At 36.2% G+C, this 57,671-nt stretch carries 45 protein-coding genes (1 of these 45 running past the window's edge); 14 read left to right on the forward strand and 31 right to left on the reverse strand.

Features of this window, described 5'->3' with window-relative positions; translation table 11 throughout:
• Nucleotides 1-595: 595 nt before the first annotated feature.
• On the reverse strand, nucleotides 596-946 hold the full coding sequence (locus tag K350_RS0100730; protein WP_028978283.1) for a winged helix-turn-helix transcriptional regulator: 351 nt from the start codon (nucleotides 944-946) through the stop codon (nucleotides 596-598).
• 178 nt (nucleotides 947-1,124) lie between these two features.
• On the opposite strand from K350_RS0100730, the gene K350_RS0100735 reads away from it, so the two are divergent.
• Nucleotides 1,125-2,012, forward strand: coding sequence for an NmrA family NAD(P)-binding protein (locus tag K350_RS0100735; protein ID WP_028978284.1), 888 nt, complete (start codon nucleotides 1,125-1,127; stop codon nucleotides 2,010-2,012).
• Nucleotides 2,013-2,527: 515 nt separating this feature from the next.
• Nucleotides 2,528-3,964 carry a T9SS type A sorting domain-containing protein gene (locus K350_RS0100745; RefSeq protein ID WP_028978286.1) on the forward strand — a complete coding sequence of 479 codons (1,437 nt, stop codon included), beginning with the start codon at nucleotides 2,528-2,530 and terminating at the stop codon, nucleotides 3,962-3,964.
• A gap of 158 nt (nucleotides 3,965-4,122) precedes the next feature.
• Here K350_RS0100745 and K350_RS0100750 read toward each other — a convergent pair whose 3' ends face one another.
• The 11 genes from K350_RS0100750 to K350_RS26825 all read right to left on the reverse strand — a co-directional run bounded on the left by K350_RS0100750 (nucleotide 4,123) and on the right by K350_RS26825 (nucleotide 15,088).
• Nucleotides 4,123-4,998 (reverse strand): SDR family NAD(P)-dependent oxidoreductase, encoded by an 876-nt coding sequence (locus K350_RS0100750; RefSeq protein WP_028978287.1) that lies wholly within the window; start codon nucleotides 4,996-4,998, stop codon nucleotides 4,123-4,125.
• A 217-nt stretch (nucleotides 4,999-5,215) separates the two neighbouring features.
• A complete protein-coding gene (locus K350_RS0100755; protein ID WP_162144106.1) occupies nucleotides 5,216-7,429 on the reverse strand; it encodes a patatin-like phospholipase family protein in 2,214 nt (737 codons plus the stop codon).
• 583 nt (nucleotides 7,430-8,012) lie between these two features.
• Nucleotides 8,013-8,651, reverse strand: a complete 639-nt coding sequence (locus K350_RS0100760) for a hypothetical protein (protein ID WP_028978289.1) — start codon at nucleotides 8,649-8,651, stop codon at nucleotides 8,013-8,015.
• Between the two features lie 190 nt (nucleotides 8,652-8,841).
• Complete coding sequence (locus K350_RS0100765; RefSeq protein WP_028978290.1) at nucleotides 8,842-9,822, reverse strand: hypothetical protein; 981 nt, start codon at nucleotides 9,820-9,822, stop codon at nucleotides 8,842-8,844.
• A gap of 58 nt (nucleotides 9,823-9,880) precedes the next feature.
• Nucleotides 9,881-10,579, reverse strand: a complete 699-nt coding sequence (locus K350_RS0100770) for a sterol desaturase family protein (RefSeq protein WP_028978291.1) — start codon at nucleotides 10,577-10,579, stop codon at nucleotides 9,881-9,883.
• Between the two features lie 221 nt (nucleotides 10,580-10,800).
• Nucleotides 10,801-11,190 (reverse strand): c-type cytochrome, encoded by a 390-nt coding sequence (locus K350_RS26820; RefSeq protein WP_051312735.1) that lies wholly within the window; start codon nucleotides 11,188-11,190, stop codon nucleotides 10,801-10,803.
• Nucleotides 11,177-11,815 (reverse strand): SCO family protein, encoded by a 639-nt coding sequence (locus tag K350_RS0100780; RefSeq protein ID WP_028978292.1) that lies wholly within the window; start codon nucleotides 11,813-11,815, stop codon nucleotides 11,177-11,179. Before K350_RS0100780 ends, K350_RS26820 begins: the two co-directional genes overlap by 14 nt.
• Nucleotides 11,816-11,819: 4 nt before the next feature.
• On the reverse strand, nucleotides 11,820-12,275 hold the full coding sequence (locus tag K350_RS0100785) for a hypothetical protein (protein WP_028978293.1): 456 nt from the start codon (nucleotides 12,273-12,275) through the stop codon (nucleotides 11,820-11,822).
• 150 nt (nucleotides 12,276-12,425) lie between these two features.
• Nucleotides 12,426-13,376, reverse strand: a complete 951-nt coding sequence (locus tag K350_RS0100790) for a cytochrome-c peroxidase (RefSeq protein WP_245598397.1) — start codon at nucleotides 13,374-13,376, stop codon at nucleotides 12,426-12,428.
• Nucleotides 13,377-13,462: 86 nt separating this feature from the next.
• Nucleotides 13,463-14,239 (reverse strand): MbnP family protein, encoded by a 777-nt coding sequence (locus tag K350_RS0100795; RefSeq protein WP_156026801.1) that lies wholly within the window; start codon nucleotides 14,237-14,239, stop codon nucleotides 13,463-13,465.
• Between the two features lie 480 nt (nucleotides 14,240-14,719).
• Nucleotides 14,720-15,088 (reverse strand): hypothetical protein, encoded by a 369-nt coding sequence (locus K350_RS26825; protein WP_037573513.1) that lies wholly within the window; start codon nucleotides 15,086-15,088, stop codon nucleotides 14,720-14,722.
• 519 nt (nucleotides 15,089-15,607) lie between these two features.
• Here K350_RS26825 and K350_RS0100810 point away from each other — a divergent pair.
• From K350_RS0100810 to K350_RS0100830, 4 genes are all read left to right on the forward strand, one after another.
• On the forward strand, nucleotides 15,608-16,120 hold the full coding sequence (locus K350_RS0100810) for a hypothetical protein (protein WP_156026803.1): 513 nt from the start codon (nucleotides 15,608-15,610) through the stop codon (nucleotides 16,118-16,120).
• A 42-nt stretch (nucleotides 16,121-16,162) separates the two neighbouring features.
• Nucleotides 16,163-16,741 (forward strand): hypothetical protein, encoded by a 579-nt coding sequence (locus tag K350_RS0100815; RefSeq protein WP_028978297.1) that lies wholly within the window; start codon nucleotides 16,163-16,165, stop codon nucleotides 16,739-16,741.
• A gap of 10 nt (nucleotides 16,742-16,751) precedes the next feature.
• Nucleotides 16,752-17,216 carry a hypothetical protein gene (locus K350_RS0100820; protein ID WP_028978298.1) on the forward strand — a complete coding sequence of 155 codons (465 nt, stop codon included), beginning with the start codon at nucleotides 16,752-16,754 and terminating at the stop codon, nucleotides 17,214-17,216.
• Nucleotides 17,217-17,794: 578 nt separating this feature from the next.
• Nucleotides 17,795-18,250 carry a hypothetical protein gene (locus tag K350_RS0100830; protein WP_028978300.1) on the forward strand — a complete coding sequence of 152 codons (456 nt, stop codon included), beginning with the start codon at nucleotides 17,795-17,797 and terminating at the stop codon, nucleotides 18,248-18,250.
• A gap of 102 nt (nucleotides 18,251-18,352) precedes the next feature.
• Here the strand turns inward: K350_RS0100830 and K350_RS26830 are convergent, their stop codons facing one another.
• Nucleotides 18,353-18,871 carry an NUDIX domain-containing protein gene (locus K350_RS26830; protein ID WP_051312737.1) on the reverse strand — a complete coding sequence of 173 codons (519 nt, stop codon included), beginning with the start codon at nucleotides 18,869-18,871 and terminating at the stop codon, nucleotides 18,353-18,355.
• 145 nt (nucleotides 18,872-19,016) lie between these two features.
• Between K350_RS26830 and K350_RS26835 the strand changes: the two genes are divergently transcribed.
• The gene (locus K350_RS26835) at nucleotides 19,017-19,433 is read left to right on the forward strand and encodes a helix-turn-helix domain-containing protein (RefSeq protein WP_037573516.1); all 417 of its coding nucleotides are present in this window, start codon (nucleotides 19,017-19,019) and stop codon (nucleotides 19,431-19,433) included.
• 65 nt (nucleotides 19,434-19,498) lie between these two features.
• Nucleotides 19,499-20,338, forward strand: a complete 840-nt coding sequence (locus K350_RS0100845) for an SDR family NAD(P)-dependent oxidoreductase (RefSeq protein WP_028978301.1) — start codon at nucleotides 19,499-19,501, stop codon at nucleotides 20,336-20,338.
• Nucleotides 20,339-20,695: 357 nt separating this feature from the next.
• Here K350_RS0100845 and K350_RS0100850 read toward each other — a convergent pair whose 3' ends face one another.
• From K350_RS0100850 to K350_RS0100870, 5 genes are all read right to left on the reverse strand, one after another.
• Nucleotides 20,696-21,418 (reverse strand): hypothetical protein, encoded by a 723-nt coding sequence (locus K350_RS0100850; RefSeq protein ID WP_028978302.1) that lies wholly within the window; start codon nucleotides 21,416-21,418, stop codon nucleotides 20,696-20,698.
• Between the two features lie 114 nt (nucleotides 21,419-21,532).
• Nucleotides 21,533-23,212, reverse strand: a complete 1,680-nt coding sequence (locus K350_RS0100855; protein WP_028978303.1) for a glycosyl hydrolase — start codon at nucleotides 23,210-23,212, stop codon at nucleotides 21,533-21,535.
• A gap of 241 nt (nucleotides 23,213-23,453) precedes the next feature.
• The gene (locus K350_RS0100860; RefSeq protein WP_028978304.1) at nucleotides 23,454-24,887 is read right to left on the reverse strand and encodes a leucine-rich repeat domain-containing protein; all 1,434 of its coding nucleotides are present in this window, start codon (nucleotides 24,885-24,887) and stop codon (nucleotides 23,454-23,456) included.
• A 3-nt stretch (nucleotides 24,888-24,890) separates the two neighbouring features.
• Nucleotides 24,891-26,069 (reverse strand): T9SS type B sorting domain-containing protein, encoded by a 1,179-nt coding sequence (locus tag K350_RS0100865; protein ID WP_162144107.1) that lies wholly within the window; start codon nucleotides 26,067-26,069, stop codon nucleotides 24,891-24,893.
• Entirely contained in the window at nucleotides 26,003-26,584 is a 582-nt protein-coding gene (locus K350_RS0100870) for an RNA polymerase sigma factor (RefSeq protein ID WP_028978306.1), read from the reverse strand. Before K350_RS0100870 ends, K350_RS0100865 begins: the two co-directional genes overlap by 67 nt.
• Before the next feature lie 103 nt (nucleotides 26,585-26,687).
• On the opposite strand from K350_RS0100870, the gene K350_RS0100875 reads away from it, so the two are divergent.
• Nucleotides 26,688-27,584, forward strand: a complete 897-nt coding sequence (locus K350_RS0100875) for a PorP/SprF family type IX secretion system membrane protein (protein ID WP_028978307.1) — start codon at nucleotides 26,688-26,690, stop codon at nucleotides 27,582-27,584.
• A 285-nt stretch (nucleotides 27,585-27,869) separates the two neighbouring features.
• Here the strand turns inward: K350_RS0100875 and K350_RS0100880 are convergent, their stop codons facing one another.
• From K350_RS0100880 to K350_RS0100905, 6 genes are all read right to left on the reverse strand, one after another.
• Nucleotides 27,870-29,762, reverse strand: a complete 1,893-nt coding sequence (locus K350_RS0100880; protein ID WP_028978308.1) for a glycoside hydrolase family 44 protein — start codon at nucleotides 29,760-29,762, stop codon at nucleotides 27,870-27,872.
• A 123-nt stretch (nucleotides 29,763-29,885) separates the two neighbouring features.
• The gene (locus K350_RS32965; protein WP_156026805.1) at nucleotides 29,886-32,765 is read right to left on the reverse strand and encodes an Ig-like domain-containing protein; all 2,880 of its coding nucleotides are present in this window, start codon (nucleotides 32,763-32,765) and stop codon (nucleotides 29,886-29,888) included.
• Nucleotides 32,766-33,145: 380 nt separating this feature from the next.
• Nucleotides 33,146-33,538, reverse strand: a complete 393-nt coding sequence (locus K350_RS0100890; RefSeq protein ID WP_028978310.1) for a response regulator — start codon at nucleotides 33,536-33,538, stop codon at nucleotides 33,146-33,148.
• A gap of 815 nt (nucleotides 33,539-34,353) precedes the next feature.
• Nucleotides 34,354-37,353, reverse strand: a complete 3,000-nt coding sequence (locus K350_RS0100895) for a PAS domain-containing protein (RefSeq protein ID WP_028978311.1) — start codon at nucleotides 37,351-37,353, stop codon at nucleotides 34,354-34,356.
• A 353-nt stretch (nucleotides 37,354-37,706) separates the two neighbouring features.
• Nucleotides 37,707-39,686, reverse strand: a complete 1,980-nt coding sequence (locus K350_RS0100900; RefSeq protein ID WP_028978312.1) for a T9SS type A sorting domain-containing protein — start codon at nucleotides 39,684-39,686, stop codon at nucleotides 37,707-37,709.
• 213 nt (nucleotides 39,687-39,899) lie between these two features.
• Complete coding sequence (locus tag K350_RS0100905; protein ID WP_028978313.1) at nucleotides 39,900-40,136, reverse strand: hypothetical protein; 237 nt, start codon at nucleotides 40,134-40,136, stop codon at nucleotides 39,900-39,902.
• A 130-nt stretch (nucleotides 40,137-40,266) separates the two neighbouring features.
• Here K350_RS0100905 and K350_RS0100910 point away from each other — a divergent pair, with 130 nt between their 5' ends.
• A complete protein-coding gene (locus tag K350_RS0100910; RefSeq protein ID WP_028978314.1) occupies nucleotides 40,267-40,593 on the forward strand; it encodes a VOC family protein in 327 nt (108 codons plus the stop codon).
• A 160-nt stretch (nucleotides 40,594-40,753) separates the two neighbouring features.
• Here the strand turns inward: K350_RS0100910 and K350_RS30615 are convergent, their stop codons facing one another.
• Nucleotides 40,754-45,532 (reverse strand): NHL repeat-containing protein, encoded by a 4,779-nt coding sequence (locus K350_RS30615; RefSeq protein ID WP_051312739.1) that lies wholly within the window; start codon nucleotides 45,530-45,532, stop codon nucleotides 40,754-40,756.
• A 563-nt stretch (nucleotides 45,533-46,095) separates the two neighbouring features.
• Between K350_RS30615 and K350_RS0100920 the strand changes: the two genes are divergently transcribed.
• Complete coding sequence (locus K350_RS0100920; RefSeq protein ID WP_028978315.1) at nucleotides 46,096-48,096, forward strand: 6-bladed beta-propeller; 2,001 nt, start codon at nucleotides 46,096-46,098, stop codon at nucleotides 48,094-48,096.
• 170 nt (nucleotides 48,097-48,266) lie between these two features.
• On the opposite strand, the gene K350_RS31780 is transcribed toward K350_RS0100920, so the two are convergent.
• The 5 genes from K350_RS31780 to K350_RS0100945 all read right to left on the reverse strand — a co-directional run bounded on the left by K350_RS31780 (nucleotide 48,267) and on the right by K350_RS0100945 (nucleotide 52,137).
• Nucleotides 48,267-49,343, reverse strand: coding sequence for an eCIS core domain-containing protein (locus K350_RS31780; protein ID WP_211236697.1), 1,077 nt, complete (start codon nucleotides 49,341-49,343; stop codon nucleotides 48,267-48,269).
• 244 nt (nucleotides 49,344-49,587) lie between these two features.
• A complete protein-coding gene (locus K350_RS0100930; protein WP_037573519.1) occupies nucleotides 49,588-50,010 on the reverse strand; it encodes an ester cyclase in 423 nt (140 codons plus the stop codon).
• A gap of 74 nt (nucleotides 50,011-50,084) precedes the next feature.
• A complete protein-coding gene (locus tag K350_RS0100935) occupies nucleotides 50,085-50,648 on the reverse strand; it encodes a Crp/Fnr family transcriptional regulator (RefSeq protein WP_028978317.1) in 564 nt (187 codons plus the stop codon).
• A 108-nt stretch (nucleotides 50,649-50,756) separates the two neighbouring features.
• Nucleotides 50,757-51,713 (reverse strand): CorA family divalent cation transporter, encoded by a 957-nt coding sequence (locus K350_RS0100940; RefSeq protein ID WP_028978318.1) that lies wholly within the window; start codon nucleotides 51,711-51,713, stop codon nucleotides 50,757-50,759.
• A 76-nt stretch (nucleotides 51,714-51,789) separates the two neighbouring features.
• Nucleotides 51,790-52,137 (reverse strand): hypothetical protein, encoded by a 348-nt coding sequence (locus K350_RS0100945; protein ID WP_028978319.1) that lies wholly within the window; start codon nucleotides 52,135-52,137, stop codon nucleotides 51,790-51,792.
• A gap of 264 nt (nucleotides 52,138-52,401) precedes the next feature.
• On the opposite strand from K350_RS0100945, the gene K350_RS0100950 reads away from it, so the two are divergent.
• A complete protein-coding gene (locus K350_RS0100950) occupies nucleotides 52,402-52,971 on the forward strand; it encodes a dihydrofolate reductase family protein (RefSeq protein WP_028978320.1) in 570 nt (189 codons plus the stop codon).
• Nucleotides 52,972-53,290: 319 nt separating this feature from the next.
• Complete coding sequence (locus K350_RS0100955; RefSeq protein ID WP_028978321.1) at nucleotides 53,291-53,740, forward strand: SRPBCC family protein; 450 nt, start codon at nucleotides 53,291-53,293, stop codon at nucleotides 53,738-53,740.
• Nucleotides 53,741-53,891: 151 nt separating this feature from the next.
• Here K350_RS0100955 and rlmF read toward each other — a convergent pair whose 3' ends face one another.
• Nucleotides 53,892-54,848, reverse strand: a complete 957-nt coding sequence (rlmF, locus tag K350_RS0100960) for a 23S rRNA (adenine(1618)-N(6))-methyltransferase RlmF (RefSeq protein WP_028978322.1) — start codon at nucleotides 54,846-54,848, stop codon at nucleotides 53,892-53,894.
• Between the two features lie 552 nt (nucleotides 54,849-55,400).
• On the opposite strand from rlmF, the gene K350_RS0100970 reads away from it, so the two are divergent.
• Nucleotides 55,401-57,671, forward strand: partial view of a papain-like cysteine protease family protein gene (locus K350_RS0100970; RefSeq protein ID WP_028978323.1) — the start only. 4,380 nt of this gene lie beyond the right edge of the window; only the first 2,271 of its 6,651 coding nucleotides appear in the window; it begins with the start codon at nucleotides 55,401-55,403; its stop codon lies beyond the right edge, outside the window.

Consider the following 57,671-nt stretch of genomic DNA (forward strand, 5'->3'; position numbering starts at 1 on the left):
AATTCGATTAAAATTTCTTAATATAAAAATCGCCTCCATAAGTGCATAGTGACACTCACAAGCCATAAGAAGAGAGCCTAAACACCTTAAAAGGTTCATTCATAGGCATATTAGTATTGAAAGACTGCAAAATAAGTTTTACTTAATATATGGGTTCGTAGGAAAATTTTACAATAGCAGGAAAGCTATTTATCAAAGATGAATTAAACACGAATCTTCAGGACATGCCCATCAATTTCGTAAATGTTTGTTTGATCATGCTGAACTTGTGAAACCTGACCTATTGGAAAAATGAAAATTACCCTATCTGCAGAGCGTTGATTAAAATGGCAGAATGACCATTCGATGATTGTATTTAGGAAAAGGTCAATTTCTTGAGATATAAAAATAGGCAAGCCCATATCAGACTGTCGACGCGCTCATATTTCTATGTTGGAAAAAATGTTATGTGACTTTTTCAAGTACAGATAAACGATTTTTTTATATATCCGTGAGCATTCGATGGTCAACAGCACGGGCTTGCCACTTCAAATGTATGAAATTTATAGAATCTGAAAAGGGATTTCAGTAAAAAAAATCAAATAATATTTATTCTTCAAACTGATTCCCTTATTGGAACTTCTTTTAACAAATATTCGTTTCCCCAGTCTTTTAATGCATTCATGATCGGAATCAGAGCTTTTCCCTTAGATGTCAAAAAATATTCAACACGGGGAGGAATTTCAGGGTAAATCACCCTTTCAATCAAACCATCCTGTTCCAATTCCCTCAATTGAGTTGTAAGCATTTGTTTGCTGATATCCTTTAACATCATACTTAGTTTCCCAAATCGATTGATATCGTTAATGATCATATAGACAATCAGCATTTTCCACTTTCCTCCTATTACGCTTAAAGCCGCCGTAACCGGACAATTTTCAACATTTTTGAGTTTGAAACTTTCCATAATATACTGATTTACAATATTAGTATGATTTCAATGACTATATCAGTTTTATATAACTACTTACAAAATAAAGACTAAAAAGTTAGAATTGCAATGTAATTACAGACAAAGATCCGGAGTCAAGTCAAGAAGTTCTTTACAACTAGTTTACAATCTCAAATTCTAAAAAACGACTACTATGAAAAATTATGTAATAACAGGTTCAATTGGACATATCAGCAAACCAATAGCAGAAAATCTTATTAAAGCTGGCAAGAATGTAACTATTATCACCAGCGATGTCAATAAGGTAAGCCAGATTGAAGCGCTTGGGGCTAAAGTGCTGACAGGCTCTCTGGAAGATAGTCAATTTGTGAAAGATGCCTTTAAAAATGCAGAGGTAGTTTATACCATGATTCCTCCATTGATGAAAACCAATGACCTGAGAGGATCTCAACTTAAAATTGCTTCCAATTATGCTGAATCTATTCGCGCAAATAAAATACCATATGTAGTTACGTTGAGCAGTATCGGTGCACATTTGGGAAAGGGCTGCGGTCCGGTAGATGCTTTGGCAGCCTATGAAAAGATGCTGGATCAGATACCAGGCTTAAATGTAAAGCATCTCAGACCATCATACTTTTTCTATAATCTTTTTAATCAAATAGGTTTAATAAAAAATCTGGGGATTGCGGGAGGTAATTTTGGAAATAGTGATGCAAAGCTTCCACTTGTACATACTAATGATATTGCCGCGGCTGCAACTGATGAATTGCTGCACCTTAATTTTAAAAGTAGTTCCTTTAGGTATGTTGTGAGTGATTTCAGAACAACACAAGAGATAGTGCAGGTTCTGGGAAAAGCAATAGGAAAAGATTTTCCATGGGTTGAATTTACAGACGAACAGCAGAAAGAAGGACTTCTGAATGCCGGACTCTCCGACAGCCATGCGGAAGCATTCACTGAAATGGGTATTGCAATAAGAACAGGGAAAATGTTCGAAGACCTTTATAAACATCAACCAGCTCTCAGTCCTGCCAAGCTTGAAAACTTTGCCAGTGAATTTACCTTTATCTATAACTCTTAATGAACAGTTCAACCATCAGGTATTTTATTATGAATACCTGATGGTTTTAAATCAAGATCTCTCCCAAAGCTACACCATGGCCAATCCCCAGACAGGTCACAATTTTCCTTCAGCTAAAACCTTTACATTTAATGGAATCAATATTCTAAATTCATCTTTCCTATTTTAGGAAACTCAACTGAACAACAATTTACCATTTTAAGATTTATCCTGGAGTAGCTACTTGATTTAAATAAAAGGTTTACCCAAGCTCTGTTGATATAGACAGAGTGGGTATGGTGATGGGCCATGGAGCATGTTAAAGTTAGAAAGATTATAACTTAAAGATTTTTTACTTTGAACTTTAAACTTTGTACTTTTTTACTTACTACTTAAAACTTATTACTTAAAACATTTTACTTCTTCTTTTCATAAATTAAAAAGCAGAATTTGTAAAGCAAAAGACCCACCTTATAAATTACTCCCCAAGTGATTGATCTGAACTAAATAAATTGGAAGAAAAATTTATCTATTCTATGATCAAAATTAAAAAGTCCATCTACAGCATTATGATGCTGTTTGCTGTAGGAACAGCAGTGGCGCAAGTACCAGCAACAGAATTAGCATATCCAAGACCCGAGAGAATCGATGATTTTGGATCAGCTGTAGCTGTTTATGACCATTACACGGTTGCATCCTCAGAATTTGAGAATGACAATTATTATAACGGTGGAGCAGGAACGTACCACGGTACAATCCGCTTATTCAGTAACAATCAATATGTGAGAACATATACATATGGGAATGGCGCCAGCATTGGTCTGGGGAAAAAGAATAATGTAGCTATAGGTTCTCAATGTATAGCTGCAGGTGCCCCTTCTTATGTAACAGGTGGTGCAAGCGCTGGTTTGGTAATCATTGCAAACAAACTGAATAACGGCGAATACCATACTACCTTAAACTACCATCTTTTGCCTGAGGCAAATGATGTGGTGTCTGGTTTGCAATTTGGTGATGCTGTTGCCACTGACGGAGACTGGATTGCTGTCGGAGCACCGGGCAGAAATAATTCAGAAGGCGGTGTATGTATGTTTCAGAGAACGGGTTACCTTCAGTGGGTACGCAGAGGCTGGATTCCTGTAACCGGACTTCAGTATGCAGACTACTTTGGTAAGGTTGTAAAACTTTCAGGTGATCAGTTAATTGTAACAGGAGGATCCAAAGTTTACATTTATAAACTTACTAATGGTACCTGGACAAGCGTTGCTCAGCTTTCAAATGTTTCTGGTTATGGTTATAGCCAGGTAGACATTACAGCAAGCCATGCTGCAGCTTCAACTTTTGGTTCAAATGGCGAATACATTGTTCAGCTATTTAAAAAATCAGGAACAAATACATGGGCCCTTCATCAGACTTTGACTGGACCTGCTAGATTTGGTCTGAACGTTGCAATCAGCGGACAGGGGCTGATCATTTCAAATAATGAAAGAGTATATTATTATCAACTGCAAGGAAGTCCGTTTAATCTGATTGGTTCAATTTACATTCCTCAAAATAATCTAGCAACGGGCAGAAAAGACAAAGTAACTGTAGGAAATTCGATAGACATCCACAATGAGAGAATCATTGTAGCTGCAGTGAATACAAACTACACTTTTAATGATAATGCAGGAGCTGTATTTACAGACTCTTTCTGGAATGGATGGGCTAATTCAAATAATTTAAGATCTGCAGAAACTGAAATGGAAACTGCATCTGTCTTTTCTGTTTATCCGAATCCTTCAGCAACAAACGTTTCTGTTACTGCTGCAGGAGAAATTGTGAAAGCTACTGCTACAAGCACTACAGGTGAAGTTATCAATCTTGGATTTGCTGAAAAAATGCTTTTGGTAGATGGACTAAACACAGGTCTATATCAAATAAAGGTAGAAACCACTAATGGTTCATTCACTACAAAGTTTGTAAAACAATAATATTATTCATTATATAAAAAGACATCATGAAAACTCATGACGTCTTTTTATTTTTTTCTTACTCTAATCCGTGGCCTACCACCCGACAGGCCACATTTTTCCTTCGGCCACATAAAATTAATTTGACTTTATTTAAATTTGAGTACTCGTAATTCCTTTTATTTTTTTCCTACAGGCTCCCGTATAAATGTCGCACCCTTTTGCTGATGCTCAAGTCTGACACTTCCTTTAGGTTCTTTCTTCATGCTCGTATCTGCCTTGGCTCCTACACTACCTTTGGTTATGGTCACACCACCATCCACTGAATAAAGCGCACCTGTAACATAAGAAGCTTCATCAGAAGCCAGGAATAAATATACATTGGCAATTTCTTCCGGTGTTCCTTTTCTTCCTATTGCAGTTGCATTCACAAAGGACTCAACCATTTCTTCAGTCACCCCGCTTTCATCCGTATTCAACCAGGAAGTATTTATCGGTCCGGGACAAACACAATTAGCTCTTACGCCATATCTCGCTTGTTCAATTGCAACTCCGCGCATGAATGCATGGATAAAAGCTTTGGTTCCTCCGTAAGGAGTATTATCCGCTATTCCTATCTTACCCGCTTCAGAACCGGCAGACACAATGTTTCCTTTACTTTTCTGAAGCTCAGGTAAAGCATATTTGGTCATCATGAATACCGATTCAATATTGTTTTTAACAAGGTATCTGAATGCTTCATTCGAATATTCTGTCAACTCATTGATCTCAGGAAACACTCCGGCATTGTTAATCAGAATATCAAGCTTCCCAAAAGTATCTACAGCAGTCTGTATACATGCTTTTGCATTTCCTTCTTCTGAAATATCGCCCTTGAAAACCACTGCTTCTCCACCTTCGTCTTTTATATATTTAACCGTATCACTCACAGGATCTTCGGGAAAGCCGCATACTACAACTTTTGCACCTTCCTGAGCAAATCGTTTGGCGATAGCCTCTCCAATTCCTGTTCCCGCCCCGGTAACTATAGCCACTTTATCCTCAAGTCTTCTCATATCATTCATTGCTCTTCTTGCATAAGGAACATTCTATTTACTTTGCCGGTTCAACTTATTACCATACCAAATGGTAGCTATGATTTATAGGTCATTTAAGATTACAATAGAATGTTAAAAGCTTAATTTTTTTTAACATTTTGCATAGTGGCCTCAGAGAATAGGCCATAGAGGAGTATTATGATTATTAGATTTAATGGTCTTTAAATTTGTTCCCTTAACGATTAAAAAACGAGTACCCAATGTTGATGTACAGCAGAAAGTCCTGTTGCTGATTGCTTTTGAAAACGGACATCTCAATGGGGCCAGCGGGGGAATTGAAGCCAACCGTAATTCCATAACCCCATAAAAAATGTTCGGGATCAGTATCCGAAAGAGTGAATTGGTTGATGCGCTGGCCCGCCGTGGCCACATTTACTCTAGGGATGATATACAGTACTTTGAAGAGTTGCTGTTGCACTCCCAATTGGACGTTGACTACATTGTTCATTAAAAAAGGAGATAATCGGTGGCCAAACTCCTTGATACCAACAAAGGGAATGTTCCGTTGGAAATTTTCCCGCATCCCGCCCAATCCATAAAAATGGCTCAAAGTCAAATCGGTGTTATAGGTGAAGCCGGCAAAACCTGAGGAAGTCAAGGTAGTGGTGCGGCTTAAAGGCAAGTAGTTTTGAATGCTTGCATATACTTGTTGAAAGCTGGACTTAATATCTTGCTTGCTCAGAGGCAGATCTGGTAGCACAAGACCAATGTCCACCCCTGCTTCATTGGCCATGCGATAGCGGTAGTTGAATACCTGGGAGGCCGATGCATAGATTTTCCACCCTCTTGAAGGATAGTTGACTGCGTTCAGTGTGTTCAGTCGAAGCATGAAATAGGCGGCAAAATTGCGGCTCTGCACATAGGTGGCGATATTGGCGCTGTTGACCAGATTGCGCATATTGGAGTATTCATTTTGTATGCCGATATGAGCACTTGCCTCATTGGCTATTTTCCGTTGAAGTTCCAGGCCTACAGAATAGGTATTCATCTTACTCAATCGGGAAATACTCAACACATTCCCAATTGCAAGAGTAGTAGGCACATCGTATTGATCAAATGTTCCAAAGAGATTTAGTTGTGAGAGGCGTTTAAGTCCAAAATATTTTCCATACTGGCTTCTTGCACGAAGGTTGTCCCCAATACTTAAATTGGTATAGAAGCGGGAGTTTTGCAAGAACAAGTTTTTGGCAGTAAACTTAAAGATGAAAGATGTTTTAAAAAAGGTGTTGTAGTTAAAGTCCAGCTTGGCAGTATAGCGGCTCGATTCTATCACGTGAATGATCAAACTGTTTTCACTCGGATCTTCGCCAAAATCCATCTCATAATTAATCTTCCTAAAATTCAAGGTACCCATTAACTGGTTAATGGCCTTGTCCAGTTCTTCACAGGAGATCGGTTTGCCGCATTCTAACCCCAGACTACCGATCACGTAGGAAGAGGAATACGTTTTCAAACCCCGAACTTCGATTTCAGCAAAAGAAAAGGAAGGTCGTTTAGGAAGTTGAACCGTGCGTTCAAATTCTCCGGGATATAAAGCGTTCAAAGAATCCTTTAAGGCCAAGAGCGCAGTACGCACCGAATCCCCCTTTGCTCTCCCAACCTTTATAATTGCCTCCGCTTTGGGAAAGTCTCCTACTGAAAAGCGATTCAGGTCGGGTTCTATCAGGAGGTCTACCATTTTTTTCTGTCTTTCCACATCCACGCTTCCCGCAAGCGACATGGCCTGAAACAATACGTTAGCGATGGAGTGCAGTTTGTTTGCCGGTAAGGCAGCCGAACTTACATTTACTCCAATAATAATGTCAGCCCCCATTTCCTTGGCTTCGATAACAGGGAAGTTGCGAAGTATCCCTCCGTCTATCAAGTATTTTCCTTCGTACATCACTGGTGTGAAAAAAGTAGGAATGGCCATGCTCGCCCGCAGCGCATTGGCAATATTCCCGCTGTCCAGGACCTCTACTGCCCCCGTTTCAATATTTGTGGCGATGCATTTAAAAGGAATAGGATAGTCAGTGAATTTCGGTCTGTCCGCTACCGGCTGGATCAAGCGGGCAAATTCCAAACCCAACATATGTCCTTCTAACAAACCATTGGGCATTCTTACCCTTTTCTCTTCAAAACTAAGTTCAAAATTATATTGCCCATACTCCGCCTTGTCTTCAGGCGATAAATAGTTCAAGGGAATCTGGTTGGAAAGTAAGAGGTCCCATTTTTCTGAAACTGCTATTTTGTGGATGCTGTCTGCCGAATAGCCCATGGCGTACAAAGCACCAACAATGCTGCCCATGCTGGTGCCTGTGATGTAGTCCACTTTTAAGCCCACCTCATCCAATACTTCTAAAATGCCGATGTGACCAAGTCCTTTGGCACCACCTCCGCTTAATACCAATCCTATTTGGGGTCGTGTCTGAGTTTGCGCATGACTTCCAAAGGAAAGGCATAACAAAAGCGACAAAGAGTAATAGAAAAAACGCATAGCAAGGAATCAGAGAAACAGTTAATAATTATGACAAAAAAACGATTGAAAGTCTTTACCAATCAAGCTCTGGCTGAATAACTTATTATTCAATACAGACCATATTTCTGATCTCAATTTCAGAGAATAATTTATGGAACTGATAAACAAGAGAATAATTAAGAAAAAAACGTTTGAAGCGTATTTTTTAATTTGCATAATAAGAATACTATTAATCAAAGATACCAATAATTTAGGGCTTTTTTAAACGAAAACCTCCTCTCCCTAGCTGGCTTACACAAGGATTTAACAAACTGATTATCTGTTCACTAATTCAATCTCTTAATTCCTTTATTATCGAATGTTTGTACGAAAAAAAGAGGAACAATAGAGAAGAAATAAAACAAAATATTATTTCGAAAAAAGTAAAATTTCTTTGTAAAATATTTTCAACAAGAACATGACACACTCAAATCTGATTGGTATAAGGAATAAAAAATGTAAGTTTCATTATCACCTATGTCCAGTCTGATAGTTTAATCTTTAAATGAATCTTGCCACCCATATTAAAACCTTCAATTACATTCCCGTCATTTTCATTGTTGTACAAAAAATAAGGCCCAATCTCATCCAGCATTTTTATACTCAAAGAAGAATATTCAAAATAGATGATCCATGAAAAAGGGACACTCGCTTTCCCCGGAAAGTCAACAATTTGAAGCAAAACTCCTTCTTTTATTTCCTTCATGAAAGTTGAGATGACTTTATTATGAAGGCCAGCTATCTCCGGACTGGTCTTAGCCAAATACAATGTGGTATCTTCATCATATACATCTGAATGCCAATAATCCTCAAGCCTGAAGTATTCCTCATAATCAAGCTCTACTAATTCAATGCTAAAATTATCTTTTTCAATCAGGAAATATGGCTTCTGCTCCTTCTCTATTATTTCAGGCTCCTTATTTCCAATTGAAAAAAGCCTACCTAAGCCTAACCAAACAAGAATGATAATTAAACCTACAAGTATTACCGAAATAAGAATAATTAAGACTACAAGTAATAGAGGAGCAAGTATCAATAGAATAGGCACCTTAATTATTGCAGGCATTGTTGATTCTGGTTTATAAGAATAAACCTTCTCAAACTCAATTTTCATTATAGAACTATTAATATAAATTTTAGAATCCGATATTTAATAAAAGGACCTTTTCTCTGACTCTTGTCTTGAAGGAGAAGGAAATAATATATAATTTCAAGACTAATATTGTTTTACATATCTATCAAGACCTTACCCTAAATCCCTTTACTGAATGAAAGGGATTTTAATGAGTATGATAGTTTCAATATTAATACTGAACAAAACTATACCTATACATCTCACTTGACTCCTGCCCTTCTGGCATATAAGCCATAAAAAATCCATCTTCAGCAAAGTAAAATTGAAAAGGTGAAAGAGGAATCACATACATTTTAGATTCACCTGTAATAATGTTATAACTGAACAATTCAGAGTCGTTCGAATCGGTTTTATAAAAAAACAATTTGTCTTTATAAGGGAATTTTAAAACGCAATAATCATTTCCATTTTTGATAACATTTCCATTTCCTAAAATCATATCATTATTTACGAAGTTGATCTTATATAGAAGAGTATCCCCTTTGGAAAAAGAAATTTCTTCAAGATCATATATATAGTATAATGAATCGTTATAAAATAAGAGTTCATCAAAATTGAATACCTTATTATAGTCCTCAATGAATAACCTCTTTTTATTACTATTTAAAACTAATGTATTGGTTTTTAAATTTGGCAACTCCAGATTAGAGATCGCGAAAAATGCGGTGGAGGGAACACCTGCATCATCTGTAATCATAATTTTAACCTTGCCGGTATTATTCCTCCCCAGCTTGGTTTCAGATGGTGTATATCCACCTCTAATATTCTCTCTGAGAAAATCTTTTGCATACTTCATCAAATCAATTTGACTATAAACCTTTCCAGAAAAAGGATTATAAACATCAATCAAACTTTCTTCTTCATGTAAGTTTGCAGCAATTTTATCTCTGCTGAATGCCAAGAAAAACAAACCGCTTTGTTCCAGCTCAAATACCTTCTTATTAATACTATTGATACTAATACTGTCTATAGCAGTTACATTCAGATATTTTTCAAAATTGACAGTATCAGAAACTACTACTTTATTACTATTAGCAATAGCCGCTCTGCCAAAACTGTCCTCTGCTGTCTTTACTTCTTCTTTCTCTTTTTCCTTTACACTGCAACTTGCAATATAAAAGAATATGATAGCGATGATTACTCTTTTCATTAATATTCAATTAATAGTATTATTTTATTTACCCTCCCTCTCACCGCACCATACACAACTATTTCAAAGTCCCGAATAACCTGTCCCAAACCTTGGTATAAAACCCGAAGTTGTGTTGCTCATGCTGATGATGATCCACATGGAAGCCTGTATTGGCGAGCCATTGAAAACATACATTGTATTTAACCGCTTTCGGTACGATTTCTTTACGCAGATGCCCGATAATGCCCATGGCAACATTAAATACCAGGTAAAGCATTACTGCATAGATAGAAAAATCCACAGCAAATAATAACATCAGCCAGAGCGATCCGAATCCCATCACTTCTATCGGGTGCAGGACAAACAAAGAAATAGCCGTTGGCGTATCATATGCATGATGAAGATCATGATACCTGTATACGAAACTCATCTTGTGTATTGCCCGGTGAAATACATACATCAACAGATCCATTGCAAAGATCAATACCACAAAATCGATCAATATATTTAAAAGATCGGATTCCAAATGGAAAACAATAAAGCCGTATTTGAAAAGCAGATACCCTGCAAGCGTTACAAGTGTGTTAAAGAATATAGTAGCAAAGGTCCAGTAAATTTCTTTTAAGCTGATCAGGCGTTTCATTTCCGTCAGCAAACCATCAAAGGTAAAACCCAATAGCACAGCCATAAGTGCAATAGCTGCATTTTCCACTAAGAACAAAAGGAATAAGGAAATAAGATTTAAACTGTATAAATAAGCAAAGAACGCTTGCATGTACTAAATATTTTATAAACAAAATGAAAAGGTAATTTCGTCGCAGAAAAGAACTATCTTCTGTCTGCTGATCATCTAAATTACTCATTTTCTATCCTATGTTCAAATTATTCAATTGGCTTTTTAAGGAGCTTATGTTACAGAAACATACATGTGTGAATATATTTGCAATCACGTATTATATTGTGCTCCAGGGAAGAGGAATGAAACGCTGCAAGTTCTCAATCACACCTATCCAACTCTATCCTTATTTCCTGTACAGATCGATATGAATGATCTCCCCATTGCCTGTTAATATAATTAACCAGGTTGGTGATCTCTATATCTGATAATTCATTGTTTCCAGGCATACTTCCAATGAACTTTTGTCCATTAACAATAATGGTATCATTCATACCATTTCTTACTATACAAGGAAGTTCAGACTTTTTATCAATCAAAAAGTCTGAACCTGAAAGAGGTGGGATTAACTTTTTTAATCCCTCTCCTTCTTTACCATGACAATTAGAACATTTCTTTTGATACGTTTTTTCACCTGTAGTCCCGTCTGCACAGGATGCCAGCAATATAAAAAGAATAACCAGGTATATTAATTGCTTACTTGCCTTCATTGAGAAGAAGTTTTATATCCTCTATAAGTTTTGCTGTAGCCTTATCATCCGTTCCATCATAGTAACCTCTTATCCTTCTTTTTTTGTCAATAAGAATGAGTGCTCCACTATGGATAAATCCACCCGGAGCCTCTTTGTCTTCTTGCGCACTTACCAGATAACTCTTTGCTATTGCATAAACAGAATCTTTCGAACCATATACAAGATGCCATTTAAAAGAATTTATATCTAACCTGTTTGCATAATCTTTTAATACAGGAATAGAATCATGTAAAGGATCTATAGTATGAGATAGAAAAGAAACCGTATTGCTATCTTTGTATTGATCATATACCTTCAACAGATTACTTTTCATCACAGGACAAATTGTGGGACATGTCGTGAAGAAGAAATCTGCAATGTAAATTTTATCATTGAATGTAGCAAGACTTACCCAGTTACTGTCCTGATCCCGGAATCTAAAATCAGGGATGGTGTGGTAAATGGTGTCTTCTACTATATTTCCCTTCTCATTCCTTTCAGCCAATTCCTTAGGGCCCAGAATAGGAAGTTGTCTCGGTGCCTTATTACAAGCCACCATCACATAGAGACCAATTATGAGTAATAGAATTTTACTTTTAACCATTTTGTTAGTGCTTGTATTTATTAAGTATTATCTGACCCGAATCAAGACTGTTTTCGATCACCTCCTTTACATTTGTTATGACAACTATCTGATCATTGTAATATTTCTCTTTGACGCTCTTATCAATGGATTCAGAAGGTTCTTTATAATTCCTCATCCAGCCCATCATGGCTTCATCAGCTTCCTCAAGACGTTTAATCTGAAGCGATATTTCTTTTTTATTATCCTCATTTATTGTAGAATTGTTTAATTGCTTCAGCTCTTCTTTAAGAGTGACAATTTTATCCATCTTTTCCATTTCACTGTCATGCAAGGCCATCAACTTCTCTCTTTTTGAAGCTCCACTTTCTGAGCAGGAAGATAAAGTATAAAGACAAACACCAGTTAGAAAGAGCGTTTTGCAGATGTATTTTTTGAGTCCCGAATAGGTGCACTTCATGAATTCGCTTTCATTCTTCATATAAACTTTATTAATGTTTAGGATTAGTGTTTTAATTCCTGTCGTTAGAATAATGCCTTGATTAGTTTATAATAAATCTCTTTGCTTTAGTTTTGTCACTTTTCTATAAGCCAGCGAGAACTATAGCATTAATCAAGTTAATGTTTTATTCTATCGATCTGTCAAAGCCTTTAAAAAGCTTATCAAATCAGCCTTTTCCTGATCTGTAATATTTAAAGGTTGTATGATCGGACTTTTGTTAGGATGCTTATGACCTCCTTTACTGTAATGATCAATAACCTCCTCCAACGTAGCCATGCTCCCGTCATGCATATAAGGAGCAGTTTTTTCAACGTTACGAAGAGAGGGAACTTTAAACTTACCTATGTCCGATGGGTTTTGAGTAATCCTTGCCCTGCCTGAATCTGCATATACCGAATATAGCCCGTTATTACGAAAACTGTTATCTGTAAATGTAAAACCTGTGTGACAATGAAAGCATTCTCCTTCTTCTCCGAAAAAGAGATTCATTCCGTTGATCTGAGACTGAGTAAGAGCACTGGGATTTTCATCTGAATATTCGTCATATGCAGAGCTGCCGCCATACAAAGTTCTTTCAAAGCAGGCAATTGCCCTGGTAAGCGCATAAACACTCGGCTCCTGATTATAGGCTTTTTGAAATAACAAGGGATATCGGGCATGCTTCTTTAATCTCTCTACAACCTTATTGACATCAAAGTCCATTTCATTGTGATTATCAATCGGTGCGAGCACTTGTTGCTCGAGTGTGGGATTGCCTCCATCCCAGAACATAGAAGGTTGATAAGCTACATTTAAAAGAGAAGGTGCATTCCTTTCTCCTATCCTGCCGTCAATCCCGATGCTTTTGGGAAGGTTATCTGCAAATAACTTATCCGGCAGATGACAAGTTCCGCAGGAAATGGTGCTGTCTCTAGATAAAATGGGATCGAAAAACAACAATTTACCCAGCTCAATTCTATTCTGCGTCGGAAGATTGTCCAGAGGAATATCAGGATAAAGAAATCCTTTGGGTAACTGCAAGGTAATAACCGTATTAGCTTTCTCCATTACTTCAGCTTCCTTACCTTTCTTACAGGACACAAGCGATAAGAGCAAGCATGGGATATAGTAAATAAAATAATTTCTTACGGCTACAAAATTATAACCGTAAGAAAAAGACAGAGACCTCATTGGATAACACTAAACATTGTTTGAATATTATTTGCCAGTTTAGTTGCCAAAGGCACTGATCCCATAGTATGAGAGGCATTTTCAGTTTTAATATCTATACCTGTAAAAAAATTATTAAGGTAAGTTTGTACATGAAGTGTTTTCTTATCGTTTGCATTTACTGCAAAAGATACATTATCTAAATTTACTTCACGATAAAGCATATCCATGCCTATATGATAAAATAATGGATGACTGAACTGACCAAAGGTTTGTACATCCGTATTGGTGTTGGTAGTATCACAGCTTCCTTCCATCATTAAAAAGATATATCCGGAGCTCCAGCTCCAGTGCATCCCAGGACTTTGAATAGCCAATGGATTATTTGTTGGATACACAGTAGGGTCTGCATGATTTGTAACAGAATCTATACCGACAGCAAACTTCAAGCCTTTATAGTCACCCACAGGGACTTGACCCAGATCATAATCTTCTGTTGCCGGATTTACAAGCAGATATTTTCCTGTAATAGGATACTCGCTTCCATCCTGCTTAACAAGACGAATGTTTGAAACATAATATCGGAAACTGGACAGCGTATATCTTGCACCTGCTTCTGTAGTAAAGACAGAAGTAAAATCTATCGGCTTATTACCTATTACAGTAGACATCTTAAGCGACAGGTTTTGAGTCTGAGTGGCAGGCTGAGGTGTGTCTTCTGTATTCTTGCAGCTTGTAAGCATTATGAATAGTAATGATAGTATGGACAGAAATAAATGATGTTTTAATAGCATATTTGTGATGTTTACAATGTTTATTTATAATGTTTATAAAGTAATTTAAAAGCATAAAAGACTTCACCCTAAATCCCTCACCTGAAGGAGAGGGACTTTAATGTGTATGTTATTAGTCACATTAGTTTTAATTCAAACATTTTTATCGTCGACAGTTCTCTTCTTCTTTAGGAGAAGGGTTAGGGATGAGATTTAAATTGAGCAATTGGAATAGCAGAGCTCTTTAGTTTTGCTCTTCTATTTTGTGTTAAAGTGTCAGTGAAAACGGCTCTATGAGATACACCAATCCTGTTCTTCTGTTCTTACAGAAGTTTCCATTACATTCATGCATAACAAGGCACAACGACTGTGCGTTTTTAACATCATTGATATTGCAATGACAGAAAGCAATGCAGTTGCATTATTTTTTCCCTGATGAATTCACATCATAGAATAATTTGCAGTAATGATGAATGCTGAAATAAAGGAATGGATTTCTCCTTAGCTGTTCTGCCGGGGAGGATGAAAGAATGAAAAATAAAGCTGTATATGGTTGCCCTTTTGGTACGGAGCAAAATCAAATGAGGAAATCTGAATTAAATTGAAATGAACAGAAGAAACGTGTTCAATAAATTGAGTTTCAGAAGAGGTTTTATCAGAACTTAAGCCGTTTGTTTTTTTGCTTTCATTATCAAGTTGCTTCTTGAGATGACATTTTCCCAGACAACTATTACCTGCTTCATTTCTTTTGACACAAAGGGTTTTAGCAATGACAGCCCTGTTCGCTTCAAAAGAAGCAACGATCATGAACTTACTGAAGTTGTGCAGTAATATTCCGAAAATGGCCGCTATAAGTAATAAGTTTTTCAAACCCCTGAAAGATGTGCAAATATATATCAGAAATAAACAAGTGCAATTTTATATTTCAGAAATTTAAAACTGATTTTATTCTTTAATTGTATTACTGATTCACAATAAACTAATTACTCTCCTTTCTTTATACATTGGCGTTGATATCTTTTTATTGCATTGATTCACTGAGCTATATTAACTAGGTCAGGCCTTTTTTAAAACTTTTGACTTTCACTTCTTTTACTTTCCGTTTTACGCTTTTCGGCCCAATAGTCCTCGTTTGCTTTTCCACAGACTTGGCTAGTTAGAATAAACTTAACGAGGATTCACGAGGATAGCGATTGCATCGCTATTCCTTCCCCCCGATAGTCCATTTTACTCCCTCTATAACCTTCCATATTCATCTTTTCCATTTTCACGATTGATTTCTAAAAGCGTACTTGGTAAAAATTTACTTATTTTTATATGCAGTCCCATTTACTCAACATTTTTCTGAATAACCTTTAACCAATTCCAATAGAAAAAAAGAAGAAAAGAATGTCATTCAAATTAGTAATCATATTGTCAATTATGGCTCTATTGGCTGGTTGCAGCTCTACAAGATTCAAACCTTGTTGCCGGATCAAGTCAGGATACGGAGGCATGGAGCGCATAAAAAAAATGGATCTTAGGAATGAGGAAATTGTTAATGTAGCGAAGTTTCAGACAATAAATTATATCATCCTTCTTAACAAAAAGGATGTTACCAATGAATTAGAAAGGAAGCTTAGCGACACCATAAACGTTAAGAAATTAATCAATGCAGGTGATACTTTAAACTTAAGAGAACTTTCTGGCGTTACTAATTTTGATTTAAGAAAAGCTATTATAAAGCAGATGAATATCGGGAAAGCAATTGTTACAGAAAAGAAAACCGGTCTCAGAGTGGTGCAGATTTGCAGACGAAAATACAATTACCAGAATGGCCCCAAAGAAGGGCGTGGCGGAATTGAATTTACAGACCTTAAGAATAACAATGTTATTATAAGTCTTTCTTATTGGATTTCTTAGAAATGGAATAAACTGAACATCGCATTATGTAACCTTTAATTTATGAGAATATTTTTTTTGATAGTTTTGATTTTTATTTCCGGAGTATGGGGTGCACAGGCACAAACAGATAGTTTAAGATTTCCCATAAATGGGAAACTTCCCTCCCGCTTTAACGAAGCAGTTTCAGTACAGACAAAGGTGTTTGATCAACTTTTTTTCATGGACAGCACGACTACCAGGCATTATCCTGCTTCCTTTATGCTTGATAAGATTGATAATGACAGCAACCATTATTATCTTTTTTTAGCGGAATATTGGATAGCATTTCATTACAGTGAAATAATTCCTGAGTTAATTAAACGAGTGACTCAAAAGAAAGAGGTAGGTCTGACCAACTATGCGGACTTAATCATATGGGATAGAGTTCTTGCAGGGCAAATGAAGTCTTTTGGTCATGGAGGTGTTTCAAGAGATGATCTATTTACAGTTGCCGGAAGAGCAAACCGATTGCTGACTATAATAACAGGAGAAGACTTTGGCCATGTATCCATGTACTCTACACCAGGAGAATTAAAAGCGCTTCAGGACAAGTGGATCAAGTGGCTGATCCGGATTCAGAGAAAGAATCATTTGGAATAAATAATTGAAAATGAAGTTTCAGAGACATATACAATTGATCGCAATCCTTGCTTCTCTTACTAGCTGCAATCCCATATTACCTCAATTTGCCCGGAATGAGTTGGCAGAAATGAAAAGCTGTACAGGTTATAAGTTCAGGTTTAAGCTGGAGTCAGTTATAATTCCCTATGTTTTTGATATAGATTTCGGAATTCCCGAACATGGAGAAAGTTTATGGATTGCTTCCTTCCTGAAGGATAAAAACTTAAATAGAAAAAAGCTTATTCAGTTGATTGATTCATTAAATGCAAACTGCAATTCAAAACATTCAAAATTTAGAATGCCTACAGATATTGAGAAAGTCAGGTATAAATTAGGAAGTAAAGTGATCACTCAAGAGCAATTCATTTTACTCAAAGAGGAAGAAGAGGTAAATACAGAGCATGTATTAATTGTGAAAAGTTATTTGGGGGAAACAAGCGGAGCGGAATTCTAATAAGCAACTAATAAAACACAGATGGTTTAGTACCTACATCGTGGCTTATCGGAGGGTATAAAGGAGTCATCATAGATAAATAGTTATAAAAAAACTAAAACCTTAACCCAGGACACTTGAATGTTTATTATATCTTTAAAGAAATAAAGGGCTCAACAAATGTACCATAATACTTTTTTAAGATCCTACATTTAAATGATTACCATTTCTTTTTGTCCCCGCTCTAAGGGAATTCAAGCATAGTTCAAGCATACATGACAGGTATATGACATCTATGTGAGCCAAATGACATATATATATCCCTTATATATGTCCCTTACTTTGCACAAGGTTGTTTTTTGCCCTCCGCTTCTTTTTACTCTTTTTGCATATAGAAAGACAAAATATCTGTTTTTAGCAGTATTAATATTAATCTCAACATCAACAGACCATTTCCCGTAAAAAGTATAACCTGTCAGAGGAAAGGCCACGGAATAGTTAATAAAATACACTATCATGTGATTCTTAACCTATTAGACCAATATCACAAGAATATTTTCGTTAGTTTAAATAAGTATAAAATCATAACACTGGTAACAATGCATAAAAAAATCCTTTCATTTTCTGCTGTTTTGGCAGCTCTTACAATCTTATTGTGTTCATGTGCTGATAATAAAAATCCCCTTCCGGCAATTTTCACGAATTCAGCAAGTTTAAACTTTAAAGGTGTAGAACAAACCAAAATGGTTGCCACTTCAAAAAAAGATAATTCTAATAAATATATCCAAACTGGCACTTCAGGTACTAGCGGAACCTTGTTCAATATTACGTTTTCTAATAAACCTACCAAGGATACTACTGTCAATCTATCTGAATCAGGGTTGAAAGTGACATTAACTGTTTTCGAAGGCACTACTGTTTGGAATGCTTCTTCAGGTATCATTAACACAACAGTAAAAGAAGGAGTTACAACCAGTACTTTTAATTCTATTGATTTTGCTAACCTTGGAGGAGAACATGCGCAAGGCACTGGATCTGTTAGTACTAAAGACTAAAATTGATTTTACTCTACACCTTGACCTGTCGTAGCACAGGCCAAGGTGCAGAGTCATTAATGATAATCCTTTCTATCTCCCCTTCCCATAAATCCCAGTTCATTACCATCTTCCAAATGCAGGATAAGTGTGGTTCTTGTATTCATTTATTCTTTTTATAGACCCAGGTGAAACATCATGAGGAAGATCGTTTAGTTTAAAGAATTTAAATACACTTATTTCTGAACTGGACTTTTTATGAGATAACTCAAATTCCTTGCAAAGAAAGATTGTAATGCTGTCATTCTTCCCTTCATACATGCTGTTGTATACACCAAATAATTCCAGTTTATAAACTTCAGCATTTAACTCTTCTTTTAATTCTCTTATGATGGCCTCTTCATAGGTCTCCCCTGTTTTTAATCCACCACCTGGGAAATACCAGCTTGTTTGATAAGTATGTTTAACCAAAAGAACTTCATCGTCCTTTATCAACATAGCCCTTGCTCCAAATGACTTTGGTTTTACTATCTTCCATAAAAACGAAGCCACCTTATATGTAAAATATTTATATCCTGTTTTCCGCATAAATCCTGTTAATCCTGATTCAGAACAAATTTGAAGTATTTGAATTCTCTCCATGGCCGGTGGAACACTTTAAACTTGAAGCATAAACTTCAGCATTTTTTCACTATTTTAGCTTAGTTTTAGCGCAGAACATTGATACTTTGGTTCTCTCACAACCGGCAGCTCTAACACTTAATGGTAACAGACAGTAAATATAACCATGGAACATAAAAATGACCAACATATTTCTTTTAGAAAAAAACAAATTGCTGACAAGTTTTTAGCAGAACTTGATAAACATCTGGCTGACTTAAAAAATGGGAATGTCGAAACTTCTTATGGCATAAAACAGATTGCAGAATTAATGTTTATAAATCCTAACCATTTAAGCGACACCATAAGAAAAGTTTTAGGCAAATCTCCCTGTAGCATTTTTGAGGAAAAACTCGTTGATATATGTAAAAATTTAATTATCAATTCAGACAAGCCAATAGGCGAAATAGCCAGCAAATTCGATTATGAGCCTTCCAATTTTATAAAACTTTTTAAACGCTATACTGGCACTACCCCCTTGCAATTCCGCAATCATTACTTTTTAAACTCTTTGAATCCGGAAACAGAAAAAAACACTATTTAAACAGAAAAGCATACTATTTTCTTCGTATATACCTGATCTATCTTTGCAATAATAACTGAATTAACATGGTGCAAAATAGAAAAACAGCAATGATTACGGGGGCAAATTCTGGTGTGGGATTTGAACTAACTAAAAAGTTACTTTTAGAAAATTGGGACATTGTTGCCTTAATACGCTCAGATTTTCCGGAAAATGAAATGTCTATCCATGAGGCTATCATCAACAAAAAGTTAAGAGTTTATAAAGCAGATATCAGCAATTTTAAAAGTTTAAAATCAGCTTTAATCCAAATAAAGAATACGGAATACAGCATCGATGTCTTGTTTAACAATGCCGGAGTTGGGATTGGGGAACTTAAATATTCACCACAAGGCAGAGAATTGCATTATGAGGTAAACACGGTAGCACCTTATATCATCGCAATGGAAATGAAAACCTTGCTAAAGAAAGGCATTGATAAAACAATCGTCAACACGTCGTCAAATATCCTGTTGACAGTAAAGAAGTTTTCCCCTCAAACTCTTGAAAAACCTGAGAATTTTAAAAAGTTGTTCGGTTCTTACGCTTTTTCAAAACTGGCTCTAACCTTGTGGACAAAGGAGGTTTCGAAAACAATGAAAACAGAAGGAATTGAAATCAGAAGTGTTTGCCCTGGTGGTAATAAAACACAAATGACAGGTAGTGATGGAATGCCATTCTTATTAAAGTGGGTGGCGAAATTGGCATTTCCTCATCCAAGATACGGTGCAAAAAAGGTATATGATGCTTTTGCCAACTTCAAAGGTATAGCAGGTGATTTTATACAAAAAGGAAAAATCAGACCAACTAAATTTTCCGAAATGAGCAGTACAATATTGGATAAGGTTGACTACATATATAAACAAGAATATCAGTCCGAAGCATAATATAAACCACTTCGACTAACATCTCCTCTCCAGCCATTGGTGTCAACTTAACAAACTAAATCGTAGTTTAAGAAATATATCACCCCTTCAGGGTTTTGGTACTTGATTATCATGGGAACTACAATCATATTATCCCTTCGGGATTCAATCAAGAATATTTAAAGCCTGAAGGGCTGACATGATTATAGTGAATAGTCAGGTGAAATTTTTTAAACCCTGAAGGGGTGACATAAAATGAATATAATGAAGTGAATGAAGTTTTATAAGTTATGTTGACAGCTATGGTGAAGACACAGGCCGGGGGAGTAAAGCGCCACAGTCCATGGCGGTGGACTGTGGCTAAGCAATATATTTTACTTATTTATAAACTTCTTCACTAACTAAGTGCTCAAGAGATATAGTTTTATCTGTTGGATATATATAAATCTCATCATTATAAAAACTTCTTATTCTAATGTTATAATTTTTATCAATATAAAAATACTGACTGAATGCATAATTATCTTTAGCTTCATCTTTATATAGTTCTATAAACTTTATATAATTGGATTTCTTATCATATAAAACAAGTGTACCAAAACGAGCAAAAGGCACTTCAACTGAACGGTAAAATCTATATGAAAAATAAACTTTGTATTGTTTAAAATCAGGCAGCCTGAACTTAACATTATTCACAATCGACAAACCTATACTATCTCCATGTACTAAGGCTGTATCAATAACAGTGCTACAACTAGGTAATAAGAAATACTGTTCATAATAATATTGTACTTTATTATTTAAGAAATTATCGTAACAATTTCCATAATCAAAATTTCCCGGATAAAGACATCCATCATTGATAATAGTTCCCATCTCCCATTTATCAGGAAAATTGAACGTAAATAAGTCAGGATAACCTAATGGTAATTCTTTTGATAAAAAAGGATCATTAACTCCGTAAACCAAATCAGAGGCATCTTTATAATCGCAGTTACCAACTTTCAAACTTCTGATAACAATATCGTTCAATTCTTTATCATGATTTATACATGAAGTCAGAATAACAAGAAGGAAAATAAAACCGATTTTAAATTGCATGTTAATCTTAATTTATACTTGAACCCTAATCCAACCTAAAATATATCTCTCATGATGAGTCCTGCACTCTTTAAGCCTGACTATTTAAGTCAGGCTTTTCATTGAACATTCTGCTTATTTAATTACAGTGATTTTCTTTTTAATGATCGCATCGTCCTGTGTTATGATAAACAAATAATTCCCCGGCAATAATCCGCTTACATCTACACTTGCAAGTTTTCCATTTATTACTGGCAAAAGTTGAATTTCTTCACCAAGGATGTTTATCACCGCAATACTGGCGTTAGTTAAATCTATTGGGGGCTCAATATTCAGAACCCCATTTGTTGGATTAGGATAGATTGATCCATAGGTCTCCTTAGATGAGGAAACATCTGTAATCACACAACTGCCTGGATTCTCAATAGTCAGTACGTTAGGATTGTCATATACTTCCTGAAGGTGTTCACTTGAATTTCCTGACCAATATGAATTATCCCAAGTCATAAAATATGACCAAGGAGCATCCATGGTTAAGCTCTTATCAATGTCAGGAATCGGACCATTTTCTGTCAGGGCGATAAGCTTTTCCCCTTTTACTATTGAATAAAGTTGATCAAACATTGTCTTCTGTATGGTATAATTGAAAGAACCAGGATAAGAGTCATATCCTATTAAATCAACTTTGTTATTCCCAGGATACCAATCAACTTCTGGAGAAGACCACGCCCAGATCAAGTTATGGATCTCATGGTAATTTACTAATCTATCAAACAAAATGTAATACAAATCGATGCAAGCCTGACTTCCATGAGCACCCCACCAAAACCATGTTCCTCCTGCCTCATGTAGCGGGCGCCATATTACAGGAACGTTTGAGGTTTGAAGCTTTTTCAATTGTACTGCAATAGCATCAATATCTTCAATAATATCAATATATTGTGGCGTTCCTGGTTTTACTGCTTCACGCACATCAAATGTTGTTTCACCAGTCCAGAAAGTATTCCTGCTGACAGTGCCACCAGTCGGAGAATGCCAATGCCATTGAAAACTCACTATTCCTTTTCTACCGGTGCTTTCATACCAGGCTATAGCAGCTTCGGTAATTTGGTTATCCACTGCACCAAAAGTATGTCCTCCATTTTCCCACTTATAAGGATAGCCCTGAGTATATGGCTGGAAGTCAAATGCCCGCAACATAGGAGTTTTTCCAGTTGCGAATTTTACACTATCAAATTTTTGATCAGTATGACCTGAAATTATTTTGTGGCCGAATTGACATTTCAGGAATTTGTATAAATCTCTTGTTGCAGGAGTAGCGAGTGGGTCAATTAAATCATCTACAATATTGAATTGATTAGGCTGAGATGAATAGACACTAACTTTATCTACATCCATATAACCCCAGTTTTTAACTACAGCAATGTTATTGTTTCCTGCATTTAAATAAATGTTTCCAATACTCAATGGAACAAAGTTAGTGCTGTACGGAAAAGTAAAATTTCCATGTAAAGAATTGTTCAAGTAAATGTCCTGGATCTTTGTCCCTTGATTGCCGCGGTAAGTAATTTCTAATCTGTAATAAGCGGATGTATTTACATTCACCGTAATTGTTACTTTATCGCCGTCTTCATCAAAACCCGTAACATAGCTTCCACTGGAATTGCTTGTTTGATTGGCAATATAAACTCCGGATAAGACCCCGCTTTCAGCTTCTATACTTGTTACCAAAGACTGTGCAGAAGATGGAACCTGAATTATAAAACTTATAAATACAGTAAGCGAGAAGAGTAATTTCGTAAAAGGTGTTTTCATATTCTATTGTCATTTTTCTCTACTATCCCTGGGATAGGGAAAATGTGACCAATAGCCCATTCTTATAAAAATTATTTTTGAATAAAGGGTAACAAGTTATAATAATATTGCAATAAGATGACATCTATTAAGAATCCTCAAATCTGCTCAACTTCAAGAAGAAGGTGCTAATACCAAAGACGAAAGATAACTTATTGCAGCAAGCCTCAGAGAAAAAATAAAACATCTGCTTTGTAAAAATTTATTTTACAACATTTATTTCATAAGTAATATCTTCATTGATACGGATAACGTAAAAACCTATTGGCAATTCCTCACCTGACTTTTTAAGGCCATTCCAATAGCATGGGGAAGTCATTTTATCGACAAGATTTCCTGATGAATCGTAAACTTTAAGAGTACCATTTTCCTCAAAATAAATTTCGTCATTTTTACCATCACCGTTAGGCGTAAGGGTAAGCTCTTTCCCGGAAATAAAATCCGGCAACACAGTTATGGTAAAAGAGGTCGTAGTAAAATTTAAGGAGCTAAGCAGGGCATTGGAAGAAGTAACCTGGCAATAATAGGTACCATTATCTGATTTATCAAGCGAAGAGATAACCAATGAAGGTTCCGAAGTTTGTGTTCTTAATGCGTTATTTTGATACCATGAAAAAGTTAGATCATTCATATTTTGATCGAAGGGAAATTCTATCTCAATTGCTTTATTTTGAATGCCCTTAAAAGAAGAAGTTACTTCTATTAAATTTTGAGGTCCCACCTCCCAAATTTTAAAAGTCGGATTAGAAGATGATGGGATAAAATCTTCAAAAGTTAAATAGTTCTTTTTAAGATCGAAGTAAGTCAATTGAGTCAAAGATGATAAATCCGGTAAGCTCGTAAGCAAATTATTATCAAGAGTTAGATAAGTTAAATTAGTTAAAGAACTTAAAGAATTGGGTACAGAAGTAATCTTATTTGTTCCTAAATTTAATTGAACTAAAGAAGTAAAAGCAGATAGTTCTGGTACAGAAGAGAGCTGATTAACATAACAGCTTAGATAGATTAAGCCTGTTGCAAGCGAGATATCGGGAAAGGACGTAATTAAATTACGGCCAAAATTTAAATCCTTAAGAGATGCAGGCATTTTACCGATAGAAGTAATTTTATTTTCATAACATTGAAAAGTCTGAAGATTACCGAATCCTGAAAGATCCGGAATTGAAGTAAGCTGATTTCTATAAACATAGATCTCTGCGAGATTTATTAAACCAGTAATGTCCGGAAAAGCAGATAACTTATTGTCCATCACATTCAGGATTTTTAGATTGACCAACTTGTTCAAAGGAGGTAAAACCGTTATTTGATTTTCATATGCGTATATCTCTGTAAGATTGATGAGGTTACTAAGATCAGGAAGGGTTGTCAGATTATTTTTAATACAGCTAAGAGCAGTAATCCCTTTAAAATATTGAATACCTTCAAGACTTGCTATATTTGCTTCCCCACAATAAAAAGTGCCTGTTACAGATGCTGCATTGGCAATAATCAATTCTTGATTTGCATCCATTACAGATCCATAATATGTCACTAAAAACTTCCGAAAGTTCAGATCAGGAATAACGACAGTTTGAGAAAAAACTTTCCCAACTGATAACAATAATATCATTCCCAAAAAGAAACCTGCCTTTTTCATACTTTAGTAAACAATGGTAATATACCCTTGTCTTATTTCTCCTTTATCTAACTCTACAATATAATAATAAGTACCCATTTCTAAAACTTCTCCTGTAAGGGATTTTCCATCCCATTCTTCCTGAGCACCATAATTGATTTTTTTCTTATATATTATTCTTCCTGCCTGGTCAGTAATGCTAATTGAACCACTTTCCTCTGACGAAAGAGGAATCTTCCATGTGTCCTGATTTAAGTTTAAAGTATAATCCTTGTATTGAATGCATCTTTTTTCTGAAACCTCCGTCAGCTTTTCTCCCACACAACCCCGATTATCTATAACCAGGACTGAGTAATTTCCTTTCGCAAGATGATTAGAGTAGGATTGTGAATGAAGTTCATTTCCACCAATTGAATAACTATAAGGTTTTTCTCCTCCTTTAATTCCGGAAACAATGATCTGTATGCTTCCATTATCATCATTCATGCATGCAGGCTCTGTTCTGACATTAAAAGTAATTTCAGGACAGGTTTTATTCGGAATTACATGAGGATCTGAATCCAATAGCGGCTTGGTTTCCTGAAATTTGTCCTTATCACTTACTGCTGGTATTTTTATTTCTGAACTTGAATCTGTTTTAAAAATCACCTGATCTTTTTTTAAAGCAGGATCATCAATATTGTTTCGTTTTATTGCATGATCTGCTATTAAATTATTTTCTTTTACTTTATTATCTTTTACTTCTGTATCATTGGTCTTACTTTCAGATTCCAAATCAAATATATCTTCTTTTCTCGACGAGAGTGTTTCTGAAGATAAGCTAACTTGTTTTTCTTTCTTTGCAGTAAAAGTAAAATAAACTATCGGTGTGGCCAATATAAATGCTGCAATGACAATTATGATTGTTTTTTTATAAGGAAAAGAAGGAGGCTTTTGAGATAAGTCTTGACCTACTTTCTCCCAAATTTCAACTAATCCTTTTTCAAAGGAATATTCATTTACAAGCTGATGTAACTGCACCTCTTCAGCTAGTTCAGCATCTGTCTCCAGTTGTTGCTCAAAAGCAATTTTTTCCTCAAGAGAAAGTTTTTCCTCAAGGTACTTTTGGATCAGATCATATTTTTCTTCTGATATATTCAATGTCTGAGGTAGTTTACTAATTGATGATTTTCTTTTAACAACTTTATCAATCGTTGTCTGCACTTGTAGCTCTTGGTCTTGGCAACCCCTTCATTGCTGAATCCCATTTTTTCAGCGATCTCTTTTAAATTAAAATTGTTAAACACTACCAATTTAAGGAGTTCAGCGCAGGTACCACCTAATTCAGCAAACAGGTTATTAATAATCACTCTCTTTTCTTCTCCTATAATTTGTTGCAACAGATCTTCAGAAGATGCATCTTCAATCACAAGTTCAGTATCAGAATTACGGACATTTTTATTTGAATATCTTGTAACATGTTTGATATAAAGATTCCTTGCAACTGTATATAGAAATCCGTCGATTTCAAATTCTTCATTGAATTTGCCTGATTTTACCTGTCTGTAGAAAGTAACCATTGTATCCTGAAATATATCTCTTACATCATCTTCCGTTCCGTTGTTATTAAGAATGTATTTTCTAATTTTGGGCAATGAATATTTATATATTAATGATAAGGCCTGGTTATCATTTCCCTGAGCAATAAATTCAAGTATTTCCTTATCCTTTTTAGCCATATTTAAGCTTCTATCCGTATCTGTTGTATATTGTGACCCTTTATTAAAACATAAAATTTTATAAAATATTAAGTGCTCATTTTAAAATAATTATAAATTAATCGTGTGGGTTGTCAGTCCATTTAAGAAATACTCCATTACAATTCTGGTACTCATATTATCAGTTGATTTAAATGCTCAGAATAATTTCCTTTACCCCATTCCATTCTCTCAATATTTTAACTATCAATCTTTTATAAATCCTGCCGCCACAGCCCTGGATAACAAAGCTGCTTTAAGGCTAGGAGAAAGGTTAAATGCAGCTCCCTTCAATAGAATACGTACATTTTTTGCAATAGGTGAATTTTCCTTAAAAAATGATGCGGGGGCAGGTCACGGTATAGGTTTAAGCATTATGAGTCATAAAGAAGGACCTCTTTTTTCTATAAACAGAGTGTATGCTCAGTATGCTTATCATCTTAATATTTCTGAAGAATGGAAATTTTCAAGTGGTGCTTCTTTTGGTTACCTAAATTTCTCAGTAGACCCTTCTCCTACATCTGCAGGTGTTTCTTCTTACTCGCCGGACGGAAGTATAGGCCTTTTGCTTTACAGAGATATCGAAAGGATTGGAATTTCCTCTTCTCAAATCTTTAATAATTCTATTGAAGTTATTTCAAAGCCAATACCGGTAAAAAGATACTATAACTTTTTTTATTTAAGAGAGATAATAGTCTCTCCTGGTTCTACGTTTATTCCTTCTGTTTTATATACATTAAAAAACGAGAGGTCGGAGCTGGATGTTAGTGGATCTTTTTTGATGAACAATATATTATTTGCAGGACTCAGTTATCAGTTGAACAAAGGAACAGCTTATTTTTTGGGCATTAAAGATTTTAATTTTTTAAGCGGATATACTGATTTAACGTTTTCCTATAATTCACCATGGCCTTCTAAAAATTTAAGAAATATTCATTCTTTTGAAATAATGCTGGCATATAAACTAGATAAGAATAGATAAGTCTAGAGTTTATTTAATAAAATCATTCTGATTTTTTGCACCTCCAAGTCATCGTTAAATAACTACAATAAGACTTAATTTTATACCTCTTAAACCCACTTGAACTTAAGGTTTAAAGTTTATTATAACCGTATCTGAATATATTGCAAATACCTCCAAGGCTGTGGATCTCTTGGAGGTATTTGCTGATTGGAAATCAGGGAGACTAAAGATACCTGGGGACCTGATAAAGTTTCTTTGCGATTCAAATGTTTGTTTAAAAACAGGAACCGCATTTCAGCTAAATTATTCTTTTATAAATTTGTGAGTGCTAACCTTGTCTGCAGTAATTATCCTTATGATGTATTGTCCTTTGTCTAAATTCGAAATGTCAACTTCATTATTATCTAAAAGTATTTCTTCCTTGCTGATCCTTCCTGTTACATCACTAATAATAACTTTTACATTACCTGATAATGCACCTTCAATAGCTAGCTTGTTTTTGGCTGGGTTTGGATATAGGCTGATTCCCTGACCTGCATGGTTCTTGTGATAATCTTCAATGCTTGTTACAGGACTGAAAGCAGGTATCTGAATCATTGTCACCGAAAGTTGGGGAATTGTAATGGAGAGTTGGTTTCCGCTAACGGCATAGGACTTTTTCTTTAAGGCGTTATTGGTTTTTGAAACAAATGTTTCTGTTCCAGGCAAACCAGCTAATTGATACCCATTAACCACACTAGTCGAAGTGATGAAATTTTTCAGATTTATAGTCACATCTCTTGAGCCATTCTGATCTCTGTTAACTAAAGCTATCATAAGTGAATCCCCTTTGGCTGACAAGGCTGAGTAACCGGATACCAGAGAGTCCAGGCTGGAAGTTGTCTTTACAGCTCTAGTCCCAAAGTAATTGCTAAACAAATGAAGTACTTCCCACTGACCAGTATACCAATCCCAAGGTGTGTAAATCTCCACTCCTCTTTCAGCAAACACACCTAAAGTGGAAGCGTACCAGCATGTGACCACATTAGGGTTTCCGTGGTGAACAGATCCATTCTCTGTTAGACTAAGTTTGACATTATGGTTACTCCCCATATATTTATTGAGCCATTGGTTGGACCTCTCAAAAATATACTCCTTGTTAAGACTTTCATCCCAACCTCCATTAAGCGTTTTAGTTCCATTGGCATATGGAAAGTGATAAGTTGTATCGTAATATACTCTATGCACCTGTAAAGTATTTGTAATATCATTATCTGAACCAGCATAAAAGTGAAAGTCCAATACATCTAAAAGTCTTATACCTGTAGCTTTTTGTTCCTCAGCAATCCGTTTGATAAAGTATTCCATATATGGATACGATTTTGTATTGTCCTTTGGATCCACAACCTTTTTATTGTCCCACAAATACCAGAACCATTCATTGGCAACAACAGGCCCTAATAATTTAACATTAGGGAATTTTTTCCTTGCTGCTTTTGCCACAGCAAAATACTTTTGTATAAATTCTTCTGCGGTCAATCCCCCCGTAATTACATCATTGTGAGTATATGACCAAATATCAGGCTCATTATCCATATTCCAGTATTGGAGTCTTGAAGCATCCAGATTTAAATTGTTAAACCAATGATCAAAGATTCCTACAGTGGAATCTGCCGGCCAGTCTTTCAGATATAAGTCAGGATTTCCCTCTTTTAAAGCAGGTTTGCTGCCATCAGGGTTAACAATACCTCCTCCTGCAAGATTTTGACCAACTCCCCCCCACCATCTTGATTGATTGTACGCATAATCATCAAAATTATAGCTTTTTGTTGCCGCAACTTTTCCGAGTATCTGAAGGCCATAAAGTCCTTGAGTATTTGATGTCTTGTCCAATAATGTAGCAGCAGAAAAGTCCCAATCGTGAGAGTACACATTATTGTACCAGTCAGGGTGACTGCTTAGTTTGAGCTTCCAATTATACTTTGTTGAATTATTACCACCATTTTCGCGGTACATTCTTAACCCGGCATCTCTGTACATACTCCATGCAGCCTCCGTTGTAGGGTAGAAAGGATCATCAGAAATACTATTGTTCTTTCCGTAAATCCATGGGGATATTTCACCCAGAGTTTGGTGGGCATCCACTGTCAGTTGCACCTGCTGTGCAGAAGCCATTAAACTTGTTAATAAAGCAAATATCAGTAATGATTTTTTCATATATTAATTTTTATAAGACGATCCATTAATTAGCAGATGTATGCACAAGGTTTCTTCTGATATTTTTAATTGCAAATTTTTGATTTATTATTTACAGAGGTTATAAGGAAAACCTTTCAACTATCACTTTATAATCTCCAGTTTTAATGTTTCAGATCCAAAATCAGAATAACAGTTTATAAAATATACTCCTGCACTCAAACTGGTAATGTCTAATATCACTGGTTTTAAGACTTGTTCTTGAGTAACTTTTGTATATAAAATTTTTTTCCCCGTAACGTCCCAAATTGATATATAAGCACCTAAGCTCTCTTTCGTAATCAGCAAATTCAATTCATTCCTGGCTGGATTTGGAAATATACTGAACAACTGATCAGACATGCCTTTTAAATAAATAATTTTAGAATAACTTTCGTATTGATCCTGTTCAATGATCTTTAATCTATAGTAATACCCTTCTGATAAAATATTTGGATCAGGAAATTGATAATGACTGGAACCTGTTGCAGCTACTATTCCTATATCCTTAAATACAAGCCCATCCTGCGAGCGCTGAACAATATAATTCTTTATATCCATTTCACTTGCTGTATTCCATATTAAATAATTTATGCTATTAACTTGCTGACCATAAAACTTAGTTATTGTAACAGGTAATGGGCAGTCCTGCCTGGCCCATACTGGAACTCTGGAACAAGGTGAACCATACTCAATCTCCCAGTTGAAAAAAACACCTGACTTACTGTAGTTGGATATGATATTCATTATATCAGGGATCGAATATGTAATATGTTGATCATTCATCATCAAATCTCCTTTGGAAATTCCATCCACTCGCAATTCATAATTATTTCCCGGGGGTATAGTAAAGTTTATATCTACTTTTGACTTAACTCCACACTGAATAATACCTGTCGCAGTCTGTAATGTTGGAGCATTATTCTGATAAAGAGTTATAGTAATGCTTCGCGTAAACGTAGAATTATGACCACACCCTCCTGAATTGAGTGCTGGCCAAACCTCCAGAGATTTTAATAACATCTCATTCTGGACATTGAATTTCCTTTGATGTTCCTGTAATGTGATATCTGTTCCACTACTATTGCCGACATAATAAACCTGAGCACTACTTGATCCGTCAGGTCCAATCACTGTCGTTATCTTGTTGCTATCCATTACATACAATGTAGTATCCTTGTCTAATGATGGAAAGGTGAAGGTTGTACCAGCACCAATTACATTCCCTCCAATGGGCGAATCATACCATTCATAGTTCCCTGCAGGATCAGTATTTCCAATTTGTAAACTCACAGAAACAGGCCCGGAAGATGCACAGAATACTTGATTGATCGGAATCTCAGATCCTTTTTTAAAAATAACAATTGTGTCTGTAGAGGAGCAATAAGGAGTAGTTACCTTTACAGCATACTTACCGGGAAGGTTGGTGATATATACTGGATCCTTCGCGCCTGAAATCAGTAAGCCATTGAAATACCAGGAAAAGGTATATAAACTTTTATCTAATTTCGTGTCCAGGATTACGACCGGTGTAGAGCAAAGGACTTGATCTGTTCCTAGTGTAAATGGAATCTGAGAGGGAGGAACAGATGAAATTGAACTACAAGAGTAAGCTGTAATTCCGTTCCCTCCGTTTAATGCCCCACTTGTCGTTAACAAATCATTAACGGTCCCTGCATTTCCACCAGTTGAAACTACAGTTACCAGTGGATTACTCATCGAAGAAGCACTGAAGCAAATTAAACCGCCTCCTCCACCTCCTCCTGGGCCATGTGCATTTTCAGGAGTTACGGTCAGACTCCCTCCATCTCCGCCTCTGGCTTGTAACACAAGAGCTGTTGAACCAAAATCATTGCAATCTATTTTTATAGAACCTCCTGCTCCACCGCCTCCACCTCCATCATTTTCTCCAAGCCCACCGTTTACGCCTGCATAATTGAATCCTATAAAGCCGTCTGAAATTATTTTATGCCCATTCCCTTCTATCTGAGTTGCTTTAATAATGATAATCCCACCTCCATTCCCTCCTGAATTACCTCTGTTATTATTTTCGTGACCAGCTCCACCACCGCCTCCTAAATACATTCTAAGACCTCCCATTCGATCAAGGACTTTACCACCCATTCCATTGGCGACAACTCCACAATTTGAATTAGATAATCCTACATAAGGATTGCCACCCAAACCACCATATCCCATATTTGCACCTCCTCCGCCGCCACTGTTATGGTTCAGCCCTCCGCCGCCGCCATTTGCGAGAGGACCTCTTCCTAATTCATATGCAGGGTTTCTAAACTCTGCAATACCTTCACCTTTTCTGCCTGCCCACTGCCTATGAGAATAATCCAAAAAGTAAATGCCATTCGCAAAGACGTTACCAATCGGTCCTCCTGTTCCGCATACTGCTGTATCTATATTACTATTAGGATTTTCAGCTCCGCGAAATCCCTTTCCTGTTACATCTATATCACCATCTAACGTTATCTTTCCATTAACTTCCATAAAAAGCACCCCTCCCTTGTCTCCATCCCATGCAGCGCAAGTAATTCCGGAACTTGTGACTGTGTAATCAGTAAGACTTTGAAATTGCTTCACTAGCTGCACCTTGCCAGCAACATCGTAATTCCCTGCCATTGGGGTAGTAAATGAAATTATGTTCAGGCTTAGATTCACAGAAGATATCTTCAATACCTCATGTAAACCGGCACTTCCATAAGTTAATATGGTGCCAAAACTAGAGTCCTGTGCCCAGCTTATATCCACACCTTTCATCTGGATCAATAGTACATTATCACCGACGTTAAAGTTTGAAATGTTGTCAACCTGTACCTGATTACAAGGCGTGAAACATGGAGTACATCCAGGAAACGCAGTAACTTTAGCATAACTATTCAATATAAGAGGAGATTGAGCCTTGGTATATGTATAAGAAAATAAAGTCAATAAAATTGAACTCCATAACATACCTTTGATAATCTTATTCATAATTGTATTGAATTCAGGAAATAACAGATTCACGACAAATCGTCAATCTTACTTAAATTCAATGCTACTATCCTATAAGAAAATTAAAGGTGACCCCTCAAAAAAATAATTAATAAAAAATATATAAGCCTAACAATTTAGGGATTTAACAGATAATTAATTTTGAATGTGAGAAAATCAAAGCATGCTACTTATAAAGTTGAGTATCGCTTTATAAAGCGAAAATTATTGTCAATACCTATGATAGAATGTTTGCTGCTAATCCTCCTGTTATTTAAAAATAAATATATACCTTATTATATGATATTGTAAATACAATAAACCCTTTAAACAAATGAACTACTATTATCTAAATGAATTTCTAGAAGAATTATTCTTTATTAAGAACATCCGGCACTATCGAAAAATCTAAGCATTTTTTTTATCATCTCATCAATCTCCTTCAACTTATAGGGTTCAGAAAAGAAGGCCTTAATAACTCCCTCATCTTTTGCTTTTTCAAGCAAAGATGAATCTCTGTGATTCGAAATAAGGAACTTCAACGGCATTTTTACCGATGAAGGCAACTCATCTAAAAACTCAATTCCCATTCTTGAGGGAGATGGTTGATCCACTATAATCACATCAATTTTAAAATGAATTAAAACCTGCACTGCTTCGCTAGGCCTAGTGCACAAGTGGATCTTATATTCCTTTATGGCTCTGAAATAGGTATTAAACAGTAATTGGTTTTTATCATATTTATAGATGTAAAGTATTTCTATTTTCTTCATTCCCTAAAATTTCATTAAAAACTCATTTGCCTTCATACTCTAAATTAACTTACCTTTATCAAGGTCATTTTTTACTTTTATTCTTCTTTCAGTTTTAATACAACCCGATAATTATAAAGCTGGAATTTTCTCCAGAGTCCTTCACCCAACTCGTATCCGCACTTAGCTATTCAAAATAAGAGGAGATTAAGTCTTGGTATAATTGGTAAAAAATAAAGTCAATAAAATGGAAATCCTTTATACTATACATTTGATAATCTTATTCATAATTCATTCAGGAAATAAAAGATCAATAGCTAATCATCAATCTTATAAATTCAATACTACTATCCAAATAGAAAATAAAAGGTGACCCTTCATGCCTAAAAAAATTATAGGATTAGTTATTTATTTCCCGTATCAAAGCCAGTAAACCTCATCCCTAACTCTTCTCCTGAAGGACATGACCGTCAACATAAAGAATCTTTACTTTATCATGTTGAACTTGTAAGGCATCTGAGCTTTCCAAAAGAATTAAACTTGAGGTATCTAGCAGAATGCTAGTTTAAATAACAATTTATTTTGTGATTATCAGATCCTTCGCAGGGCTCAGGATGACAAAGGAGCTGATTGAGCTTTACTAAATAATATTAAGTTGACGGCTATGTCCTTCAGGAGAAGGATTTAGGGTGGGGTACTTTATGCTTTTACTTAATGTGTCCATTATCGTCAAAGGGACCTAAATAGCTAATCCAAAAAAATAATAATTGGTTTTCAGAGAACAGCGATTGCATCGGAACTTCTCTTTCCGGTGAAGTTATTGAAAACCTTATCAACTATTTGGGTATGGAAAAATAAAAATCACTACCCTTTCCTAACCTGCTTTCCACCCATACACTTCCACCGTTTGCCTCAACAAGCTGCTTTACTATTGAAAGTCCCAGGCCATGGCTTTCTATGTTCTCTTTACTATGAGCTATTTCAAACCTCTCGAATATTCTGGATAACTTTTCCTCAGGAATTCCAGAACCATTATCACTGACACTTATCTGATAGTATTTATCCTTTTCAATCGATTCGATTTTGATATTCGGATTCTCTTTGTCCATATATTTGATAGCATTTCCTATAAGGTTTTGGAGAATCTGCTTAAGAGAGGTCCTGTTATAATTCACTATGGGCAAAGAATCTGGAATTTGAATTTGAAAATGAGAAGGAGGATTTAATGTAGTGAGAACATCTTGACAAAGATGCAAAAGATTGATAGGCTCTTTGATTTGCTTTTGCATTTTTGCTGTCCTCAAAACATTTTCAATAATGTTTTTCATATCCTCAACCTTAGCAGCAACCATATCCAGCATTTTCATTCCTTCTTCATCATATGGTATGGCCTGACAATCTTCTTTAATAAAAGGCACCAGTCCTTCAATTACTGTAAGCGGAGCTTTAAGGTCATGAGATATGATATACGCATAGTTATCCAGTGAGTCATTCAACATTTTCAAATTATCAATGATAATTGATAATTCTTTCGTTCTCTCATTCACACGACTTTCAAGTTCAGCATTAAGACTTCTTAATTGCTCCACCAGCATTACCCTTTCTGTGATGTCCTGAATAAAGCCTGTGACCTTAGTTACCTGGTTATTTTCATTTTTAAATACCCTGGCTTTTCCATAACTGACTCCTACCGAAGAATCTTTCCTGACAAAGGTAAACTGATAATCAAAGGCATCCTCCAGAAAAATCCTTTGATCAAATATTCTTTTAAAATATTCTTTATCATTAGGGTGGACAACCTTTAAAAGATTTTCCTCAGTAAGTTCGAACTCATTGGGGGCGTAACCATACATTTTGTATAATTGATCCGACCAGGTAGTTTTTCCATTCTCAATATCAAATTCGTAGCTACCAAGGTTTGCCATTTCTTCAGCAAAGGTTAAAAGAAGCTCTCTTTTTTGAATTTCATGCTTGCTTCTTTTCCATTCGGAAATATCGAGGACAGTGCCTATCATTTTAATTGGCTTATCCTGGTTATCATAAAACACCTTTCCCCTTGACCAAACATACTTTATAATATTGCCTGGACACAAAATGGTATACTCTACATTGTAAAGATTGTGGTCATAAATTGCATTCCTGATAGCCTGGTTAGCTTTTTCCTTATCATCAGGATGAATAACCTCAACAAAGGGATGTTTTTCCATTGACACATCAGCTACATCTTTAATAGCATAACATAGTATATCAGACATAGCCGGAGTTAATGTCAGTTTCTTATCCAGAAAATTCCATTCGTAGCTGCCTATTTTACCCAGAGACTGAGATTCAAGGAATATTGACTGAAGATCTTCAATTTGTAGGTTAGCCTCTTTTTGTTGAGTGATATCATCAAAAGTAGCAAGTACTTCATCCTCGCTTATCTTTATAATTCTGTTCTTAAACCATTTATTAATGCCTTGAAACCCATAAAAATAATCTGTGTTAATAGTCTCCCCTGTTTCCATGACTTTTACTTGCAAATCAAATACCCCTAATTCTTTCACATGAGGATATTCTTCTAACCATCTTTTTCCTATAAGATCCCCCTTAGCTCGGTCAAGTAATTTTTCAGACCAGCGGTTTACAAGGACAAATTCAAAATCATTAATCTGATCAGAAGAATCTCTTATTACTTTTAATAATATAATTCCTTGCTCCACCGAATCGAATACTGTAGAAAACATCGTATCTGATTTCACAATCTTCTTTTGCAGCCTTTTAGCCATCACATTGAAGGAATGTGCTAATACCCCAATCTCATTCTTCGATTTAATACCGGATAGTTGAGAAAAATCTCCTTCCGAAAACTTATTTGCGTTAGTGGTTAGTTCTTCAATAGGTTTCACGAATGCACTTCCAAGAAGGTAAGCAAAGATTGCGGCAACAAGGATAACTATTCCATTAAATATGAGTAATCGATTTCTCAATAATATAATCGGAACCATTGCTTCCTTATAATCAAACTCCGTTACCATTCCCCAACCTGTTTCCGGAAAGTAGTTTAATGCGGCAAGTACTTCATTTCCCTGATAATCTTTACTTCGTAGCACTGTATCCCTTTTTGCATTTATAACTTTCCCCATGGAAGTGGAATAATCCTTAGCAGGGAAAGATCTTTTTAGCGCAGCATTTTTATCAAAGCGCAATGGATTGAGAAACACAATCGAATCTCCAAATTGTTTTCCTAAGTAGGTTTCTCCTGTATTCCCTAAGCCTGTATAATCATTGCTTAAAGAAAGAATGCCCTCAGCAGTCCGAGACATTATAATCACTCCAATGATACTATCCTCAGAGTATATGGGAGAAGATAAATAGGCATTCAGTTGTTTCTCCTTGTTATAGTGTAAGTCATCGAAAAATTTTCTTCCCGATAAAGCTACTCTGAAAGTTTCATCAGAAGCCCATTTCTTCCCTATTGCTGTCGAATCTGTTGAAGCAATAATTTGTCCGTCTTTGGACAAAACATATCCCTCTTTAAAACTTTCAATGGACTGTTTATAATGATTTAATATTTGAACAATTTCTGACCGATGTTCTTTGTTTGGGTCAATAAGGTAATTAGTCAAACCAACTACTATAAGTGGATTGCTTGCAGAAAGACCTATGAGCTCTTTACGGGATTTAATAATGGATTCAATCCTAAGCTCTTTTGTTTTGGATATTGACCTTAAATGATTTTCAATATAGGAACGTAAGACAAGTTGCTGGCTTTTATAGAAAAGAATGCTGATTGTAGAAGTAATCAGTATGATTATTAATAAAAATAACAGAATTAACTGATACTTTAACTTCATACATTTATTTCATCTTGAACCTCATTTTATTTTCACAAGAGCTGTAGATGATAAAATTAAGGTTTAATTCTCCTTTGATTCATTTATCTATTTCCCATTCTTACTTATTTAAGATAACACATAAAAAGTTATAGTTGTTTTATAAGTGATTCCCTGTTCCGATTTGTTTTATCATTTCTTAGAGTTCTGGTGTTGGGATAGCATGGCTCATTAATATAGATTCCGTCAGGATGAGGAGCCGAAGAATCTTAAACTTTAAAATTGGTAAGTAAAGTCAGTTTTAATTTATAAAAAAAAGGCCTGTCATAAGACAGGCCCTGGATAGTCAGATTTAAATACCTGATCCTATAAAATCAATATTTAATCAACCTTTCAAAGGTCTCCGTTTTGTCTTTATAAGTGATCCGGATTATGTAAATTCCTTTTTCAATACTGGATATATCTATAACATCGCTGGCATCAAAAGAATTAATGAGTTTGCCAGATAAGTCATATAAGCCTGTTTGTTCAACACCTGATGAGTTTTTTAAATGAATATAGTTGACAGCAGGATTAGGGTAAAAGTCAGAAGCCTTTTCATAGCCAGGCTGATCAATACTTGTGGGTTCTTCAAAGTCGGAAAGAGATCTTCTATATAAACCTTGAAATTGAACGACAGTATAAAGATCATTATTAAGAATCATCAATTCTCTGATATCTTCAAAAGGTAAACCCTGGTTAAATGTAGTCCATTGATCGTTATTATGTCGAAGGACATAAATAACATTCTCAATACTTGTAACAGCATATTCCTTGCTGACTGTTAACTCATAAATATTTGCATTACTTATGTTTAAACCTTTAAAGATTTTTTCCCAGGTGGAACCTCCGTCAAAAGATCGGTAAAGATAGTCCCCTACTGTTCCCAAATACATGGTATCTCCCGCTTGCTCAAGCCTTGTAAGGTTCTTACTGAAAGTAACAGTATCCCAATTTGTATATGGATATGGTGCTTTTAATAAATTCTGTCCGCTGGCAAACAGAATATCTCCTTTTGAATTTTTGACTAAGCCACTTGAAGCTGCAGGTAAAAACTGAGACCAGTTATCACCTTGGTCCAGAGAAAGGTATAAACCAACGCTACTATAGGCCCATATAGAATCATTAAAAGATTTAAAATATGAAAACGTACCGGACGCCAAACCTTGTTGCGCTAATGCCCAGGTTTTGGCGGAGTCTTGAGAACGGAATGTATTCATATAATTACCCGCAAACCAACCCTTATTATTTATATGCAGATTGTTAATAGTAGCACTTGGATCTACAGGAGGGCTTTTCTGCTCCCAGGAATTACCAAAATCCTTGCTCAGATAAACCCCACCGACTACTGTTCCTGCAATTAAATGCTTTCCATCCGAGGCTAATGCTGAAAGTTCTCTTTTGTCTCCCCCATTATCAAGTTTTGCAGTCATCCACTCCCCTCCGTCTTTTTTAGAAACAATACCTAATACTGAACTCAGAAAAATGGTATTTCCGGCACGAACCATAGAAATTACTTCTCCCGGAAGCCCGGTATATTGTTCCTGCCAATCTCCATTTACTTTCTTAAAAGTATGATAACCAGAAGTAAGCCAAAGATCAGACTGATCTACAAAAATTTTATTGACTTCTTTATTTTCAAAGGACAGGACAGGAGTCCAGCTTTTACCTTCATCTGTAGAAAAGATTAAGCCCGCTTTTGCACCCACATAAATGGTGTCATTAGCAAACTCCACACTGTTGACTTTTTTCCTCGGAAAAGCAAGAAGTTTCCAATTATCTCCGGAGTTTTCTGAAACATAAAGCCCTGAATCAGAAGCTGCATATATTTTGTCATTGATGATTTTGACTTGTCCGACTTTAACCTTTGGAATACCTGCCGTTGTTCTTTGAACAGTATTCAATACATCATCCGAAATAAAGATACCCGTTTGTGTTGCAAATAATACTCTCCCGCCTGTGATTTCAATATTGTAAATTTCACCACTGCTAATTGACTTTGTAAAAAGACGTTCGGCAATTGAAATATCTCCATATAAAGCAACAAATCCGTTTGAACTCCCGGTTACCACATGCTTATTCCATTTAGTTGCGCATGTGAATCTATAATTTGCCAACTCCAGTTTATAAAACCTATAATGGCCTTGTTCTTCATCTCCAACAGTAATTCCCCCTCCGATACTTGCATATACCTTGTCCTCGTGGTTGAGTAAAAAACTTGCCTGATAAGTAGTTGGATTCGTAAGCTTAACCCATTGACCTGAAACAGATAATGATAAAAACGACGTTAAAATAGTTAATAGTAATACCCTCATAAAATTTTAGATAGCAGTTAAAAAAAAACAATAATCGGACAAAGATAAAAAATAAGTGTTTCAGGTTTCAAGCTTGTTTTTAAAAAAGTATATAAAGTCAAATATCATCTATCTGCGATTCGCCCTGTCCCCCGCCAGGCCTCATTCTAATTAAATCCGATAAAGGATTATAAATCTTAGTTCCTAAACTTGCTTTTTTAATGCCTATAAAACCTAGAATGCAATCGCATATTTCTTTCGATACTCCATCTTGATGGTTTGGCCGGTATTGATTGTATAAAGTCCACTAGAAAGTTTTGTATTCTTTACAAGCCCAACTATTTCAATGTTATAGAAAGGTTCCTTTCCCTGGTAGTTCATAAAATCATTTACACGACTAAACAGTTGACGACTACTGTCAATACTTGTCAAAGTCGCATCATACAGTGGCAAGATAGATACGTGTTTCATTATGGTATATATTGATCTACAAATATAAAAAGATCAAGTGTCGTAAACGACAGGTAAGTTTGACGTTTTTACCTGATGCTAAGGCCAAGTTGTTGCATTAATTTTAAAGTACAATTAAAATGATATAGAGATGAAATCAGTTGAAATTATTATGGTTCCTGTAAAAGACAGGCAAAAAGCTAAAGAGTTTTATCTGAAACTTGGATTTCAGGTAATTGTAGAAGCACCTGGAGCACACGGTGATACGTGGATACAAATGGGTATTCCCGGTAGTGACACTACGATTTCTCTTGCAGGCTTTCAGGGAATTATCTTCGAAACAGATAATATAGAAAAGGAAATCAAAGAATTAAACGGAAAGGGAATTGAAGTTGGTAAAATAGATAATACACCCTGGGGGCGTTTTGCATGGTTGAAAGATCTGGACGGCAATAGTCTATGTCTTCACGAAAGATAAATGGGATGCTCAAATAAAGCTTTTCTATATAAATATTTAAACATATTTATTTTTAATATATATAGCAATTCAAGGTTAGAAAACTCGCCCAATAAAAAGAAACGCTTGCCCATTGTGAGCAAGCGTTTCTTTTTATTGGGGATAGGCTAATGTAGAACGGTTACTTCACCAATACTTTATTAACTACCCGTTTATTATTATTGATCATTGTTACAATGTACACACCTGCCTGAGCAACTTCAATCTGTCTGGAATTGCCCGTATAAATAGATCTACCGGTTAAGTCTGTCACATTAATAAGGTCAGCTTCGCCTTCTATCACAATAGTAGAATTTCCATTGTCATAGGCCTTATACAATTCAATAGCACTGGCATTGTCCATACCAGCAACCAAATGGACTGTAAGTTTAAAAGACTTGAATGCAGAACTATATTCTTCATTTCCAGCCTGAGTAACATTAATAGTTGTGGTTCCCGGGCCTACGATTGTTACCTTGTTTCCTATAACTGTGGCTACTGATGGGTTTGATGAATTATAGTATAAAGGCAAACCAGAACTGGCAGTTCCGTTTAATGTAAATGGGGCATCGCTGACAAGTTTATCCATGTCCGACAATCCAGTTATTGTTTGATTTAATAGGATTACATCTAGCCAAAACGTTATAGATTTTGCATCGTACTTTGCATCCCCCACTTGTGTTGCTGTAATTTGAGTACTTCCATAGTCAACAATCGTTACTTTGTTTCCGGAAATGGTAGCAACCATTGGATTTGAAGAGGTATAAGTGACAGGCAAACCTGAACTAGCTACCCCACTCAAGGTAAAGGGACTGTCATTTTTATACTTAATTATATTAGACAATCCTGATATGCTTTGACTGGTTTTGTAAACATACAATTTAACAGCAACCGGATCAGCCGGGTAGTAAAATGCATTACCTGCCTGTGTAGCTGTAATAGTAGTGGTACCAGCGCCAACTATCGTAACCTTATTGCCAGAAACAGTTGCTACCGACAGGTCAGAGGATGTATAACTTACAACTAAGCCTGAAGTGGAAGCTCCACTTAAGTTAAAGGGAGCGTCCGCTCCATACTTAATGATAGAAGTTAATCCGTATATAGTTTGACTGGATTTTTCACTACTACTTACTGATAACATAACTGTGACAGGTGTTGCAGCATTGTAACTGGCATTACCGGTTTGTGATGCAGTAATTGTAGTAGTTCCTTCACCTACAAGAGTAACTTTATTTCCGGAAATAGTTGCTACCTCCGGATTGGACGAAGTATAGCTTACCGTTAATCCTGAGGTTGCAGTAGCGTTTAGGTCAAAGGCGGGATCAGTGGTAGTTTTTACTATCAGGTTCTCCATTCCAGTGATTATTTGTGCCATTTTGCTAATACTTGATCCAGTCACCGTCAGAGTAACCGAAACAGGCGTTGCCTCTGAATATTGGTCATTTCCGGGTTGTGAAGCAGTAATTATAGTGCTACCAGCACCTGCAATTGTGACTATATTCCCAGAAACCTTTGCTACCGAAGGATTTGACGAGGTATAGGTTAAAGTTAATCCCGATGTGGCAAACTTGTTTAAGTAGAAGGGCTGGTCAGTTGTAAGCTTTGCCATGTTTGACAAACCAAATATAAATTGACTGGTTTTAATGACTGCGTTCACAGTTAATGAAACCGAAACGGGCGTTGCAGCATTATACTTTCCATTCCCTGCTTGTGTTGCTGTAATGGTCGTAACACCAGAACCAACGAACGTAACTTTATTTCCAGAAATGGTAGCAACCTTCGGGTCTGACGAAGTATAACTTATCGCTAGTCCTGAGCTAGCAGTTGCAGTTAAAGTCAATGATCCATCTGATAACACTGATTCCATCTCCGACAAGTTATTGATGGTCTGGTCGGCTTTGATTACAGTTAAAGTAGCCTTAACAGGCGTTGCAGCATTGTAACTTGCATTACCCGCTTGTGAAGCTGTAATGGTAGTAGTTCCTCCACCAACAAGAGTTACCTTGTTTCCGGAAACGGTAGCCACTGCCGCATTTGAGGAAGTAAAACTTAGCGGAAGCCCTGATGTGGCATATGCGTCGTTTATAAAAAAAATCACATCACTTACGGAACTTTGCATGTCTGTCAGCCCTAATATCTCTTGGTTTCCTTTGCTTACAGTTAATATAGAGGTAACAGGCGTTGCAGCCTCATAATTTGCATTCCCAGCCTGAGAAGCTGTTATTGTGGTAGTTCCTGCACCTACAATCGTAACAGTAGTTCCTGAAATAGTAGCTACTGACAAATTTGAGGAGGTATAAGTCAAAGGTAACTCAGAGGTCGCTCTCGCACTATTTAAATAAATGTAACCCTGACTTGCAACCGCAGTCATGTCTGTTAAATAAATAATACTTTGGCTTTTTTTGCCAACTGTCAATGTAGTCGTAATATTCGTCGCTGCTTCATATTGTGCATCACCTGCCTGTGAGCCTGTAATTACTGTAGTTCCAATACCCACAATTGTAACCTTATTTCCGGAAATAGTTGCTACAGATGGATTTGAGGATGTATAACTTACTTTTAAAGAGGCGCTTGAATACTCAGTTAAAGTAAAAACAGGATCTGATGGAGCTTTATTTATATTTTCAATAGTATACAGGAATTGTCTTGCCTTAACAACTTTCAATATGGCAGTAGCAGATGCTGCTGCATATTTTTCGTTCCCGGACTGAGTAGCTGTAATGGTAGTTTCTCCCGCTCCGATATAGGTTACTTTGTTTCCGGAAATTGTTGCCACCCCCAGATTGGATGAACTAAGAGTTACCGGCAAACCTGAACTGGCACTTGCATATATATAATAGGTTGGCGAATTTGCTTCTCTGATGGCATCTCCCAGGCCGGTAATCGTTTGAGAGCCTTTGGTTACGGTTAAAGTGACAGATTGGGTTACAGGGGCATAAACGTTGGTGCCTGCCTGGGAAGCAGTGATAGTCGTTGTTCCTTCCCCTGTTAATTTGACAGTATTGCCAGAAATGGATGCTACCGCAGGATTTGATAAACTATAGGTTAAACTGTATCCTTTATTTGTACTTGCAGGTAATGTAAAATTACTCTCGGTTGCCACCTTGTTCATATTAGTCAAACCCGGAATAGTTTGTGGAGCTTTGGCTACCATTATAGTTGCCGTATAAGTTTGACCCGATGCAAATAAAGAAGCGGTAATTGTAGCAGTACCTGGTCCGAAAATATGTAATGCATCACTTGAGGGAACAGCAACCGAAGTATTGGATGATGAATATGTAATGGTTTCGCCTGAGGAAGATTTTGTGCTCAGAGGTACAGCAGGATCGCCGAAAACTCTATACATATCGTTAAAGCCTGGTATCATCTGATTGGCCGTTGCCTGGGTTACAGTCAATGTCACCGAAACGGGCGTTGCTGCATCGTACATTTTATTTCCGTACTGATTTGCCGTAATTGTAGTAGTACCCACGCCGGTAATCGTTACAGTATTTCCAGAAACCATGGCTACCGCCACGTTAGATGAACTGTAGGTGACCCCGAGGCCAGAACTTGCTGTAGGCGGCAAGTTAAAAGGCGCCTCTGCTGAGTTTTTCCAGATGTCTGTCAATCCGGTAATGCTTTGACCAGTTTTGAGTACAGTTAATGTAACTATGCTTTTTGCAGGTGAATAAGTAGCATTACCTGCCTGCAATGCAGAAATAGAAGCAGTACCAGGTCCGACAATTGTAACTGTATTACCAGTCACAATTGCTACCGATGTGTTTGAGGAACTATAGTAAACTGGTAATCCGGAACTGGCAGTTGCACTTAAAGTAAAAACATCGTCAGTTGTTTTTTTGATCATGTCGCTCAATCCGGAGATAGTCTGATTAGTCGTCATGGCAATTTTCCGGATTTTAAAATTACCGAAATCTGATATATAGAGATTTCCGGAAGCATCCAGGGCTAAAAAATGAATGCGGTCAAAGTTTGCATAGGAAGCATTGCCATCAACATTGCCAGCAGATCCATTTCCTGCAAAAGTGCTTACTGTTCCTTCGGCGGATATTTTTCTGATTAAATTCTGAGTATGGTCAGCTACATAAATATTGCCGGCAGCATCTGCAGCCACATCGGAAGGATAAGAGAATGATGCATTTAATCTCGAGCCATCAGTATTTCCTGGAACTCCGGAGCCTGCATAGGTAGTAACAACACCAGCGGGGGTAATCTTTCTTATTTTATTATAAAATGTTTCTGTTACATAGAGATTACCAGAAGCATCTATAGTGATTCCTTCAATATCATGAAATGCAGCATTTGTTCCTGTACCATCAGTCAAAGCCAATGCACCACTGCCGGCCAGGGTACTTACCACACCTGCCGGGGTTATTTTTCTGATTTTACGATTGCCGCTGTCAACTACATATAAATTACCGGCAGCATCTATGGCTATGTCCGAGGGGGAAGAAAATGTGGCAACATTTCCCGGGCCATCTTTACCTAAGTTACCATAGCCCTCCCATTCTCCTGTTCCTGCAAAGGTACTTACAACACCTGAAGGCGTAATTTTTCTGATTTTATCATTATTGGCATCGGCTACATATACATTTCCTGCTGCATCAACCGCTAATCCCCAGGGAGCATTAAATGAGGCTGAGGCGCCGGGTCCATCCGTACTGCCTTTTGTTCCATTACCGGCCAATGTGCTTACAACACCCGCTGAAGTAATTTTTCTGATTTTATAAGATTGTGCATCTGCAACGTACATGTTTCCTGCAGCATCTATTGCTATACCCTGGGGGCTATGAAATGTAGCTGTTGAAACCGGGCCATCTGCAGTTCCTTGTACACCGGTGCCGGCATATGTACTGATTGTCTGAGCATATAAACGATTGAAACCTACCAGGAAAAGGAATAAAAAGAGAAATTTTTTCATGCTATTTTATAAATTCTAAATATCAATTTATTCAAAAGCAATCAAATAATATCATATTTTTTTACAAACGGCAGTTCTGGCTTTACGAACGTTAAACTATATTTACTCAAATGCATTTGAGGGTAAAATCTTATAGTTTCAAACTGGATGCACTGCCTTCAGAAGTCTCACCGGACAAAATCATTGGAAATGTATAAATTTTAACTACCTGAATTACACCCATCTTTCAAGCTGGTATCCTCCATATCACTTGCAGGGTTTCAGGGAATTATCTGCGAAACAGATAACATAGAAAAGAAATCAAAAAAATTAAACGAAAAGGGAATTGAAGTTGGTAAAATAGATAATACACCCTGGGAACGTTTTGCATGGCTAAAAGATTTGGACGGAACAGTCTATGTCTTCATGAAAGATAAGCTGATTACTCAATTCAGGATTGTTGGTTGGCAATACTTAGCCTCGGGAGACAAACCAGCAGAGAATGTAATGATAGGTTAAAAATTTTAAGACAATGGCTGATCCTTGGTGTTTAATTAATATTTTTGTCTATAACTTAATAATTGATGAAAAAAAATCTACTCCTCATTTTACTTCTGACAGGCTTCCTGATCGAACTATCTGCTCAGAACAATTACAAGTATGTTTCTGATCTGAATGGATTCACCCAATACGAGAGTTCAGAGGGCCATTTCCATAGCCCTGCCGGCATTACTACAGATAATGAAGGCAATGTCTGGGTAGTAGACCGCAAAAACAATCGTGTACAGGAATTCAGTAATACAGGAGAATTTATCAAACAACTGGGTAGCAAGTATGGCGGAAGCGGAGATGCAAACGGAGAATTTGATGATCCTGTCAATATTTCTGCAGATAAAGATGGTAATATTTATGTAATTGAAATTGGCAACAGCAGAATTCAAAAGTTCAGCAATGACGGAAAGTTTATAACAAAGTGGGGAAACCCTACAGACTTATATGATCCGAGTGGTATAACTGTAGACGAATCCGGAAATGTATATGTTGCAGACACAGAGCATCACCGCGTCATTAAATACAACAGCAATGGTACAATAATCACTCAATGGGGAACATTTGGATCTGGCGAAGGAAATATGATTTCTCCCAGCGGACTGCATGCAGACAATGCGGGCAATATTTATGTAACGGATCTTTTCAGCAACAATGTTCAGAAATTCAGCACAACCGGTACTTTCCTGGCGCGCTGGGGTATTTATGGTACAGATAATGGAAAATTTAAAGACCCTACCGGAGTGACTACAGATGCAGAAGGAAAGGTGTATGTTACAGACAATGGAAACAACAGAATACAGGTCTTCAGCAATACCGGAACATATCTGAGCCAGTTTGCCGGACCGGGTAATGAAGACGGACAGGTATCTGCACCTTTTGATATCACAACGGATGCCAGTGGTAATTTTTATGTAACAGATGGCGGAAACAACCGTGTACAAAAATTCAGCTCAAATGGTGCGTATGCAAGTCAATGGGGCAGCTTTGGCAGTGGTTTTGACGGACCGTCAGTGGCAATAGATGCTTCAGGAAATATTTATGTAGCAGACAATGGGAATGATAGGATACTGAAATTCAACAGCACCGGTGAATTCATCCTTCAGTGGGGCAGTTATGGCTATGGAGACGGACAGTTTAACGGTCCGTACGATATAGCAATCGATGAATCAGGAAATGTTTATGTTACTGATGTCAATAACAACCGTGTACAAAAATTTAGCAATGAGGGTACATTTATTAAAAAATGGGGCAGCAGCGGAACTGGCAATGGTCAGTTTACATTTCCAAGCGGCATAGCTACAGATGGCAGTGGAAATGTATATGTGCTGGACGACAACGACCGTGTGCAGAAATTCAACAGCGAGGGGGAATACATTACACAATGGGGAAGCAACGGAGGCGGAGACGGACAATTTTACAGACCTGGCAGTATTAGCGTCGATCCTTCCGGAAATATATATGTAGCTGATACCTGGAACAATCGTATTCAGAAATTCAGCAGTGAAGGTAATTACCTTTTACAATGGGGAGGCGTAGGATCTGGTGAGGGCAAATTCAGAAGTCCATATGGTATAGAAGCTGATTCAAAAGGCAACATCTATGTAATGGACAGCAATAACAACAGGGTTCAGAAATTTGATGGCAATGGTACATTTATCACTCAATGGAGCGGAGATTTCAGATATGGAACCTCAATTTCTGTAAATGAATCCGGCAGAGTATATGTGGCAGATATGGAAAGGGTTCAGATTTATGCCCCTTCTGCGGTTGATGCTATTGACAATACCACTGAGAATAGCATCAGAGTTTATCCGAGTATCACTTCAGATGAAACAGTGCTTGAGGTAAGAGAGATGGCTATCTCCGAGGGAACAATCAGCATTACCAATATACAAGGAACGGAAGTGAATACTATGAAGTACAATGGCGAACAGAGGTTGCAAATCAATGTATCTCCCCTGCCGGCCGGTCTTTATATAATAAGAATACACACTGAAAAAGGTGATCACATTACTAAGCTTATAAAGCAATAATTTCTATACAGTGGCCTGTTGGGAGACAGGCCACATTTTTCCTTCCGCTAAATAAACTTTCAAATAATGATTAAATATTCCCAATTGACGACCATTTAATTTCTTCCATTGTCTCGTTGATATGCTCCATCTCAAAAAATCATAGAATTATATATCCTGCCCTATTCACATTAAATAAGACTTAAATAGTTTTCCTTGATAAAATTTTGGACATCAGCAGGCAAATCAGAAAACACATATCCATGTTGGCCTCGCTCTTCCTTCGTAGGTTGTTTATCTTTTATCTGAGCGCCGCTTCCCTGATAAAAATAGTGCATTCTGCTTGTTGTTTGCCATGTAACATGGCTTGTTCCATATTTTAAATTCAGATGGTAACTTTCTCCTTTGAAAGACCATGTTTTATAACTTCCCTCACCTTTGATGGAATCCAACGCTTCTCTCGTATCATTATCCTTCTTCTGTTGCTGAGCTTTCTTTGCCCTGTATAGACCTAATTGTTCCTTCTCATCATCAGACAATTTCAAACTTTCCAATTGTTCATCCGACATTTCCCACATACCTTCCAAATCATCATCATCCAACACAAATTGAGTTACTGGTTGATCCTGTAATTTTCCCTGAACAACAGTCTCTGGCTGATCATTAGTAAACTGGAAAGCCTTATTTCCCATCTCATCTGCCTCCTTCTCCAACATAGTATCATCATTCACATTCACCTTACCTTTCATTTGCTTGGTTGCATTCACTCTTCCTTGCTTTTGCTGCACTACATGCCAGGCTTCATGTGGAAGATGCTTTTCCTGTCCGGGTCCTATATGAATGTCTGCTCCTTGTGCATAAGCATGAGCATTGAGTTGGGCAGGCTTATCTGATTGGTAGTGTACCTTCACATCATCCAATGACAAACCTGAAAGGTTTTCCACTCCTGATTTTAAATCATCAGGTAAACCGGTGTTATTTTCCTTTTTCTGAATGGGCTGTTGATGTCTTCCAGAATAATCATCAGCCAATGACTGCAACTGAACTGCTTGTTTCGCCTGAGGGCTATTGCTAGCAATTTCCTGAAAAGCTCTCAACTGTATTGCTTGTGAACTATTATTAGCCATCTTTTGCAGTTTTCGTTGAGCAACAGCCTCGGATCGATTGTCTGGCAATTGAAAAGATTCTCCAACAGTATGCATCTTAGAAGCCGCATTCACAGCCGATCGGCTCTTACTTTCCTGACTTTTATCTGTGTGACTTTTCATCGTTTTCTATTTCAGATTTTGGATTATTGCTTAGACATTTATATATGCCATAACATATATTCTCTTTGAACACTAATCTAACAAATTTTAAATTCTACTAAAAGTATTCGTTAACGTAAGAATAAGCAGTATTACACCGTGAACTGTCGTTAAAATCCATGGTGTAGGAACTAGTTTAATAACTTTATTGCTTATTCTCTTTTTTGAGTTAATAACTCATGTGATCCCTCGCAACTATGTATTTTTACTTTGAAATTTTACAACCGTGAGATGCATCGTTAAGCTGGTTTTCTATTGCTTGTCCATCTATTAATGCCCAATGCTCAATGATTTTTCCCTCTTTAATTTTAAAGAATCTGTAACCGATTGTGAATAGATTCATTCCTGTTGGTTCGATGTTCCTCCAGGTCCCGATATGTTTCAACTTCATCTTTATTTTTACAATGCTTTTATCACCTTCTGTTACCTGATCTTCAATAATACTGGTATGTTCAAATGAAACACCCGTGTTGATAATCCATTTTTTCGTTCCTTCTTTATCAGGAGAAAGCAAGGGCGGTAAAGAATAATCTTTGAAGTCATTGTGTAAAAAATTGTCTAATTGATCAAATGCTCTATTGTTCCAAATTTGGTCAATAAAGTCTTGTACTAAAATTGAATTTTCCATTTGCAAATTATTTTGTTCTTATTGCAAAGGTGGAAATTGTACTTAATACAGACCTGTGTCAAAAATCACAAAATTCATTTTATTGCACGAAACCTGCTTAAGGTTTCTCTGCTGATTCCTAAATAGGATGCTGTTTGAGTTAAGGAAACCCTTTTTAAAAAGTCTGGCTGTTTAGATATTAAATAATCAAATCTTTCCTTAGGAGTTAATATTTTAAAACTATTAGTATGCTCTTCCTGTTTGGCCATAATCATTTCTAACACCTTTCTTCCAAAAGTTTCAATTTGGTGAGATTTGCTATATGCTTCTAATAGCTTTGTTTTGTCAAGCTGTATCACTTTAGTTTTCTCACAAGCTTTTATAGTGTACTCAGATTTTGAAGATGTAGTCAGGCTTTTGATGTTAGTAGCAAAATCATTCTCAAAATAAAAAGCTGTATTGATTTCTTTTCCATCCAAATTATAACACGATTTACAAAGTCCTGAACTGATAAAATAAATTGAATTGCAGATTTGTCCTTCCTTTAATAACAATTCATTTTTCTGAAATTCAATTTCTGTAAGGCAGTTGGATAATGCCATCCAACTTTGTTCTGAAAAGTCGGTTATTGTAGCGATATATTTTTTTAGAATATCCATTTTAGCGGGGACCTAAATTCGTAACCAGCGCATTATATGTGCAATATGCCTTTTATTCAATCTATTTTCAAATGGTAGATAATTAAAAAATAAAGTACGAATAGACAATTACAACCATCTCTTTCTTTTAAAATAGATAATTGGAAAAATTACACTTAATAACATGATAGATATTGCTATTGGGTAACCAAATTTCCATTTTAATTCCGGCATCATTTCAAAATTCATACCGTAGACACCAGCAATTAATGTTGGAAAGGCTATACATACAGTTACCATTGTAAGTATTTTAAAAATATGATTTTGTTCCAACTCAATTTTATTACTGATGTTTTCCTTCAAATCATCCAGACGATCAAAGTTAAATTGAATATAATCTGATACCACAGCCAAATCGTTAAGTTCAATATCAATGATATCTTTGACATTCATTCTCTTTTCCCATTCGCCTTTTTTGTACATTGAAAAAATTCGCTTCGTTTCATTGATTGATTCCTTTACAAGTAAATTATTGAAATTATATTGTGTAATAATATCAAGGTCTTTATCTGTAAATTCTTTTTCAATCAATACTCTGCTTGCTAATGCCTTGATCCTTTTTGCTAAACTTTCTGTAACATCTGCATAGTAATCAGAAATATATTCAACTTGCAATTTAAACATGGCCTTTGAATCAGATAAATGTTTTATACTAGCATTAAACTTAAACGCATATGTTTTATTAAAAAAGTCATCGAGACTGGAAGTAAGAAAACTGAATACCCTATTGGAAGATATTATAATAAACAATGGTTCTTCAACCATCTGTTTTGTTTTATTATAATAAGGAATGGAAAAGTGAAAAGAAGCCTGGTTTTCATTTTCAAAATAATGAGAGCTGACTTCAATATCTTCAGTATGATTCATAATTGAAAAATCAAGTCCGAATTTCTCCTTTACCCAATCAATTTCTTCTTGTTTGAAATCAAGAAACTGAATAGATATAAAATCCATCATATCATCTTTAATTTCGTTTGTATTACTGATTCTGTGAAATTCTCTGGATTTTAAAATCAATTCAATCATCGTATTTTTTACATATTCATAAATCACTTTTTCCTTACTATATATGAGCCACCTTAACTCTTCCAGAATTAGTTATTTAATCAAGCTCTATTGACTTAATTTCAGTAAAACATGGATGGGATAAGGATAATGATGCATTTTGAATGGAAGGTGGTTCCATATAGGTTTTATCGGAGATAGTCCCACTTACCTTAACTCTTTTGCCTTCAAACTTCTGAACTTCATCTGCAGATCTTTTGGATTCCGGATTGTAAGGCGGTAGTAAAATAATTGACAGAGTATCATTTACCTCAACTTTATAATGTCCTGAATATTCTTCTTTGCCTGGCTTCTGAATTAAACTAACAGGTTTGTAAGTCCCCACAACTGTTAAGTCTTTGCCTTCGATTTCCTTTATTTCCCGAATTGATTGTACTTCGCTCATATTACTTTTCTTTTGGCAATTGAAGAGAAAAAATCCAACTGCTACTATTAAAATTATATTTTTCATGCTTTGTTTATTCTCATAGTTGTTGGACTTGTCCCTTGTTGATTGTCAGGAAACCGCCTTTGGCATAGCCTTTCTTAGTTTGAAGCCTTATATTATTTCAATATACAAATGAAAGCAAATTTATTAAATTGCAGTCAGTAGTAAGATATCATTATAAAATAAATAACAAATTATAAACAACAATAAAAAGAGAACTGTATGAGAAAAATAATTTCATTTATGCATATATCACTTGATGGTTTTGTTGCAGGGCCGAACGGAGAAATGAACTGGATTAAAGTTAATGAAGAAATTTTTGATTATGTAGGAAAGCGCATAAAAGAAGGCGACACGGCATTATATGGACGCGTAACTTATCAGATGATGGAAAGTTATTGGCCAACCGCTGGTGACCAGCCAAATGCATCCAAACACGACATTGAACATTCACAGTGGTATAAAAAAGTTCACAAAGTTGTTTTATCAAAAACAATGAAAGGCGCTGATTTGACTAATACTACAATTATCAGCGACAACATTGCAAAAGAAATAAATAAAATAAAACAACAACCAGGTAGTGACATCTTGCTTTTCGGCAGCCCGACAGCAACACATGTACTTATTCAAGAAAACTTAATTGACGGCTACTGGCTATTTGTTAATCCTATTATCCTCGGACAAGGTATTCCACTGTTTACAGGCATCAAAGGCAAAGTAAAATTAAAATTATTGAATACTCATCAATTTGATATTGGAGTAACTGAACTGAATTACACAGTAGACAGATAATAAAAACGAACCGCTAATATCTGAATCGGCATCAATGGTATTAGAACAACTGTTCCAATCCTGTCTACCCTTCATCCCTTAAACCCCTGCTCAGATGAGAATCTCTGTACACTATTATGTTCTAATTTTATTGGTTATACTGTCGTAAAAATCCTTGAATTTGTCGTATCAAACCCTCTTAAGGGCATGTTTTTAATATCATCTTTGCTAAAGAAAAGTTATTATAAATAACGATTATAAAGTGGAGCAGCAGCCACATAAAAAAACGGGCGGCCCGAAAAGCCAAATGAGTAGGATCAACGCAAAAAGATTTATTAAAATGTCAGGAAACAAAGTATCATTACACAGAGTCATTAAAGCTTCTCCAGAAAAGGTATACCGAGCATTTACAGAAGCACTTGCAATTGCTGCATGGTTGCCTCCTTATGGTTTTCTTTGCACTGTACATGACATGAATGTGAAGGCAGGCGGTACATTCAGAATGTCGTTTCATAATTTTACTACGGGTAACGGACACTCTTTTGGTGGAGAATATGTGGAGGTTAAACCTAATGAGTTTCTTAAGTATACAGACAAATTTGAGGACCCTAACATGCCAGGCATTATGACTACCTCCGTTTGGCTTCAAAAGACATCTGTGGGTACAGAACTGAAAGTATTACAGGAAGGTATCCCCGATATCATTCCGGTGGAAATGTGTTACCTGGGCTGGCAAGAGTCCCTGGAAAAGCTAATTAAACTGGTTGAACCTCAAATACCTGATGCCTGATCAACTCAGACTTCTGATTATGTCGATTAACAGCCACCATAAAGTGGCTGTTTCTTTTACTTCTGCTGGTTTAAAGTAGATAAAAATCTTACCAAAAGGAATTCGTATTATATATTCGAAAGAGCGGTAAACTTAACTTAAATTTAAGCTCTTACCTTCCAAACTTCCAATTTTTCTGCTGCGCTTTTGAGTGGAATGTCCAAGCCAGGATTCTACTGATTTTCTGACCTTGAGACATATCAATAGTTTTCACCTCTGCACTATTTACTTTGTTCAGGATCTTATATAGAGTTGAAAGATTTTCTTTCTTGGAAACCAATGTGGTAAACCAAAGACATTGCATTGGGTAATTTGCACTTTCGTTAATCATTTGTGTTATGAAACTCAATTCTCCACCTTCACACCATAACTCGGCATTTTGCCCTCCAAAGTTTAAAATAGCTTTGTCTGGTTGTTTGGAGTTCAGTTTCAAATTAGTAATTTTTCGAAGTGCATTCTTTCTTGCTTCTTCAGCTGAATTATGAAAAGGTGGATTACAAATTGTGAGTGCAAATCTATCTTCAGCTGTAATGATATTTTTGAAAATAAAACGAGATTTAGGTTGTTGTTGCAGACTAATCGCATCTAACAATTGAGGATTATTCCTGATGATTTTTTCGCAATTCAGGAGGGCCATTTCATCTATATCTGTTCCAACAAAAGACCAATCATAAACGGCATTTCCTAATATTGGGTAAATACAATTGGCTCCAACGCCAATATCTAAAACTTGAACATTTTTGCCTTGTGGAATAATTTCGTTGTTATTGGAAGCTAATAAGTCCGCAATGTAATGAATGTAATCTACTCTGCCCGGAATTGGAGGACAAAGATAGTTTTCCGGAATATCCCAATATTTAATGTCATAACAGGCAATTAACAATGCTTTATTGAGTGCTTTTACAGCTTTAGGATTACTAAAATCAACGGTTTCAATAGAATGTTCATTGATCATTACAAAATTTTGAAGCTCAGGATAAACAGCGATTAACTCTTCAAAATTATACCCCAATCGATGTTTATTTCTGGGATGTAAATTATTTTTTTCGACAGTCGGTCTAGGTTTCATTTCTTGCATTCAGATTACAAAGATAGTTGTAAAAAATGGAATGGAGTAACATAGCTCTTGCTGAAAGAAGCAGCAATTGGAGCCAGAGCAACAAAATATTTAAAAAATGCTCTTGCTGGTGCTCAAACTGTTGCTGATTCTCTGCTTGCTCCCAATCTATCAACTCAATAACAAAGAAAAACTTATTCTATTTCATTGCATCGTTAAATCTTTATTAAGACCACACTCCCAATCTCCATATAATCATCTATTCCAACATATAAGCCTTTCCTGCTTCTTTTTGATAACTCAACCTATAAATGTAACCGCCCAATAGTATCAGACATAACATTATTTAATGCCAACCATCATTACAGCTTCCCTAATAAAAAATAGAACAATTAATAAAATATTTTAAAATATTTATTAATTATTTGAAATATTCTGATATTGTGACTCTTACAGTCATTTAAACAACAGCTATTTAAGTTTTCAACACAGCTTGTGGCCTAATATTCTTATGAATATTTCAGCTGCAACAATCATTCATTTATATACTATAATATTTAAATCATGGCAACTTTACAAAGAACATTTAAGTATGAAGGTGATTCATCGGCTACAGTTTTAAGCGAAGTTAATCTCAGCTTTCAAATTCCGACTTTCGAATTCAATACATTTTTAAGGGATGGAAGGCCTTTTCCCCAAAGGAATACTGTTGGTAAAGAGGTAAAGGTTATAAATAAGAAGCTAAAAGATGATAGTTATGACATTGCTTTCCCAAACGAATTGCTCATTGGTACTAGCCCAAATTCAGTAAAACTCTTTTATGAATACTTAGGTACCATTGGTTTTGTAAACAATGACCTCCATCTTCTTGATGCTCTTTCTGCAGAGATTGCTCTTGAGATCAATGGCAATAAAGGGAATCTCTTTGGACAAACTCAGATGGGGGCACTTTACAGTCTATCTACCGCTTCGGAGAAGTATAAGGAAATCATGGATCGGAAAGCGGGACTTAACTCGGGAGTTGTTGTCAATGAAAGTGCAGCAGAAAAATTAGAACTTGACTTGATTGACTATATAAGAAAGAATGTCTTTGTTATAAATAAAGATTCCTTTTTAAAAGCAGCAATTCAATTTAGATCGGTAGAACCAAGATTTAATGAATATGCTTTACTTTTTATCATCGCCCATTTAACGGACGTATCATCTGGCAAACCAAAAATAAAAATTGTTCTCGATGAACTTATACCTTTTCTGAAAACGAACTTTGGTATTGGCAGAAACGAATCCATCGCTACAATTAAAGATATAATTACAGACGACTTATATGATTTCCCTGTTACTGTTCCCGAAATAACCTCTGCTGAAGTCAAAGGAACATTCAAAATTATTACGTCTGACAATTCATCTGTTTCAGCTAAGGATTTTAATTTTTTTAATTTATCTCTTGAGTATTTAATACAGGACTCAGGTCTCAACGTTCATCCCCAGTCCATCAGTTTTGATTGGACAAGTGCTCAGCCAACCGGGAACAATGAAGTTCCTTTCACATTCGAAACAATCATAACCAATTTCATAAGCGGCCCACTAAGCATAAGAGTCAAATGCTATGATGGGTCTATCGCGTGGGAAAATCAATATGAAACCACAAATCCTGAACTCCAAAATTTACTCATTGAAGTTCCCCTTACCAAACCTCTTGTCATAACTACTGGCGACGAACCCACTCCATCTGGTGGGAATAAAAAATTAACAGGTAAAGTGCTTGAAATGTCTGGCCTTTGCAAGTTAAAAGATCTCACCATAGTGATACAGGCGAAAAAAACAGGAGATACCATATGGAGAATTGTAGGTTCGGCTGCAACAGACAGTTCCGGAAATTTTTCATTACCTTATCCATATGGGAATTACATATCTGCTCAGGCATTAGTCTCATTGACACCAAATAGTCCGGCAGATATCAACGTTTATTCCGATGCAGAGCATGTTTCAAAGAATGAAACTATCTCTGATGATTTTCTTTACTTATTGTTGCAGGATGCTAATTGCGAGACAAATGAGGAGGAAAAGGATGATTGCGCATGTCATGATGTAAAAAAATCCAACCGGCTTCCTGGTCAGGAAGACCTGATACAATCTGATTCTTATACTCAGGATATAGGTGGATCATGTGTCAATCTTTCTACACCCAATAGGACGATTAATGAGTATTCTCAATTGGCGATCGTCAGAACATCCGATCCTGATGTCGCCAATTACACTCTTGCAAGCGATGGAAAAGGCAACTTCAGGTTGGAAGGAGGTCTGACTAAAATTGTCCGTAAACCGATTGATCTAAGCAACCCTATTTACTGGCAGGATGCACCTGATGCCCATGCGAATCTTTCCCTTTATCAGGCAGTCACCGTAGCAACCGGGCATATCCTTCATTACAACATTGTGACTAAAGCAGACGGCTACTCCATGGGAGAATTATTGTATTCCTTGCCGCTTGCGCCAGGTCAAAAAAAGGAGATCGTCATATTTGAACAAAGTCATACCTTAACTGGAAGCGAATCTCAAACTGTGTCTCAACGTGAATCATTGACTTCTTCTCTTGTCAATGACAGAAGCATTACTGACACCATCGCGGGGAACCTAAGTGAATCCATGAGAGGGAGTAGTTCTGCCACCACTTCAGGAGTAAGTGCTGGGTTTGGTCTTGCAGGTATTATTCAGGGAATAGGTGGTGCATTTGGTGTATCGGGAGGAGTTGCCAATTCGCACTCTACTGCTTCTCAAAACAGTTCCCGATCCCTATCAGAATATTTTAATGAACAATTCAAAAATGCAATAAAT

It is taken from the genome of Sporocytophaga myxococcoides DSM 11118 (genome assembly GCF_000426725.1).
GTDB classification, from domain to species: domain Bacteria; phylum Bacteroidota; class Bacteroidia; order Cytophagales; family Cytophagaceae; genus Sporocytophaga; species Sporocytophaga myxococcoides.

Coding starts and splice junctions, on each gene's coding strand:
- K350_RS0100730 (WP_028978283.1), bottom strand. CDS start 946: ATGGAAAGTTTCAAACTCAAAAATGTTGAAAATTGTCCGGTTACGGCG.
- K350_RS0100735 (WP_028978284.1), top strand. CDS start 1,125: ATGAAAAATTATGTAATAACAGGTTCAATTGGACATATCAGCAAACCA.
- K350_RS0100745 (WP_028978286.1), top strand. CDS start 2,528: ATGATCAAAATTAAAAAGTCCATCTACAGCATTATGATGCTGTTTGCT.
- K350_RS0100750 (WP_028978287.1), bottom strand. CDS start 4,998: ATGAGAAGACTTGAGGATAAAGTGGCTATAGTTACCGGGGCGGGAACA.
- K350_RS0100760 (WP_028978289.1), bottom strand. CDS start 8,651: ATGAAAATTGAGTTTGAGAAGGTTTATTCTTATAAACCAGAATCAACA.
- K350_RS0100765 (WP_028978290.1), bottom strand. CDS start 9,822: ATGAAAAGAGTAATCATCGCTATCATATTCTTTTATATTGCAAGTTGC.
- K350_RS0100770 (WP_028978291.1), bottom strand. CDS start 10,579: ATGCAAGCGTTCTTTGCTTATTTATACAGTTTAAATCTTATTTCCTTA.
- K350_RS26820 (WP_051312735.1), bottom strand. CDS start 11,190: ATGAAGGCAAGTAAGCAATTAATATACCTGGTTATTCTTTTTATATTG.
- K350_RS0100780 (WP_028978292.1), bottom strand. CDS start 11,815: ATGGTTAAAAGTAAAATTCTATTACTCATAATTGGTCTCTATGTGATG.
- K350_RS0100785 (WP_028978293.1), bottom strand. CDS start 12,275: ATGAAGAATGAAAGCGAATTCATGAAGTGCACCTATTCGGGACTCAAA.
- K350_RS0100795 (WP_156026801.1), bottom strand. CDS start 14,239: ATGCTATTAAAACATCATTTATTTCTGTCCATACTATCATTACTATTC.
- K350_RS0100810 (WP_156026803.1), top strand. CDS start 15,608: ATGTCATTCAAATTAGTAATCATATTGTCAATTATGGCTCTATTGGCT.
- K350_RS0100815 (WP_028978297.1), top strand. CDS start 16,163: ATGAGAATATTTTTTTTGATAGTTTTGATTTTTATTTCCGGAGTATGG.
- K350_RS0100820 (WP_028978298.1), top strand. CDS start 16,752: ATGAAGTTTCAGAGACATATACAATTGATCGCAATCCTTGCTTCTCTT.
- K350_RS0100830 (WP_028978300.1), top strand. CDS start 17,795: ATGCATAAAAAAATCCTTTCATTTTCTGCTGTTTTGGCAGCTCTTACA.
- K350_RS26830 (WP_051312737.1), bottom strand. CDS start 18,871: ATGGAGAGAATTCAAATACTTCAAATTTGTTCTGAATCAGGATTAACA.
- K350_RS26835 (WP_037573516.1), top strand. CDS start 19,017: ATGGAACATAAAAATGACCAACATATTTCTTTTAGAAAAAAACAAATT.
- K350_RS0100845 (WP_028978301.1), top strand. CDS start 19,499: ATGGTGCAAAATAGAAAAACAGCAATGATTACGGGGGCAAATTCTGGT.
- K350_RS0100850 (WP_028978302.1), bottom strand. CDS start 21,418: ATGCAATTTAAAATCGGTTTTATTTTCCTTCTTGTTATTCTGACTTCA.
- K350_RS0100855 (WP_028978303.1), bottom strand. CDS start 23,212: ATGAAAACACCTTTTACGAAATTACTCTTCTCGCTTACTGTATTTATA.
- K350_RS0100860 (WP_028978304.1), bottom strand. CDS start 24,887: ATGAAAAAGGCAGGTTTCTTTTTGGGAATGATATTATTGTTATCAGTT.
- K350_RS0100870 (WP_028978306.1), bottom strand. CDS start 26,584: ATGGCTAAAAAGGATAAGGAAATACTTGAATTTATTGCTCAGGGAAAT.
- K350_RS0100880 (WP_028978308.1), bottom strand. CDS start 29,762: ATGAAAAAATCATTACTGATATTTGCTTTATTAACAAGTTTAATGGCT.
- K350_RS32965 (WP_156026805.1), bottom strand. CDS start 32,765: ATGAATAAGATTATCAAAGGTATGTTATGGAGTTCAATTTTATTGACT.
- K350_RS0100890 (WP_028978310.1), bottom strand. CDS start 33,538: ATGAAGAAAATAGAAATACTTTACATCTATAAATATGATAAAAACCAA.
- K350_RS0100895 (WP_028978311.1), bottom strand. CDS start 37,353: ATGAAGTTAAAGTATCAGTTAATTCTGTTATTTTTATTAATAATCATA.
- K350_RS0100900 (WP_028978312.1), bottom strand. CDS start 39,686: ATGAGGGTATTACTATTAACTATTTTAACGTCGTTTTTATCATTATCT.
- K350_RS0100905 (WP_028978313.1), bottom strand. CDS start 40,136: ATGAAACACGTATCTATCTTGCCACTGTATGATGCGACTTTGACAAGT.
- K350_RS0100910 (WP_028978314.1), top strand. CDS start 40,267: ATGAAATCAGTTGAAATTATTATGGTTCCTGTAAAAGACAGGCAAAAA.
- K350_RS30615 (WP_051312739.1), bottom strand. CDS start 45,532: ATGAAAAAATTTCTCTTTTTATTCCTTTTCCTGGTAGGTTTCAATCGT.
- K350_RS0100920 (WP_028978315.1), top strand. CDS start 46,096: ATGAAAAAAAATCTACTCCTCATTTTACTTCTGACAGGCTTCCTGATC.
- K350_RS31780 (WP_211236697.1), bottom strand. CDS start 49,343: ATGAAAAGTCACACAGATAAAAGTCAGGAAAGTAAGAGCCGATCGGCT.
- K350_RS0100930 (WP_037573519.1), bottom strand. CDS start 50,010: ATGGAAAATTCAATTTTAGTACAAGACTTTATTGACCAAATTTGGAAC.
- K350_RS0100935 (WP_028978317.1), bottom strand. CDS start 50,648: ATGGATATTCTAAAAAAATATATCGCTACAATAACCGACTTTTCAGAA.
- K350_RS0100940 (WP_028978318.1), bottom strand. CDS start 51,713: ATGATTGAATTGATTTTAAAATCCAGAGAATTTCACAGAATCAGTAAT.
- K350_RS0100945 (WP_028978319.1), bottom strand. CDS start 52,137: ATGAGCGAAGTACAATCAATTCGGGAAATAAAGGAAATCGAAGGCAAA.
- K350_RS0100950 (WP_028978320.1), top strand. CDS start 52,402: ATGAGAAAAATAATTTCATTTATGCATATATCACTTGATGGTTTTGTT.
- K350_RS0100955 (WP_028978321.1), top strand. CDS start 53,291: ATGTCAGGAAACAAAGTATCATTACACAGAGTCATTAAAGCTTCTCCA.
- rlmF (WP_028978322.1), bottom strand. CDS start 54,848: ATGAAACCTAGACCGACTGTCGAAAAAAATAATTTACATCCCAGAAAT.